Source organism: Mesorhizobium sp. RIZ17 (assembly GCF_051127865.1).
Classification (GTDB): Bacteria; Pseudomonadota; Alphaproteobacteria; order Rhizobiales; family Rhizobiaceae; genus Mesorhizobium; species Mesorhizobium humile.
The window spans coordinates 1741125-1797210 of record NZ_CP147861.1; the positions used below are offsets into that span (position 1 = coordinate 1741125).

The window sequence follows — 56086 nt, forward strand, 5'->3', positions numbered from 1 at the left end:
AAGCCGCACACCGCACCCGTCGCCATGCAGGCGAGCAGCGCCAGGGTGATCGCCACGGTCGGTGACAGGTCTTCGTCGATCATGACTGTGGCGCCGACCACGGTGCAGAGCGCCAGCACCGAGCCGACCGAAAGGTCGATGCCGCCGGTCAGGATGACGAAGGTCATGCCGGCCGCCAGCACGGTGTTGATGGCGATCTGCACGAAGATTTTCAGCGCGTTGTCGGGAGTGGCGAAGTAGGGAGCGGTCGCCGAGAAGAACAATGTGATCAGCACCAGCGCCAGAAGCACGCCGGCGTCGCGGATCAGAAAGCGCAGGAATTTCGCCCTGCCGGGGGAAACAGGCGCCGACACCAGCGGTTCGGACGTCTCGGTCATGGTCGCACATACTCCTGATAGGCCAGTGACAGGATGCGCTCCTGGTCGAATTCGGCGCGCGGCACCTCACCGACGATCCTGTTCTTGGAAAAGACGATGATGCGGTGGCACATGCCCATCAATTCAGGCAGGTCGGACGACACCATGATGATGCCCTTTTGCTGCGCCGCCAGCATCCACAGCAATTGATAGATCTCACGCCGCGCGCCGATATCGACGCCGCGCGTCGGCTCGTCGAGGATCAGCGTCGAGGTGCCGCGGAACAGCCACTTGGCCAGCACCACCTTCTGCTGGTTGCCGCCGGAGAGATTGCGGACCGCCTGCTCGATCGAGCTTGCCTTGACGCGCAGCTGGCCGATGAGATCGTTTGCCGCCGCCGCCTCGGCCCGGCGGTTGAGCAGCCCGTTGTGGGAAACCTTGCCGAGATCGGTGATGGTGATGTTTTTGTCTACGGCCAGGTCGAGCAGCAGGCCCTGGCCCTTGCGGTCCTCGGTGAGCAGGCTCAGGCCATGCCGCACCGCATCCTTCGGTGCTGTGATCGCCACCGGCCTGCCGTCGATCTCGATGACACCGTCGAGCTTGGGATCGGCGCCGAACAGCGCCCGCATCGCTTCGGTGCGGCCGCTGCCGACCAGGCCGGCGACGCCCAGAATCTCCCCGTGACGCACGTCGAAGGAAATGGCCGGCGTCGCAGCATCGCGCTTCAGATTGGCGACGCTGAGCGCGACCTTGCCGGGCACGATCGTTGCGTCGAAGCTATATTCGTCGGCGATGTCGCGGCCGATCATCATGCGCACCAGGTCGGGCACGGTAAGGCCCTCGAGATTGCGGGTCGCGACCAGTCTGCCGTTGCGCAGCACGGTCACCCGGTCGCCGATCTCGAACACCTCGTGCAGCCGGTGCGAGATGTAGATGATGGTGACGCCCTTGGCCTTCAGCCGTTTGATGATGGAAAACAGCCGTTCGATCTCGGGCGGCGTCAACGTCGCCGTCGGCTCATCTAGCACGAGCAGCTTGGAGTCGTAGCTCAGCGCCTTGGCGATCTCGACCAGCTGCATCTGCGCCACGCCCAGCGCCTCGACCCGCGTCCTCGGATCGACGTCGAGCCCGACTTCCTTGAGCAGCGTCACGGCACGGCTGTTGAGCGCCTTGCGGTCGACGACGCCGAAGGCACGACGCGGCAGGTTTTCCAGCATCAGATTCTCGGCAATGCTGAGATAGGGCAGAAGGTTCAATTCCTGGTGCACGATGCGGATGCCGCTCTGCTGCGCGTCATGCGGCGTCTTCGGCTGGTAGGGCTGGCCGTTGAAGGCGATCGTGCCCGCATCCGGCTGGTAGATGCCGGCGAGCAGCTTGATCAGCGTCGACTTGCCGGCGCCGTTCTCGCCGAGCACGATATGGGTTTCGCCGCGTGCGATCGACAGCGAGACGTCGCTCAGCGCAACGACGCCGGGAAAGGTCTTTCCGACCCCTTCAAGGGAAAGAATCACATTATCCATGCAGCAACCCTGAATGGCGCTCTTCTGCCGCAAGGCAACCATGAGCGCGCCGCCGTCGCCGCCGGCGGTTTACCGGCGACGACGGTGAGACAAGCGAATTGAAGGCGCCGGAGGGAGTCCCGGAACCCTTGCTCGCCTCAGGCGGTGATCAGCTTGACGTCGGTCTTGACCCAGCCCGAGAACTTCTCGCCGGCGAGTTCGCGCAGGCCGTAGTCGATGCCCATGGCCGCCATTTGCGCGCCATACTGCTCGACGGTGGCGAGCATCTTGCCCTCTTTCAGCAGCGGGCCGACGGCCGGGATGTTGTCGAAGCCGACGACCTTGATCTTGCCCGACTTGCCGGCCGCGTCGATCGCCTTGACGACGCCGAGCGCCATCGAATCGTTGGCCGCCATGACGCCCTGGATATCCGGATGCTGAGTGAGGAAGTTGGTCATCAGCGTGTTGGCTTCCTCGGTCTCCCAATGCGCCGTCTTCGAGTCGAGCAGCTTCAACCCGAATTCCTTCACCGAATCGTCAAAGCCGAGCTTGCGCTGCTTGGCGTTGTCGGCCTCCGGATTGCCTTCGAGAATGACCACCTTGCCGCCCTTGCCCAGTGCCTTGCCGAGCGCGTCTCCGGCGAGCTTGGCGCCGGCGCGGTTGTCCGGACCGAAGAAGGCGAGGTCGACGCCGGCTTTCTTCTTGGCTTTCTCGTCGAGCGCGACGTCGATGTTGATGACCTTGATGCCGGCCTTCAGCGCCTTGGCGATCGGCGTCACCATGGCCTTCGAATCGGCGGGAGCCACGACGATGATGTTGTATTTCTGGGTGATGAAGTTCTCGATCGCGTCGACCTGGGCGGCGAAATCGCGCTCGTCCTTCATGCCGACGGCGGCGAAATCGAACTTGTCCTTGTTCTTGGCCGCGTACGCCTCGGCGCCGGCCTGCATCTGCTTGAAGAACTCGTTGGCGAGCGACTTCATGACCAGTCCGACCTTCGGCTTGTCGGCCGCGAGAACCGGGCCGAGCGGCAGGGTGAGCGCGCCGGCCGCGAGCGCGCTGGTCTTCAGGAACTGGCGGCGCGAGAACGGGCCAAACCCGTGCGTGTTCGAAATCTTGCTCATTAGTCTCCTCCACTTGATTGAGCCGTAATCGGTTACGTAACCGATTACGCGACAAAGTAGAGCGGGGATTTGGCAGGAGTCAATAACGGAGACGAGCTATTGCGGGCGGTGACGCTGAAGCCGCCGATCTCCCCTTGCGGGGAGATGTCCGGTTTACCCTCCGAAGCTGCGGCGTAGCCGCCGCGAAGGATGGGCAGGACAGAGGGGGAGTGCGCAGAAATTTTGACCGGTTGGCCATGCGTGCGTTAGCGGGCGGCATGCCTTGGAGATTGGCCGAAACGCCTATCGCGATCGTCATCCACGGGCGGAGCAAGGAGCGAAGCGACGCGCGCAGACCCGAGGATCCATGCCGTGACTTGGATGCGCCGCGGCGGTCCAGAATTCTGCACCGTTGCACACTTCGGTCGATGCAACGGCATGGATTCTAGGGTCTGCGCGCGTCGCTTCGCTCCTTGCTCCGCCCTAGAATGACGAGGTTCGGGAGCCTTCATCTCATCGCCAGCGTTTGCGCTGACTATCCCAACGGACGTCGATAACCTTGCCGCCGACAACCTCACCGCCAGCCGAGCGCCGGCGCCACATGCTTCAGGATCGACTCGATGACGTGGGCGTTGTAGTCGACGCCCAGCTGGTTGGGCACGGTGAGCAGCAGCGTGTCGGCCTCGGCGATCGCCTCGTCTTCCTTGAGCTGCTCGACCAGTCTGTCCGGCTCGGCGGCATAGGAGCGGCCGAACACGGCGCGCTTTTCCGGCTCGATATAGCCGAAATGGTCCTGGCCCTCGCTGCCGCCGAAATAGGTGCGGTCCATGTCGTTGACCAAGGCAAAGATGCTGCGGCTGACAGAGACGCGCGGCTCCCGCGTATGGCCGGCTTCCTTCCAGGCGGCGCGATAGGCCCTTATCTGCTTGGCTTGCTGGACATGCAGCGGCTCGCCGGTTTCGTCGAATTTCAGCGTCGAGCTCTGCAGGTTCATGCCGAGCTTGGCCGCCCATACGGCGGTGGCATCGGTGGCCGCGCCCCACCAGATGCGCTCGCGCAGGCCAGCCGAGAAGGGTTCCAGCCTGAGCAGGCCGGGCGGGTTGGGGAACATCGGCCGCGGGTTGGGCTGGGCAAAGCCTTCGCCGCGCAACAGGTCGAGGAAGATCTCCGAGTGGCGGCGCGCCATGTCTGCGTCGCTCTTGCCCTCTTCCGGCACGTAGCCGAAATAGCGCCAGCCATCGATCACCTGCTCGGGCGAGCCGCGGCTGATGCCCAACTGCAAACGCCCGCCGGCGATGAGGTCGGCAGCGCCGGCATCCTCGGCCATGTAGAGCGGGTTCTCGTAGCGCATGTCGATGACGGCGGTGCCGAGCTCGATGCGCTTGGTCTTGGCGCCGGCCGCGGCAAGCAGCGGAAACGGCGAGGCGAGCTGCCGGGCAAAATGGTGGACGCGGTAATAGGCGCCGTCGGCGCCGAGCTCCTCAGCCGCGACCGCGAGGTCGATCGACTGCAGAAGCGCGTCGGCGCCCGAGCGCGTGCCCGATTGCGGCGAGGGCGACCAATGCCCGAACGACAGAAACCCGATCTTCTTCATGTGCTCCATTCCTGCTGCAGCGGCTATTGGCCGCTCAAATTCCTTGTTGCTCCAGCAGATAGCCAGGGCAGCGCCGCGATACAACGGACACCGAACGGATACAGACCGTCAATGAGTCCTTCGAAACGTCCGGTTCCGCCCTCGCCCGACGCGGAACCACATAGGATCGCCCCCCGGGCATTCTCGCTGCCGCCCAAGCGCTGTATCGTGTTCGCCAGCCGATGATTCCCAAGCATTTGGACGAGCCTTTCATGCATGGCCTGACACCCATACTATCCACCGTGACGGCCTCTTTCCTGGCGTCCTTCGTCGAAGTGGTCGAAGCCTTCACCATCGTGCTCGCCGTCGGCGTGACGCGCGGCTGGCGCCCGGCGCTGACGGGTGCCGTGCTGGCGCTCGCCGTGCTGGCGGCGCTGGTGCTGGCGTTCGGGCCGCTGCTGGCGCTCGTTCCCATCACCGTCCTGCAATTCGTGGTCGGCGTGTTGCTGATCCTGTTCGGCATGCGCTGGCTGCGGAAGGCGATCCTGCGCAGCGTCGGCGTCATCGCGCTGCATGACGAGGACCAGGCCTTTTCCAAGGAGACGGCGGTCTTGCAGCGGCAGGCCAACGACCGCCGCGCCGACTATCTGGCGGCCGTCGCCTCGTTCAAGGCGGTGCTGCTCGAGGGCGTCGAAGTGGTCTTCATCGTCATTGCCGTCGGCGCCGCGCACGGGCAGACGCTCTATGCCGGCCTCGGCGCGCTGGCGGCCTTCGTGCTGGTGCTGCTGATCGGCCTCGCCGTGCATCGGCCGCTGGCGCGCGTGCCGGAAAACGCGCTGAAATTCGTCGTCGGGCTGATGCTCACCAGCTTCGGCGTGTTCTGGACGGGTGAGGGCCTCGGCGCCGAATGGCCGGGCGCCGACCTCGCGCTGCTCGCCATCTTCGCCGTCATTGCCGCCGCATCCTTCGCCATCGTGCGCTGGCTGCGCGGCGCCTACCCGGCGCCCGCCGAAGGAGTTGCCCGATGACCATGATCCGTCTTGTCTTCAAGGAGCTCGTCGGCATGTTCGTCGACGACGGCAGCCTGGCGCTGCTGGCGCTGATCCTGATTGCGCTGATTACCGCCGCGGTGAAGCTTTTGGCGCTGCCGCCGCTCATCGGCGGCTTCGTCCTTCTCGCTGGCTGCCTGGTAATTCTCCTGGAGAGCACCCGCCGCGCCGCGCGCGACAAGGCGCGCTGAATCGGCGTTCATTTCCGGTGAAGCCACGCAAACGCTGGAGATTAGCCGAAGCCCCCAGCCTCGTCATTCCAGGGCGGAGCAGCCGCGAAGCGGCGTCGCGGAGAACCCTGGAATCCATGCCGTGACCTAAGCCGTGGAATGCAGCGGAGCAGAATTCTGCGCCGTCGCAACGCCTCGACGTCACGGATGATCCTCGGGTCTGCGCGCGTCGCTTCGCTCCTTGCTCCGCCATAGAATGACGACCTGACAAGCGCTTCAGCCAATCTCCAAGCATGCCGCCTGCCGACGCAGACAAAGCGGCTGTGCCGAGAAACTAATAGACCGTGAAAAGCGTCGGCAGGTCCCCGCTGAGGCGGAAATACTCGACCGCCTCGATGACCGGGAACAGCGCCAGGAAATAGAGTCCGTCGCGGAAATTCCTCCTCAGCGCACCAGGCGAAAACAGCCACTGGGCCTCGTCGCGGTAAAGCATCGGGTTTGGCCAGAAGGACGGCGTGCGTTCGGCATAGGCTGAATAAGCCGCGCCGAACTTGCCGGCCAGGAACTCGGCCTCCTTGCGCGCGGTGAACCGGAAGACGAGGAAGCTCGCCAGGCCGAGCATTACGCCGGCCAGCATCGAACCGAACATCAGCCCGATGCCGACCGCGCCGACAGTCGAGAAGAAATAGAGCGGGTTGCGGGTCATCGAGAACGGGCCGGACACGATCAGCTCGTCATTCTTCCTGCCGCCGACGAAGAGGATGCTCCAAAGCCGGCCAAGGAAGCAGATCAGCGCCATCGCGAAGCCGATCGTCTCGAGAGCTTCGTGCCCGTTCGACCCTTCGGCCAGCGCCGGCTTGCTGAACAGCAGCAGCATGATGGCAAGCACGGCGGCCACCTGCACCACGATCAGGCGCTTGTGCTGGTCGAACGCCTTCGGCGCCGATTTGAGGGATGTGTAGGCCATTCTTTCTCACCCGCTCCGGCGCCGACAAGGGCGCCAAGGCTTCTCTAGCCCTTCCGCCGCGCGATGACGAGGCCCGGCGGAATCTTTTGACCGACCTTACGAATTTGTAATGGCGCGGACAGGCTGCGGTGAATTCGCCTGCCTACACCTGATGGTCGCCGCCCCGGATTTGAGGCGGCTCGAACAGGCGCCGGGGACAACGGCCCTCAACATCAGGGTACAATCATGAACAAATTTGCCCTTGCTTTCGCCCTTGCCACTGCCGCGATTGCCGCTCCGTTGGCCTCGGCCATTGCCGCTCCGACGCCTTGCGAGACCGCGCTGAAGGACCTGCGCGCCGCCGAAGCCAAGGCCAGGCCGAACGATGCCGACAAGAACAAGGTTTCCGAACTGGAGACGAAAGGCATCGAGCGCTGCAACGCCGACGACGACAAGCGCGCCGACGACTTCTTCGCCCAGGCCATGAAGATCCTCGGCAAGTAAGCCCAGCACGGACCGCAAATGGACATCGCCATGCACTCCCACGCTGAAGCCGATCACCTTGCTCTCAACCGGGTCCCGGAGGTCACCCTCGACTTCTGGCTGATCAAGGTCATGGCGGTGACGATGGGCGAGACGGCGGCCGACTATCTTGCCGTCAATCTCGGCCTCGGCCTTACCGTCACATCCTTGATCATGAGCGGCATCCTCGTCGTCGCGCTCGTCCTGCAATTCGCGCAGAAGCGTTATGTGCCCTGGGCCTACTGGCTGGCCGTCGTCTTGATCAGCATTGTCGGCACCCTGGTCACCGACAACCTCGTCGACAATTTCGGCGTGCGGCTGGAGACGACGACGATCGTCTTCTCGATTGCGCTGGCACTGACCTTCGCGGCCTGGTACGCCAGCGAAAAGACGCTCTCGATCCACACCATCTTCACCACCCGGCGCGAAATCTTCTACTGGCTGGCGATCCTCTTCACCTTCTCGCTCGGCACGGCCGCGGGCGATCTGGTCGCCGAACGTTTCGACATGGGTTATCTCACCACCGGCCTCATCTTCGGCGGCGTGATCGCGGCGATCACGCTTGCCTGGTTCTTCCTCGGCCTCAACGGCATCCTCGCCTTCTGGCTCGCCTATATCCTGACCCGGCCATTTGGCGCCTCGTTCGGCGACCTGCTGTCGCAGCCGGTCGAATATGGCGGCATGGGCCTCGGCACCACCGTCACCAGCCTGACCTTCCTCGGCTGCATCGTGGTCATCGTTCTCTATATGACGCTGAAAAACCTGATCGAAGAAGACGAGCAGGCCCTGCTCGACTAGAAGCACTGCACGGAGATTTTGACCGGTCGGCTCTGTTTTCGTTGGAAGGTGGCATGTCTTGGAGATTGGCCGAAACGCCCTCGCGTTCGCCATAGAATGACGAGGTTGGGGCGGCTCCAATCAATCCCGGCGTTTGCGCTGATTTCACGGAAATGAACGGAAAACTCTTGCACGAAGACAAACGGCAACCTTTCAAAATCCCTGTGTCGGGGAACTGGGACGCCGAAAACCGTGGAGCGGGTTTCGGGCGTCATCATGCTCTGTCTCTTTTGATCGAGCGCCTCTCGCAAAAACGTGTAACGGCTTTCCGCCCGGAAATGCGTAAAAACAAAGAGATACGGAACTAGCCAAGAAAAAGCCGCAGCCGGCGCTACCATGCCGGTGAGGTCGAGGCGGCAAGGACAGAACGGGGCGATGCGACTTCTGCTTGTTGAAGACGATCCGAGGACCGCCGACTATATCGTCAGGGGACTGACCGAGGCCGGCCATGTCTGCGACTTGCTGCGCGACGGCCATGACGGCCTCTTCGCCGCGACCCGCAACGCCTATGACGTGATCGTCGCCGACCGCATGGTTCCCGGCCTCGACGGCCTGTCGATGATCAAGGCGGTGCGCGCCGCCGGCATCCGCACGCCGACCATTTTCCTGACCTCGATCGGCGGCGTCGACGACCGCGTCGAGGGCCTCGAGGCGGGCGGCGACGACTATCTGGTCAAGCCCTTCGCCTTTTCCGAGCTGCTTGCCCGCATCCATGCGCTCGGCCGCCGGCCGGCGGCGCAGGAGCAGAAGACGGAGCTGCGCGTCGCCGACCTCGAAATGGACCTGATCCAGCGCCGCGTGACCCGGCAGGGCCAGCCGATCGACCTGCAGCCGCGCGAATTCAGCCTGCTCGAAGTGCTGATGCGCGGCGAGGGCCGCGTCATCACCCGCACCATGCTTCTGGAGCGCGTCTGGGATTTTCATTTCGACCCCAAGACCAGCGTCGTCGAGACGCATATCAGCCGGCTGCGGGCCAAGGTCGACAGGCCCTTCGACGTGCCGCTGATCCACACCGTGCGCAACACCGGCTACAGCCTGCATGTTCCGGCCTGATCTTGCGTTCGCCGGTCGGCCAGCCGCGCTCGCCATCGCATGAGCGAGATACGCTCCAGCCTGCTGCGCAGCACGCCGTTCCGGTTGGCGCTGACCTTCGCCTTCCTGTTCCTGCTGGCCTTCATCCTGTCGGGCGCGATCGTCTATCAACTGATGAGCGCCTCGCTCGCCAGGCAGCTCGATCAATCGATCAAGGAGACATATTCGCTCATCGCCGCGACCTATGCCGAGAGCGACGAGGAGGATCTCATCTCCACGGTCAGGGACCATGCCCAGTTCAGCCAGGACAAGGACGAGATCTTTTCCCTCACCGATCGGGGCGGCAACCGCCTCGCCGGGGATTTCACCGCCTCCAGCCTGCCGGACGGCTTTTCCATGTTCGCCGCCAGCCTGCCGGGCGTGCCGCCCGACACCGAATATCGCGCCTATTCGGGCACGGTCGGCGACAACAATTTGACGGTCGCCTTCTCGCTCTCGGAAACCGAGGATCTCGAACGGATCGCGCTGATGAGCTTCGGCTGGGCCACGCTCTTCATCACCGTCCTGGCGATCGGCGGCGGCGCCGTGCTTGCCTCGCGCGTGCAGCGGCGCCTCGACGGCATCGCCAGCACCATGGTCGACGTCTCGCATGGGCGGCTCGACGCGCGCATTCCGCTGATCGGCAGCGGCGACGACATCGACGCCGTCTCCGCCCAGGTGAACGCCGCGCTCGAGCGCCTGTCGGCGCTGGTCGACGGCATGCGCGAGGTGAGCGCCAACATCGCCCACGATCTCAAGACGCCGCTCAACCGGCTGCAGATGATCCTGGAGCAGGCCGCCGACAAGACGGCGTCGGGCGAGGACGTCTCGACCGAGCTGACCGATGCCCGCGCCGAGAGCCAGCAGATCAACAGCACGTTCGACGCGCTTCTTCGCATCGCCCAGATCGAAGCCGGCGCCCGCAAGGCGCGCTTCGTCGATCTCGATGTGGGCCCGGTCGTCGAGACCATCGGCGAGGTCTATGCCGACGTCGCCGAGGATGATGGCAAGTCCTTGTCCATAGGGATCATTCCGGATACGAAATGGTATGTTCACGGCGACCGCGACCTGCTGATGCAGATGCTCGCCAATCTGGTCGAGAACGCGCTCAGCCATTGCCCGCCAGGCACCGCGATCGAGCTCTCGGTGACTAGGCGAGGCAGCCACGTCCTCGTCCATGTCCGCGACGATGGCCCGGGCATCCCCGCCGAGGAACGCGAAAAAGTGTTCCGCCGGCTCTACCGGCTGGATAGGAGCCGCACGACGCCGGGCAGCGGCTTGGGGCTCAGCCTGGTCAAGGCGGTTGCCGACCTGCATGGCGCGGCCATCGTGCTGGAGGACCGCAGTCCGGGTCTTGGCGTGACCGTCAGCTTTCCGGCTGTGTGAGTCCCAGAAGCCTGAGGCAGTTCCCCGACACCCAACGTCGTCATTCTAGGGTCTACGCGGTACGCTTCGCTTCCCGCTCCGCCCTAGAATGACGACGGGTGGGCGACTGTTGACCATTCTACCGCGCGGCGCCCGACCGCCTGAAATCGGAAGGCGACATGCCGGCCAGCTTGCGGAACGATTTGTTGAAGGCACTGAGCGAGCCGAAGCCCGATTCCATGGCGACCCTCAGCACATTGGCGTCCTCATGCATCAACAGCGCCTGCGCGTAGCTCAGGCGCAGCAGGTTGACATATTCGTTGAGCGTCATGCCGGTCGATTTCTTGAACAGGCTCATGGCGTATTTGGGATGGATGTCGGCCGCCGCCGCGATGGTCACGCAATCGATGTCGTAGAGGAAATTCTCGGCGATGAAATCGCACATGCGCCCGACATTGCGCGAGGATTGCTGGTCGAAGGCGTTGCCCGCCCCTTGCCCGGCCGCATTTCCCGGCACCAGCCGATAGGGCTCGAAGCGCACCCGCTCCAGCCTCAGGAGCAGCTCGTTGACGGCGTGCTCGGCCTTGGCCGGATCGCCCGAGCGCGCATATTCGTTCCAGCGCTTGAAATTGTCGTTGTCCGACTGGTCGGTGGCGTTGGTCACCAGCGTCGCTCCGGTCATCAGCCGATGGCGTATGTCGGCCGGCAGATGCAGGCGGAAGAAATGCACCAGCGGCAGATGCGCGCCGGCATAGACGGCGTCGTCGGAGAGGTCGTCCATCTGGTGCGGCAGGCCGCCCCAGAACAGGCACATCTCGCCGGCCGACAGCGCGATCTCGTGCTCGGCCATGCGGTAATGCACGCGGCCCTGCACGATGAAATTCACCTCGACCTGGGCGTGCCAGTGCGGCTTCAGCATCACCAACGGGTGGTTGTGGAACATCTGCAGGACAAGCGGCAGTCCTTCGACGCTGCTCGCGCCAGGCTGGTAGAACGGACGCTCCGCCATCTTACTTTCCGCCAACTTCTCATTCCCTTCGACGGGGACAAGCCTTCCGCGCCGCATAGTCTAGCCACGCTCACAGTGAGAGAGCAAATGAAATGGGAGGATTTCAATGCGCACTACACTGACCTGCGCCGCGCTTATGCTTGCCCTGGGTTCCGGCTCGGCCCTGGCGCAGTCCGGCGAGATCACCATCTGGAGCTGGAACATCGCCGCTTCGTCGCTGAAGTCGACGGTCGAGGGCTTCAACAAGAAATATCCCGACATCAAGGTCACGGTGCAGGACCTCGGCAACCAGCCGACCTATGACAAGTCGATCGCCGGCTGCGCCGCCGGCGGCGTCGGCCTGCCCGATATCGTCTCGATAGAGAACGGCGAGGCCGAAAACTACTGGAGCCAGTTCCCGGACTGCTTCGTCGACCTGCACACGCTGGGCTACACTGCCGAGGACCAGAAGAAATTCCCCGACTTCAAGCGCACCGAGCTCGAAGTCGGCGACAAGGCCTACGCGATGCCCTGGGATTCCGGCCCTGTGGCCGTCTTCTACCGCCGCGACTTCTACGAGAAGGGGGGCGTCGACCCGGCCACGATCAAGACCTGGGACGATTTCATCGCCGCCGGCAAGAAGATCCAGGCCGCCAATCCGGGCGTGTCGATGACCAATGCCGATTTCAACGGCGACACCGAATTCTTCCGCATGATCTCCAACGAGCAGGGCTGCGGATATTTCGCCGAGGACGGCCAGTCGATCACCGTGGCCGAGCCGAAATGCGTCGATGCCCTGACCAAGGTCAAGGAGATGAAGGACGCCGGCATCGTCACGTCGGCCGACTGGTCTACCAAGATCACCAACAACACCGCCGGCACGGTCGCCAGCCAGGTCTATGGCGGCTGGTATGAAGGCACGATCCGCACCGAATCGCCGAAGGAAAGCGGCAAATGGGGCGTCTATCTGATGCCGAGCCTGACCGCCGACGGCCCGCGCGCCGCCAATCTCGGCGGCTCGTCGCTGGCCATCACCTCGGCCTCGAAGAACAAGGAAGCGGCTTACGCCTATCTCAAATACACGCTGGGGACGAATGAGGGCCAGATCACCATGCTGAAGGATTTCGGCCTGGTGCCGTCGCTGATCTCGGCGCTCGACGATCCTTATGTCGCGCAAGGCCAGCCCTATTGGGGCGGCCAGGCGGTCTGGAAGGATATCCTGGCCACGCTGCCCAAGGTGGTGCCGAGCCGCGGCACGCAGTTCCAGAGCGATGCCGAGATCATCCTGCGCGCCGTGCAGACCAAATACCTGGCCAACGGCTACCCCGACGCCAAGGCCGCGCTCGACGACGCCGCCAAGCAGATCGCCGCCGCGACCGGCCTGCCGGTGAAGTGAGGGCCTCTTCCTTCTCCCCTTGTGGGAGAAGGTGGCCGCGAAGCGGCCGGATGAGGGGTGCTCCAGCTTGGCAATGACGGCGATCCGTCCAACACCCCTCATCCGTCTTGGCGCTACGCGCCAATCCACCTTCTCCCACAAGGGGAGAAGGTAAGACAGAGAAAGGAGGAAGACGATGCGCACCCAGAACGCCACGGCGTACCGCTTCCTCACGCCCTATCTCCTGATCTTCGCCATCTTCTGGATCTGGCCGATCGTCTCGTCCTTCCTGATCTCCTTCCAGGCGACGCGCACCGTGCCGTGGCGCTTCGCGCCGGCCTTCAACTGGGGCCGCCTGATCGGCGACCCCGCCTTCTACAACGCGCTGAAGAACACGCTGCTGATCCTGGTCATCCAGGTGCCGGTGATGATTGCGCTGGCGATCGTCATGGCGGTGCTTCTGAATTCGCCGCTGCTGAAGGCGCGCGGCCTCTACCGCTTTGCCTTCTTCGCTCCCGTCGTGGTCGGCGAGGTCGCCTATTCGGCCGTGTTCCGGCTGATGTTCAGCCTCGATTTCGGCATTATCAACAAGCTCCTGGAGAGCGTCGGCCTGGCTAAGATCGACTGGTTCTCCAACGTCACCCCGGCCATGGCGCTGATCATGATCGCGGTGACCTGGCGCTGGGCCGGTTACAACGCCATCATCATCCTGGCCGGCCTGCAGTCGATCCCGGAGGACGTCTACGAGGCGGCGACGCTCGACCGCGTCAGCCGGCTGAAGCAGTTCTTCTATATCACCCTGCCGCTGTTGAAGCCGGTCATCGTCTTTTGCGCCGTGCTGTCGATCATCGGCACCATGCAGCTCTTCACCGAGCCGTTCCTGATCACCGAGCGCGGCGGCCCGGGCGGCGGCACCGAGACGCTAGGGCTTCTGCTTTACCGCCAGGGCTTCCGCTCGCTCAATTTCGGCTATGCCTCGGCCGTCGCCTACACCATGGCGGGGCTCGCCATCGCCATTACCCTGGTCCAGCTCTGGCTGATGAGAGAGCCGAAATGAGTTCGCGTTCCCAGGCCCGGCTCGGGCGAAGCATTCTGCTGCATCTTTTCCTGACGCCGCTGGCGCTGGTCTGGCTGTTTCCGCTCTGGATGATGGTGGTGTTTTCTACCATGCCCGACAACGGCATTTTCAGCCCGGGCATCGAGCTCCTGCCGCACGACAATTTCCTCGACAATGTCGCCAACCTGCAGCGCGACACCAACTTCATCGGCGCCATCGGCATCTCGGTCTCGGTGGCGGTGACCTACACGGTGCTTTCGGTGCTGCTCACCTCGATGGCCGGCTGGGCGCTGGCGCGCTACGAATTCCATGGCAAGGGCGCGGTGGTGGCGATCATCTTCGGCACCATCACGCTTCCCTACGCGGTGGTGCTGATCCCGCAATTCATCATGGTGGCGCGCGACTTCGCTCTGGCCAACACCTGGATTGCGCTGATCGTGCCGCCGCTGTTCAACTCGCTGGGCGTGCTCTTCATGCGCCAGGCCTTCTCGATGATGCCGGCCGAGCTGTTCGACGCGGCGCGCGTCGAGGGCGTCAAGGAATGGCGCATCTTCCTGTTTGTGGCGCTGCCTTTGGCGCGCCCGATGCTGGCGGCGCTCGCGATCATCCTGTTCCTCGCCTCGTGGAACAATTATCTTTGGCCGCTGCTCATCAACAGCCAGCCCGGCGCGATGACGGCGCCGGTGGCGCTCGGCACGCTGATCGGCCTGACCAAGGTTTCCTGGGGCGGCATCATGGCCGGCGCGGTCATGCTGACCGTGCCGATGCTCATCGTCTTCGTGCTGTTGCAGCGCCATTTCATCGCCGGCATCGCCGCCGGCGCAGTCAAGTAGGAAGGAGCGCAATGGCAGCCGTCACCCTCACCAATGTTGTGAAGCGCTTCGGCATCTTCGAGGTCGTCCACGGCGCCAACATCGACATCGCCGACGGCGAGTTCGTCGTCTTCGTCGGCCCTTCCGGCTGTGGCAAGTCCACGTTGCTGCGGATGATCGCCGGGCTGGAGGACATCAGCGGCGGCGACATCGCCATCGGTGGCAAGGTGATGAACGACGTCGAGCCGGCCGATCGCGGCATCGCCATGGTGTTCCAGTCCTACGCGCTCTATCCGCATATGACGGTCGAGCAGAACCTTTCCTTCGGGCTGAGGATGAACGGCAATCCGAAGGCCGACACCGAGCGCCGGGTTAGCAAAGCCGCCGAGATCCTGCGCATCGACGAATTGATGCAGCGCCGGCCGAAGCAATTGTCCGGCGGCCAGGGCCAGCGCGTCGCCATCGGCCGCGCCATCGTGCGCGAGCCGCAGGTTTTTCTGTTCGACGAGCCGCTCTCCAACCTCGACGCCGAGCTCAGGGTCCAGATGCGCGTCGAGATCTCGCGCCTGCATAAGGAGCTCGGCGTCACCATGATCTATGTGACGCACGACCAGACCGAGGCGATGACGCTGGCCGACCGCATCGTCGTGCTGAAGGCCGGCAATGTCGAGCAGATCGGCGCGCCGCTCGATCTTTATGACGACCCGGTCAACCGTTTCGTAGCCGGCTTCATCGGCTCGCCGAAGATGAATTTCCTCAGAGCCAAGGTCGTCGAGACATCGAACAGCGCCGCGATCATCGAGCTCGTCAATCACGGCGGCGCGCGCTTGCGCAAGCCGCTCGCCGAGGCTTTTCCGGTCGTCGGCGCCGAGGTCGTGCTCGGCGTCAGGCCGGAGCATTTCTTCGAAGCGGGCGAGGGCGATTGCGACATACCGGTCAAGGCCGACGTCGCCGAGCATCTCGGCTCCGTCAGCTATGTCTACGCCAATGCCGGACCCGAGGAGCTGATCGTCGAGCGCGAGGCCTCGCGCCAGCGCGCCAGCGGCGATCATTTCACGGTCTCGATCAAGGCGGAACGTTCGCTGCTCTTCGACAAGGCGGGCGCACGGATCCGCTGACCCGCAAATTTCTTTGCCGGCATGCCAGGCGTGGCGGCGACCCATGGAGAATTCGACATGACATCCAAGAAAATCCGCTGGGGCATCCTCGGGCCCGGCAGCATCGCCAAATCCTTTGCCGGCGGCGTGGCGCAGTCGCGCACCGGCGAGTTGGTGGCGCTCGGCGCCCGCAATCCCGCCAAGCCGGGCCTTGCCGAGGCCTTTCCGGGCGCACGCATCCTCGACGGCTATGACGCGCTGCTTGCCGACAAGGAGGTGGACGCAGTCTACATTTCGATTCCGCATCCCGGCCATGCCGAATGGGCGATCAAGGCGGCGGAAGCCGGCAAGCATGTCCTATGCGAAAAGCCTCTGGCGCTGACCGCCTTCGAGGCCGACGCCATGATGCATGCGGCGCGCAAGGCCGGCACCTTTCTCGGCGAGGCCTTCATGTACCGGCTGCACCCGCAGACCAGGCAGCTGGTCGAGCTGATTAGGTCCGGCGCCATCGGCGAGGTGCGCATGATCAAGTCGAGCTTCGGCTTCGCCATGCCGGGCTTCATGCCGGAGCACCGGCTCTATGCCAATGAACTCGCCGGCGGCGGCATCCTCGATGTCGGCGGCTATCCGGTGTCGATGGCGCGGCTGATCGCGGGTGCTGCCGCGGGGCAGCCCTTCCTCGAGCCGGACAAGGTGGTGGGCGCCGCCCATCTTGGCCAGTCCGGCGTCGACGAATGGGCTTCCGCCTTGCTGCACTTCCCCGGTGGCATCGTCGCCGAAGTCTCCTGCAGCATCTCGCTCAATCAGGACAATGTGCTGCGCATTTTCGGCACCAAGGGTCAGATCGAGGTGCCCGATTTCTGGTTCGCCGGTGGCAACCGCGATGTCGGACCGGGCCGGATCGAGGTGATCCGGTCCGGGGCGGCTCGGGAGGTGATCAGCCTCGACGAGACCCGCCACCTCTATTCCTTCGAGGTCGATGCCGCCGGTGAGGCGATCCTCGCCGGACGGCAGGAATTCGCCTGGCCGGGCATGTCATGGGCCGACAGCCTCGGCACGCTGCGCGTGCTCGACAAATGGCGCGCCGCGGTCGGGCTGGAATATGAGATCGAGAAGCCGGCTAAGCGGGTCAACACGCTCTCCGGCCGACCGCTGCGCACCGATGGCAAGGCCATTCCCAAGCGCGCCATTCCGGGCCTGCCGCGACAGGCCTCGGTTCTGGCGCTCGGCTTCGAGGATTTCCGCAGCTTCTCCTCCGGCTCGATCCTGCTCGACGCCTATTTCGAGGCCGGCGGCAACCTGTTCGACACCGGCTTTGTCTACGGCGCCGGCTACACCGAGACGCTGCTCGGCCAATGGCTCAGGAACCGCGGCGTGCGCGAACAATCGGTGATCATCGCCAAGGGCGCGCATTCGCCGCTCTGCTATCCCGACGTCATCGGCAGGCAGCTGGCCCAGTCGCTCGACCGGCTGCAGACCGACCATGTCGACATGTATTTCATGCATCGCGACAATCCGGACGTGCCGGTCGGCGAGTTCGTCGACGCCATGGACGCAGAGGCGAAAGCCGGCCGCATCCGTGGCCTGTTCGGCGGCTCCAACTGGACGATGGAGCGCATGGACGCCGCCATTGCCTATGCCGAGAAGAACGGCAAGCAGAAGCCCGGCGCGCTCTCCAACAATTTCTCGCTGGCCGAGATGCTGGAGCCGATCTGGGCCGGTTGCGTCACCTCGTCCACCGATGCGTGGAAGGCCTGGCTGGCGGCCAGGCAGATGCCCAACTTCGCCTGGTCGAGCCAGGGCCGCGGCTTCTTCACCGAGCGCGCCGGCCGCGACAAGCATGACAGCGAGGAGCTGGTGCGGGTCTGGTACTCCGAAAAGAATTTCGGCCGCCGCGACCGCGCGATCGAGCTGGCGCGCAAGCTCGGCAAGAGTCCGATCCATGTCGCGCTGGCCTATGTGCTGGCCCAGCCCTTCCCCTCGGTGCCGCTGATCGGCCCGCGCACCCTGGACGAGCTGGAGGACAGCCTGAAGGCGCTGGATATCAAGCTGACATCGGAGGATGTGGCGTGGCTGGATGAGGGGCCGGAAAGGAGAAGGGCTTAGGCTGCTTGGGGCGCGAAAAGGAAACGCCGTGTTCCTTCGCCCCCTCTCTGCCCGGCAGGGCAGAGAGGGGGGTCTCGCGCCAGCATCTCAACAGTTTCACCGATCCACCCGCGTCGACAAAATAATCGACGACGAGGTCCGCTCCACCCCGTCCATCGCGCCGATCCGGTCGAGCAGCGCGTCGAGATCGCGGATCGACGGCGCGTCGACGATGACGATCATGTCGAAATTGCCGCTCACCGAATGCACCGTCCGCACCGGCGGCATCGCCTCCAGGCTGCGCACCACCTTGTCGGCGAGTTTCGGCGTGACGGTGAGCAGCACATGCGCCTTGACCAGGCCCTGCTCATAGTCGGCCGACAGCCTCACCCCATAGCCGGCAATGATGCCGCGCTGCTCCAGCCGCTCGATGCGGCTCTGCACGGTCGTGCGCGAGACGCCGAGCTGGCGCGCGAGCTCGGCGGTCGAGGCGCGTGCGTCGGCGCGCAGCAGGGTCAGCAGGGCTTGTTCGGCTTCAGTGATCATTTCGACGAAACCTTTCGGCAGATCGCTTAAAGTTCAGCTTCATATTGCCAGATTCCACGCTTCCTTTCGACAGGCAAGCTGCGAAGATTCCTGCCAAATCGAATTGACCCAAATCAGGATTGGCAGGGGAATTGATCATGAAGAACATCGTTGTCGTCGGAGCCGGCAAGATCGGCTCGACCATCGCCGAAATGCTGAGCGCCACGGGCGACTATCGCGTCACGTTGGTCGACCGCTCGGCCGCCCAGCTTACGGCCGCCGAACTGCCGGCCGGCGTCGCGACCCAGGAACTCGACATCGCCGCCACGGGTGAGCTCGAAAAAGTGCTCGGCGGCAAGTTCGCCGTGCTCAGCGCGGCGCCCTTCCACCTCACCACCCGCATCGCCGAGGCGGCCGCCGCCACCGGCGTGCATTATCTCGACCTCACCGAGGACGTCGTCTCGACCCGCCGCGTCAAGGAGCTGGCGCGTGACGCCGACAACGCCTTCATCCCGCAATGCGGCCTGGCGCCGGGCTTCATCTCGATCGTCGCCAACGACCTTGCCAGCCGTTTCGACACGCTGGAGAGTGTGCGCATGCGCGTCGGCGCGCTGCCGCAATATCCGTCCAACGCGCTGAACTACAACCTCACCTGGAGCACCGACGGCGTCATCAACGAATATTGCGAGCCCTGCGAGGCGATCGTCGAGGGCGAGCTGATCGAAGTGCCGCCGCTGGAAGAGCGCGAGGAATTCTCGCTCGACGGCGTCACCTATGAGGCCTTCAACACGTCAGGCGGCCTGGGCACCTTGGCCGAGACGCTCAAGGGCAAGGTGCGCACGCTGAACTACCGCACCATCCGCTATCCCGGCCACGCCGCGATCATGAAGGCGCTGCTCAACGACCTCGGGCTTCGCCACCGCCGCGACGTGCTGAAGGATATCTTTGAAAGCGCCCTGCCTTCGACGCTGCAGGACGTGGTCATCGTCTTCGTCACCGTCTCGGGTCGCCGCAACGGCCGCCTGCTGCAGGAGACCTACGCCAACAAGATTTATTCGCAGCGCGTCGGCAATTTGGTGCGAAGCGCCATCCAGATCACCACCGCGTCCGGCATTTGTGCCGTGCTCGACATGCTGGCCGACGGCTCGCTTCCGGCGAACGGCTTCGTGCGCCAGGAAGACATCGCGCTCGACGCCTTCCTCGCCAACCGCTTCGGCCGCGCCTACGCGCAGCACGAGATGGCAAGCCGGCTGGCGGGTTAAAGCGCTTTCTTCCTTCCCCCCTTGTGGGGGAAGGTGTCGCCGAAGGCGACGGATGAGGGGTGCTCCAGGGAAAGCCAGCGTCTCACTCCGCTGCAACACCCCTCATCCGTCTCGGCGCTGCGCGCCGATCCACCTTCTCCCACAGGGGGAGAAGGGAGAGTCCCTCATATATGCAGCGCGTGCCCCAGCGCCTTCAGCGCCGCTTCCTGGAACCCTTCGCCCTGCGTCGGATGCGCATGGATCGTGCCGGCGATATCCTCCAGCCGCGCCCCCATTTCCAGCGCCAGGCCGAACGCGGTCGCCAGTTCCGACACGCCCTGACCGACCGCCTGGATGCCCAGCACCAGGTGATTGTCCGCGCGGGCGACGATCCGCACGAACCCATCCTCGCCCTGCTTGGTCATGGCGCGGCCATTGGCGGCGAACGGGAACTGGCCGATCTTGATCTCGCCGGCGAGCGCCTTCGCTTCGTCCGGTGACAGGCCGGCGGTGACCAGCTCCGGATCGGTGAAGCAGATCGCCGGAATGGCGCGCTTGTCCCAGCTTCTCTTATGGCCCGCGACGATCTCGGCCACCATCTCGCCTTGCGCCATGGCGCGATGCGCCAGCATCGGCTCGCCGGTGACGTCGCCGATGGCAAAGATGCCACGCATCGAGCTGCGGCACTGGTCGTCGATGCGGATGAATTTTCCGGCCCTGTCGAGGTCGATCTGCTCCAGGCCCCAGCCTTCGGTCAGCGGCTTGCGGCCGACCGTCACCAGGATCTTGTCGGTGGCGATCTTGGCGTTCTTGCCGTCCGCCGTCTCTGCCAGCAGCGCGTCGCCCTTGGTCGATAGCCCCTTGGCTTTCGCGCCCGTCATGACCTCGACGCCGAGCTCGCTGAGCCGCTTCAGCACCGGCCTCGTCAGCTCGGCATCATATTGCGCGAGCACGCGCGGCAGCGCTTCGACCACGGTGACATGAGAGCCCATCCTGGCGAAGGCCATGCCGAGCTCGAGCCCGATATAGCCGCCGCCGACGACCGCGAGCTTCTTCGGCACGTCGCTGAGCGCCAGCGCTTCCGTCGACGAGATGACCGGCCCGCCGAAGGGCAGGAACGGCAGCTCGACCGGCGCCGACCCGGTGGCGATCACGACGGTCTCGGCGCGGATGACCTGCGTGCCGGTCTCGGTTTCGACCTCGACGGTCTTGCCGTCCCGGAATGTCGCCCAGCCGTGCACGGTCTTGACTTTAGCCTTCTTCAGCAATCCGGCGACACCGCTGTTGAGCCGGCTAACGATACCGTCCTTCCAGGCGACGGTTTTCGCCAGGTCGAGCGTCGGAGCGGCGATGTTGATGCCGAGCGGGCTCTTGCCTCCGGCCATATGCGCGACCTTTTCAAACTCCTCCGCCGCATGGATCAGCGCCTTGGAGGGGATACAGCCGACATTGAGGCAGGTGCCGCCCGGCTTGCCCGCCTCGACGATCACCGTGTCGACGCCGAGCTGGCCGGCGCGGATGGCACAGACATAACCGCCCGGACCGGCGCCGATGACGAGCAGCTTGCAGGAGATTTCTTTCATGGGCTTACGCTCTTCTTGATAGCGAAGGTCGCGGCGCGCCTTCTCCTTCTCCCCTTGTGGGAGAAGGTGGATCGGCGCGATAGCGCCGAGACGGATGAGGGGTGTTCCAGCGGAGTGAGGCGCTGACGTTCCAGCGGAGTGAGGCGCCGGCGTTCCCTGGAGCACCCCTCATCCGTCGCCTTCGGCGACACCTCCTCCCACAAGGGGAGAAGGGGGAGCGCGCATCCCGGCGCCGCGACGTTCGAGATCAACTCCATCCCCCTCTAATCCACGAAAATCAGCGCCGGCGTTTCCAGCAGCGCCTTGATCCGCTGGACGAAAACCGCGGCATCCCAGCCGTCGATGACGCGGTGGTCGAAGCTGGACGACAGGTTCATCATCTTGCGCGGGATAAACTGCGTGCCGTCCCACACCGGCCGCACCATGATCTTGTTGACGCCGACGATCGCCACTTCCGGGTAGTTGATGACCGGCGTGGTCGCCACGCCGCCCATGGCGCCGAGCGAGGTAATGGTGATGGTCGAGCCGGACAGCTCCTCGCGGCTCGCCGTGCCGGCCTTCGCCGCATCGGCCAGCCGGTTGACTTCGACCGCGCAGTCCCACAGGTCGCGCGCCTCGGCATGCTTCACCACCGGCACGACCAGCCCGTTCGGCGTCTGCGCGGCGATGCCGATATGGATGCCTTCATGCTGGTGGATGATGCCGGCATCGTCGTCGAACAGCGCGTTGAGATTGGGCTGCTCGCCGATCGCCTTGACCATCGCCCGCATCAGGAAAGGCAGCAGCGTCAGCTTCGGGCGATCGGTCCGCTTCTCCTTGTTCAGCGTCGCGCGCAATTCCTCCAATGCCGTGACGTCGATCTCCTCGACATAGGTGATGTGAGGGATGCGCGATTTGGCGAGCGACATCTTTTCGGCGATCTTGCGCCTGAGGCCGACGACCTTGATGTCCTCGACGCCGTCCTTCTGCGCAAGCCCGGTGGCGCGGGCCAGTTGCGGACCGCGCGCGACGAACGCGTCGATGTCCTCATGACTGATGCGCCCGGCCGGCCCGCTGCCCACGACCTGACGGAGATCGATGCCGGCCTCCCTGGCGCGCAGCCGCACGGCGGGCGAGGCCAACGGCTTTTCGCCTTCCGCGCGCGGCGCGCCCGAGACGGTGGCAGGACGCACGGCCTTCGGCGCGGCGGCAATTGTCTTCGGCGCCTCGGTCGGCTTTGGCGTGGCTTTCGGGGCAGCGGCCGGCGCCGGTTTTGCCTCGGCGGGCTCAGCCGGCGCTTTCACCTCGGGTGCTGCAGCGGCAGCGGCCTTCACATTGCCTTCGCCGGCCACTTTCAGCCGCACGATCGGCGAGCCGATCGCCACCGTGTCGCCGATCTCGGCGCCGAGCCATAGAATCTCGCCGTCGACCGGCGAGGGGATCTCGACGGTCGCCTTGTCGGTCATGACGGCGGCGAGAACCGTATCCTCACGTACAAGATCGCCGACCTTGACGTGCCATTCCACCAGCTCGGCCTCGGCGACGCCTTCGCCGACATCGGGCAGCTTGATGACGTGCTCACCCATCTCAGGCCTCCCCCATTATGCTTCCAATGTCCCGATAAGCGCGCGCCCGACGCGCGCCGGGCCGGGGAAATAATCCCATTCCTGCGCGTGCGGGTAGGGCGTGTCCCAGCCGGCAACCCGCGCCACCGGTGCTTCCAGATGGTAGAAGCAATTCTCCTGCACCAGCGAGACGAGCTCGGCGCCGAAGCCGGAAGTGAGCGTCGCCTCATGCACGACGACGCAGCGCCCGGTCTTCTTCACCGAGGCGACGATCGTGTCGAGGTCGAGCGGCAACAGCGTCCTGAGATCAATTACTTCGGCGTCGATGCCGGTCTCCTCGGCCGCGGCCTGCGCGACATAGACCATCGTGCCATAGGCAAGCACCGTGACCGCCGCGCCCGGCCGGCGGATCGCCGCCTTGCCGAGCGGGATCGTGTAATGGCCGTCGGCGACTTCGCCGAGCGCATGCTTCGACCAGGGCGTCACCGGACGGTCATGATGGCCGTCGAACGGGCCGTTATAGAGCCGCTTCGGTTCCAGGAAGATCACCGGGTCCGGATCCTCGATCGCCGCGATCAGCAGGCCCTTGGCGTCATGCGGGTTGGACGGCACCACCGTCTTCAGACCGGAGACATGGGTGAACAGCGCTTCCGGGCTCTGGCTGTGCGTCTGGCCGCCGAAGATGCCGCCGCCGGTCGGCATGCGCACCACGATCGGGCAGGTGAAATCGCCGTTCGAACGGTAGCGCAGCCGCGATGCTTCCTGCGTCAGCTGGTCGTAGGCCGGATACATGTAGTCGGCAAACTGTATCTCGACGCAGGGTTTCAGCCCATAAGCGGCCATGCCGATGGCCGAGCCGACGATGCCGGATTCGTTGATCGGCGCGTCGAAGCAGCGGCTCCTGCCGTATTTGGCCTGCAGGCCTTGCGTGGCGCGGAAGACGCCGCCGAAGAAACCGACATCCTCGCCATAGACGATAACGCGCTCGTCGCGCCCCATCGAGACGTCGAGCGCATCGCGGATCGCCTCGATCATGGTCTTCCTGGGCATGGTCAGACTCCCGCCTGCTGGCGCTGGCGCCTCAGATGCGGCGGCATTTCCTCATAGAGCCCCTCAAACATATCGCGGGTCGATGGCTTGCCGCCGGCATGCAGCGTGCCGTGACCCTCGGCCTCCTTCTGCGCCGCGATCACCGTCTCCAGGATCTCGGCTTCCGCCTGGGTGTGGCGGTCCTCGGACCAGATGCCTTTCTGGATGAGATGGTTCTTCAGCCGGATGACAGGATCGCCAAGCGGCCAGGCGTCCGACTCGGCCTTGGGCCGGTAGGCGGACGGGTCGTCCGAACTCGAATGCGCGCCGGCGCGGTAGGTGACATATTCGACCAGCGTCGGTCCGAGGTTAGCCCGCGCCCGCTCGGCCGCCCATTTGGCCACCGCATGCACGGCGAGGTAATCATTGCCGTCGACGCGCAGCGCCGGGATGCCGAAGCCCAGCCCCCGCGCGGCAAAAGTGCCGGAGCCGCCGCGCGCAATGCCCTGGAAGGTCGAAATCGCCCACTGGTTGTTGACGACGTTGAGGATGACCGGCGCCTTGTAGGTCGAGGCGAAGACCAGGGCGGAATGGAAATCGGACTCCGCCGTCGAGCCGTCGCCGATCCAGGCGGCGGCGATGCGGGAATCGTTTGAGATCGCCGACGCCATCGCCCAGCCGACCGCCTGGATGTATTGCGTCGCCAGATTGCCCGAGATCGAGAAGAAGCCGTGCTCCTTCGAGGAGTACATCACCGGCAGCTGCCGGCCCTTCAGCGGGTCGGCCTCGTTGGAATAGATCTGGTTCATCATCGTGACCATCGGATAGCCGTCGGCGATCAGAAGGCCGGCTTGCCGGTAGGTCGGGAAGTTCATGTCGCCCGGCTTGAGCGCCTTGCGGAAAGCGCAGCTCACCGCCTCTTCGCCCAGATGTTGCATGTAGAACGAGGTCTTGCCCTGGCGCTGCGCCATCTGCATGCGCGCGTCGAAGGTCCTGAGCGTCATCATGTTGCGCAGGCCTTCGAGCAGCTCTTCGTCGCTGAGCAGGCCTGCCCATGGCCCGACGGCTTCGCCGGCGCGGTTCAGCACCCGGATGATGGAAAAGGCCATGTCGCGGATGGTGCGCGGATCGACGTCGATCTCGGGTCGCGGCACCGAGCCGGCCTTGGGTATGGTCACATTCGAGAAGTCCGGCGTGCCGCCGGGCCGCACCTCCGGCTCGGGCACATGAAAGCGCAACATTCCAGCATCGGCCATGAGCTCACATCCTCCAATGTTGCCGGTGCGATCTTTGCACATCCGCGCCGCCAGACCAGTGCCATTTCGCCGGGTCTCGGCGCGGCCGTCCTCCCCGGTCGTCGGCCTTTGGGAGCCGATGCGGCACGCAGGCGCCAAGATGCAGATATGGCGGCGAAATTTCTTGTCGATGTTTTTGGCTCACGCGCAATTTGGCGGAAGTTTGCGCGGCGATTGCCGCCAGAAAATGCAATTAACGGGTAGCGAGGGCGCAGCGCAGTCTTCCCTTCTCCCCTTGTGGGAGAAGGTGGCCGCGAAGCGGTCGGATGAGGGGTGCTCCAGGAAAAGCCAGGCGTCTCACTCCGCTGGAACACCCCTCATCCGTCTCGGCGCTGCGCGCCGATCCACCTTCTCCCACAAGGGGAGAAGGAAAGGACGCTGGCGCCGCTTCTCCGTTCACTCCGTCTCCGCCTCATGCTAACTCACCCCGCATGGCACAGAAGAAAGGATACGAGGTCGATTCGTGGCTGGCGAGGCCGGACCCGGCCATGGCAATCGTCCTGCTTTACGGCCCCGACCGCGGCCTTGTCGCCGAGCGTGCAAAAGCCTTCGCGGCGAAAACCGGCCTGCCGCTCGACGACCCCTTCTCCGTGGTGAAGCTCGACGGCGCGGACGTCGACCGTGACGAGGGCCGGCTGCTTGACGAAGCCCGCACCGTGCCGATGTTTTCCGACCGGCGGCTGCTTTGGGTGCGCAATGCCAGCGGCCAGAAAGCGCTGGCCGACGACATCAAGGCGCTGACCGCCGAGCCCGCGCGCGACGCGATCATCCTCATCGAGGCGGGCGATCTGAAGAAAGGTACGGGCCTCAGGGCCATCGTCGAGGCCGCCGGCAACGCCATCGCTCTGCCCTGCTATGCCGACGAGGCCCGCGACCTGGATACGGTGATCGACGAAGAGCTGCGCAAGGCCGGCATGTCGATGACCTTGGACGCCAGGCAGGCATTGCGCCGCAATCTCGGCGGCGACCGCCTCGCCTCGCGCGGCGAGATCGAGAAGCTGGTGCTTTATGCGCATGGCCGCAACGAGATCGACGTCGACGACGTCAACGCCCTGTCGGGCGATGTCTCCGGCGCGTCGTTCGACGCCGCGGTCGACGCCATGCTGGACGGCAAGGTCGGCGACTTCGACATCGCCTTCAACCGCCACTGCCAGTCCGGCGGCCATCCCTTCCTGGTGCTGTCCTCGGCGATGCGTCAGTTGCAGGCGATCCAGGTGATGCGCGGCCAGATGGAGAGCGGCGGCCGAAACGCCGCCTCGGTCGTCGCCGGCGCCCGCCCGCCCGTCTTTTTCTCACGCCGCAAGCTGGTGGAAAAGACGCTGGAGCGCTGGAACGTCGAGGCGCTTGGACGTGCCCTCGGCCGGCTGCAGACGGCGGTGCTGCAGACGCGCAAGCGGCCTGACCTGTCGGAGGCCCTAGCCAGGCAGGCGCTGCTCGGCATCGCGATCGAGAGCGCGCGGCTGGGGCAGCGGTAGGCCGATTTCGCCTCGAGGGGAGATGTCGCGGCAGAGGGGCATTGCGCGCGAGTGGCGCCCTATTCTTCGTCATTCTAGGGCGGAGCAAGGAGCGAAGCGACGCGCGCAGACCCTAGAATCCATGCCGTGACATTGGCCGTAGAATGCAACGGTCGAGAATAGTCGTCGGCGACGGTGCCAACTAAGATCGCCACATGACAGGCTACGTCTACATGACCGCAAGCCAGAAAGGCGGCACGATCTATATCGGTGTCACCAACGACCTTGCTCGTCGGATGCCCGAGCACAAGACCGGCCAAGCGTCTCGTCTGGTACGAGGAGTATGTCGACATCACCGACGCCATCCAGCGTGAGACGTCATTGAAGCGTTGGCCGCGGCAATGGAAGATTGATTTGATCGAGAAGACCAATCCGGAATGGTTCGAGCTGTTTCGCGGAATTGGCTGGTGAACGTTCTTCACCGTGGCGGCTCTCAACCATCGCGGCATGGATTCTAGGGTCTGTGCGCGTCGCTTCGCTCCTTGCTCCGCGCTAGAATGACGAAGAATAGGAGCGCGTCCGGATGCCTTCGCTCAATTCATCATCATTCCACCCGTCGCCTGGAAGGTCGGCAGCGCCTGTGGAAAGACCAGCACCGCCGCGCCGTAAAGCAGCAGAGCCACTCCCGACACCTTGGCTATCCGATCTCCCGCCGGGAGGGTCTTTTCCGCAAAGATCAGCAGGGTGACCACGGCCATCGCGGCGACATTCATCAACCCGAGAGGAAAAAGGGCGAGAAACAGCAGCCAGCAGCAGCCAAGACAAAAGGCTCCATGCTGGATGCCCATGCGTGCCGCGCCCCAGCGACCGTCGCGCCATGAGGTCATGATGAAACCAATCGGCGTGCGGCATTTGGCCAGGCAAAGATCCTTCAACGGAGAGAGCTGGTAGGCGCCCGCAACGGTCAGCAGCGCGCCGCCGATACGCGCGGCGGTCGCGTTGGACATGCCCATCCGCTCGCCGAGCATCTCCGCGCCTGCCGCGCCGGCAAAGGCGAGAACGCCGATCGCGCTCCAGACCAGCATGTAGCCGGCCACGAACACCCAGGTGGAGACGAAGGTCCCGCCACGCCCTCGCTTCGCCGCTTGGACCTGGTGAAACGTCAGGATCATCGGCGCGGCCGTCGGAAACATCATGGCAATCATCATGATTATCCAGACGGCAAGAAAGAGCGGCGCCGTCATGCCCATGGTGGGTGAGTGCATTTCCATGCCCGGGTCCATGCCGACCTGCTGCCGGATGAGCACGGTCCACGACACCGCGGCGCTCGCAAACAGCAGCGCGAGAATGATGTTTCGCTGCAGTGTCAGTGTCATGGACGAGCCCGTCCGGCCTTACGGGCAGGGACTATTGCTGCCCGGACCAATTGATCGGAGCGTAGTGCGCGTTTCGACGGGAATTATCCCAACTCATGCCATGGTCGCTGAAAGTGTTGCCTTCCACGCCCACCGCCAGGCCGAGCCAGTCGGGATTGACGGGATGGCCGGTGGCCGCCCACATCTCACCGTCCTCGCGCATGGTCGGCAACGGTTCGACCGCCAGCTTCATCACGCCGGCAACCTCCACCGACCGCTTCTTGTCGTTGACCTGGTATCTGATCGGTACCTTCTTGGCCCCGAGATTGGTGCTGATCATCGGCGCGAAGGCAGCCATCGGCCCACCCGCAGCGCCGGTGAAGATGGCGCCTAGCGCTTCCGTTTGCGGGTCATCCGCACGGTCGTCGATATAGGCGGCCGCCGTCCAATTGCCTTCCGCCATCGGACCTGGCGTCTGAGCGACCATCGCGACGCTTAGGCCATCCAGGCGAACGTCGCCGAAATTGCCCTTATCGATATGAAAAACCAAAGCGACGTCGCAAATGCCTTTCGTCGGCTTCGATGTCAGCTGCGGATTGGTGGACAGCAGACAGGGACATACGACATCGCAGCTGCAATTCTCGAAGTAACTGCCGGATAACTGCCAACGGACTGCCATTTGCGCCTCCCATTGTGTCGGACGCGTCGGCATGTCGCTTTGGCGGCCGTTCACGACGATTGCAGGAACGGCAGGTGGCCCGCGCAGCGACTGTTCGGCACGCCAGGCATTTAGTTTAGCTGTATCTAATGCAGGTTACGCCGATGCCCGGCACTGTCAAGTTGCAGGCATCGCGTGAAGGAATGCCGACCTATCCTTCGTCATTCTAGGGCGGAGCAAGGAGCGAAGCGAAGCGCGCAGACCCTAGAATCCATGCCGTGACATTGGCCGTAGAATGCAACGGTCGAGAATAGTCGTCGGCGACGGTGCCAACTAAGATCGCCACATGACAGGCTACGTCTACATGACTGCATGCCAGAAAGGCGGCACGATCTATATCGGCGTCATCAACGACCTTGCTCGTCGGATGCCCGTGCACAAGGCCGGCCAAACTCCAGCTTCACCAGCCGTTACGGCGTGCAGCGTCTGGTCTGGTATGATTTCGACATCACCGACGCCATCCAGCGTGCGACGTCATTGAGGCGCTGGCCGCGGAAATGGAAGATCGAAGAAAGACCAATCGAGCTCTTTCGCGGCATCGACTGGTGTGCGTTTTGCACCGTGGTGGCTCTCAACCGTCACGGCATGGATTCTAGGGTCTGCGCGCGTCGCTTCGCTCCTTGCTCCGCCCTAGAATGACGACGCCGAGAGGTTGCCGCCTCTTCGCCGTCACCGGCAGATTCCGCGCCGCCTCATCGATCTCCGCCCACGGATCCCGACGCCTTCCCATACAGGGGAAAACAGCCGGGCCTCGGTTTTGCTAATGATCCGCGTACAAACAAAAAAGGCCGGCGCAACGCCAGCCCTTTCTGTCTATCACCAATATATCAGGCATATCCAACCTTAAGCCGAAACCTGATATTTCAACCGAATACCGTTACACCCCAACCGCCTACCGCTCGTCCTTCAATCGCCGGCAGAGCTCGTCGAGCTGGTCGAGCGAGCGATAGCTGACCTTCAGCGAGCCGCCCTTGGCCTTATGCTCGATGCTGACGATCATGCCGAGCGTGTCTGTCATCAGCTTCTCGAGCGCCAGCGTGTCGGGGTCCTTGTCCGGCGCGCCTGCCGCGGTCTTGGTCTTGGCCGGCGTCGGGCCGGCGGGCATCTGCGCCAGCGCTTCCGCCTGGCGCACCGAAAGCCCTTCCTTGACGATACGCTTGGCTAGCCCGGCCGGGTCTTGCGCCGTCACCAGCGTGCGGGCATGACCGGCCGACAGATCGCCGTCGACCAGCATGTCGTGAATGACATTGGGCAGCTTCAACAGCCGCAATGTGTTGGCGACGTGGCTGCGGCTTTTGCCGATCACCTGGCCGAGATCGGCCTGCGTGTAGCCATGCTCGTCGATCAGCTGCTGATAGCCTTGCGCTTCCTCGACCGGATTGAGATCGGCGCGCTGCACGTTTTCGATGATCGCCAGTTCCAGCGCGGTGCGGTCATTGACGTCGCGCACGATCAGCGGGATCTCGGTCAGGCCGGCGCGCTGCGCCGCCCGCCAGCGCCGCTCGCCGGCGATGATCTCGTAGCGGCCGGGTTGCGACGGCGAGGGGCGCGCCACCACCGGCTGCACCACGCCATGCTCGCGGATCGACTGCGCGAGATCGGTGAGCTCGGCATCGCCGAAATGCCGTCGCGGGTTCTTCGGGTTCGGGCTGACGAACTCGATCGGCACCTTGCCGTCCGCCGCTACCACGGCGCTCGGCTTTTCCGGCGCCGCCGGACGATCGATTTCCCCGATCAGCGCCGCGAGGCCGCGGCCCAGTCTTTTTCTTGATTGGTCTTCGCTCATTAGTTTGTCCAGATCGTTTCGGAATCGAATCGGCTAGTTAACCAGGCTGCCGCAAAGGGCGTGGCTCAGGCGGCGCGCAGCTTGCGCTCGCGGCGGATCACCTCGGAGGCGAGCTGCAGATAGGCCTGGCTGCCCGAGCACTTCAGGTCATAGAGGATCGCCGGCTTGCCGTAGGATGGCGCCTCGGAAACCCGCACATTACGCGGAATGATCGTCTCGTACACCTTGTCGCCCATATGGGTGCGCACATCCTGCACCACCTGGTTGGCGAGGTTGTTGCGTCCGTCATACATGGTGAGCACGATGCCCTGGATGGTGAGATCCGGATTGATCGTATTGCGCACTTGCTCGACGGTCTCGAGCAGCTGGCTGAGGCCTTCGAGCGCGAAGAACTCGCATTGCAGCGGCACGAGAACGGAATCGGCCGCCGCCATTGAATTCAAAGTCAAAAGGTTGAGCGAGGGCGGGCAGTCGATCAGCACATAGCCGAACGGCGCAGAGCGCCCGGCGGCGGCGCGCAGCGCGTTGCGCAACTTGAGCACCCGGTCGGGCGCCGAGGCGATTTCCATCTCGATGCCGAGCAGGTCCAGCGTCGAGGGTATGATGGACAAGCCGGGCACCGCCGTCGGCACCGCGGCCTGCTCCAACTCGAGCTCGCCGGTCAGCACATCATAGGACGAGACGGTGCGGTCCTTGCGATCGATGCCCAGCCCGGTGCTGGCATTGCCTTGCGGGTCGAGGTCGACGATCAGCACGCGCTCGCCAATGGCCGCCAATGCCGTAGCCAGGTTGATGGCCGTCGTCGTCTTGCCGACACCGCCTTTCTGGTTGGCAACAGTGATGATACGCGGTGCTGTGCTCATGGGCCTATGCCAGTAGTTCATTTGCGGGTCGCCGGGCGCAATTCGGTGATTTCGAGGATGACGCCTTCGGCGTCGGTCACGCTCGAATGTTCTACCAGATCGAAGCCCCAGCGGTGAGTGCTTTCTTCCACTTCGGCACGGTAATCCCGGCCTTTGTGGAACAGCGCGCGCGCCCCCTCGGTCAGCCAGGGCGCCGATAGATCGAGCAGGTCCGGCAGCGCCGCCAGCGCCCTCGCCGTGACGATTTCCGGTGTGGAAACAAGCCCATAGCTGTCATCGATGCGCTTGGCCACGACACGCGCCGGTAAATCGAACTGGCCTATGACGGATTGCAGGAACGAAGCCTTCTTGCGGTTGCTTTCAACCAGGGCAATCGACGCGCCGGGACGCTCCGCCAGCAGGAAAGCCAGCACCAATCCGGGAAAACCGCCGCCCGAGCCGAGGTCGACCCAGCGTGTTGCCGCAGGCGCGATTCGCGCAAGCTGGGCGCTGTCCAGGATGTGGCGGCGCCAGACGTCGTCCAGCGTCGACGGCGCCGCCAGATTGATGCTGCGATTCCATTTCAGGAACAGCTGTTCGAAGGCCTGCAGCCGCTCGAATGTTTCACGTGAAACCGGACCCGCCGCCTTTTGCAGATCTTCCCAGGCGCTCACGCCACGTCCCTGCGCGCGGCGAGCTCGGCATTGCGGACATGCGCCACGATGATGGCAAGCGCCGCCGGCGTCATGCCTTCCATGCGCTGCGCATCGGCGATCGAACGCGGCTGGCGCGTCTTCATCTTCTGCTTCAACTCGTTCGAAAGTCCCGGGACATCCGAAAAGTCGATGGTCTCGGGGATGAGCCGCGACTCCTCCTGCCTGATCTGCGCGACGTCGGCTTGCTGGCGATCGAGGTAAACCGAATATTTCGCTTCCGTTTCGAGCCGCTCCGCCGTCTTGGCGTCAAGCTCAGCAAAACGCGACTCGACACGTGCCAGCCAAGCCATGTCGACGCCCGGGTGCGCGAGCAGCTCGTAAGCCGAGCGGCGCACGCCGTCCTTGTTGATCTCCAGCCCATGCCGCCCCGCTTCGTTCGGCGTCAGCGTCACCGATTTTGCCAGCGCGCGGGCCTGATCGAGTTTCAGTGCGATCTCGCCGAACCGCTGCATCCGCGGTGAGGCCACGATGCCGAGCTTGTCGGCCAGCGGCGTCAGCCGCTCATCGGCATTGTCGGCACGTAGCGACAGCCGGAACTCGGCACGCGAGGTGAACATCCGGTACGGCTCGGCGATGCCCCGACTGGTCAGGTCGTCGACCATCACACCGATATAGGCTTCCGTGCGGCTGAGCACGACTTCTTCACCGGCTGAGGCCTTCCGCGCCGCGTTGATGCCGGCGAGCAGGCCTTGCGCGCCGGCCTCTTCATAACCGGTGGTGCCGTTGATCTGCCCGGCCAGGAACAGGCCGGCGACGCGCTTCGTCTCCAGTGTCGTCTTCAATTCGCGCGGGTCGACATGGTCATATTCGATGGCGTAACCGGGCTGCAGCATGGTCGCTTCTTTCAGCCCGGGAATGGTCTTCAGAATGTCGAGCTGCACGTCTTCCGGCAGCGAGGTCGAGATGCCGTTCGGATAGACGGTGTCGTCGTCGAGGCCTTCCGGCTCGAGGAAGATCTGATGGCCCTCGCGATCGCCAAACTTGACGATCTTGTCCTCGATCGACGGGCAATAGCGTGGCCCGACACCTTCGATCGAGCCGGAATACATCGCCGAGCGGCCGAGATTGGCGCGGATCAACTCATGCGTCGCCGGCATGGTGCGGGTGATGCCGCAATGGATCTGCGGATTGACGATGGCGTCCGTCATCAGCGAGAACGGCACCGGATTCTCGTCGGCCGCCTGGCTTTCCAGGGAGGCCCAGTCGATGGTCCGGCCGTCGAGGCGAGGGGGGGTTCCGGTCTTCAGGCGTCCGAGCTTGAAACCCGCGCGGCTCATAGTCGCCGACAACCCCATGCTTGCCTGCTCGTTCATGCGGCCGGCGATGATCTTCCTCTCGCCGATATGGATGAGACCGCGCAGAAAGGTGCCGGTGGTCAGCACCACCGCGCCGCAGGCCAGCCGCCGATCGCCGGAAACCAGCACCGCGGCCACGCGGCCGTCTTCAATCTCGAGATCGAGAACCTCACCCTCGACCACGTCGAGATTGTTCTGCTGCCGGATCGCTTCCTGCATGGCCAAGCGATAAAGCTTGCGATCGGCCTGAGTGCGGGGACCGCGCACGGCCGGGCCCTTGCGGCGGTTGAGCAGCCGGAACTGGATGCCGGCGGCATCGGCGATGCGGCCCATCAGCCCGTCCATGGCGTCGATCTCGCGCACGAGGTGTCCCTTGCCGAGACCGCCGATCGCCGGATTGCAGGACATGACGCCGATCGTATCGAAGCGCAGCGTGACCAGCGCGGTCCTGGCGCCGGCCCGCGCGGCCGCACTTGCCGCCTCGCAGCCGGCATGGCCGCCGCCCACCACCACCACGTCATAGTGATTGGTCATTTTCCAAGAATCCGCTTTCAGAGATGCCGACACATGTCCCCGCGACATCTCTCTGTCAAGGACGAAGACCCGGCTCGTTTCACGTGAAACATAAATCGCGCATCCGTGGGTGTTTCACGTGAGTCACTCCCCGGGCAGGGGACAGCTGTGTTTCACGTGAATCATTTACCGATGCAGAACTGCGAAAAGATGACGTCGAGCAGATCCTCGACGTCGACCGCGCCAATGATCCGGCCGAGCCGGTCCGCGGCCAGCCGCAACTCCTCGGCCCGCAATTCCTGGCTATGACCGGCCAGCGCCGCTCGCAGGAAGCCCGTCGCCTCCTTGAGAAGCTCGACGTGACGCAACCTCGATGGGAGAACTTCACCCGCGTCGCCGGCTGCCTCATTGGCGCGTTCTCCGATCTCGGCGAGAAGTGCGCCGAGCCCGGTGCCGTCCCTGGAAGAAATCACCAGGTCATATGCGCCGATGCCGACCGCTCCGATATCCGACTTCGTCCCGACCCTGAGCAGCGGAGCCCCGCTCGAAACCTCGCCGACGGGGACCGGGTCGGCCATGTCCTCCAAAAGCAGGATCAGGTCCGTTTCACCGGCCTTGGCCCTGGCCCGTTCGATACCGATCGACTCGACCTTGCCCGCGGCCTCCCGCAACCCAGCCGTATCGATGATCCGAACCTTCAGCCCGTTGAGGTCCATGACGACCTCGAGCAGATCGCGCGTCGTGCCCGGTTCGTCGGTAACGATTGCCGCCTCGCGCCTGGCCAGCGCGTTGAACAGGCTGGACTTGCCGGCATTCGGCGCACCGAGGATGACGACCTCAAAGCCGTCGCGGATGATCTCCGCCGCCTTGAACCCTTCGACATGCCGCTCGATCTCGCCGATCATCACCGCCACGTCCGACCAGACCGCATCCGAAACGGAGCCTGGCACATCCTCTTCGTCGGCGAAGTCGATCTCCGCCTCGATCATGGCGCGCGCGTGGATCAGCCGGCGGCGCCAGCTTGAATAAAGCTTGCTCTGCGCGCCTTCCGCGTTGCGCAAGGCAAAGCGGCGCTGCGCTTCCGTCTCGGCATTGACCAGATCGGCCAATGCCTCCGTCTCCACGAGGTCGAGCTTGCCGTTGAGAAAGGCACGACGCGTGAACTCGCCGGGCTCGGCATGCCTGACGCCCTCAAAACGGGTGATTGTCTCCAGCATCCTTGCCGCGACGGCCCGGCTGCCGTGAACATGGAATTCGGCAACATCCTCGCCGGTGAAGCTGCCGGGCCCTGGAAAGAACAGGACAAGGCCATGGTCGATCGTCGAACCGTCGGCCGCCCTGAGCCTCCGCAACGTGGTAAACCGATCCTTAACGGCACCCGCAATCGTTTCGACCACGAATCGAGTCTTCGAACCGGAAATACGGATGACGGCAAGGCCGGCGGGCAGCCGGCCGCTTGACAGCGCAACAATTGAATCCTTGGAAATCATTTGCCGGACCTACCGAACCGCCCTAGCCTTTAACTTGCCAAACCCGAGAGCCGAGCCCGCCCATCTTGACCCTGCCCGCGCGAAACCTGCTTGCCGAAGAGGCCAGCCCCTATCTGCAGCAGCACAGCGACAATCCCGTGCATTGGCGCGGCTGGTCGCCCGCGGCCCTTGCCGAAGCGAAGGAGCTCGGGCGGCCGATCCTGCTCTCCATCGGTTACGCCGCCTGCCACTGGTGCCATGTCATGGCGCATGAAAGCTTCGAGAACGACGCCGTGGCGGCCGTCATGAACCGGCTCTACGTGAATATCAAGGTCGATCGCGAGGAGCGGCCGGACATCGACCAGATCTATATGGCCGCGCTGCACGCCATGGGCGAGCAGGGCGGCTGGCCATTGACCATGTTCCTGACGCCCGACGGCAAGCCTTTCTGGGGCGGGACCTATTTCCCGCGCGAGGCGCGCTACGGGAGGCCCGGCTTCATCCAGGTGCTTGAGGCGGTCGACAAGGCCTGGCGCGAAAAGCAGCAAAGCCTCGCCGAAAGCGCCGACGGGCTGACCGCCCATGTCGAGCAACGGCTGGCCGGCACGCTAGGCAAAGCTATCCTCGACCGCGATACGCTCGCCGATCTCGCCGGCCGGATCGACGGCATGATCGACCGCGATCTCGGCGGCTTGAAGGGCGCGCCAAAGTTTCCCAACGCGCCGTTCATGCAAGCGCTTTGGCTGTCCTGGCTGCGCGACGGCCAGGCCGCGCATCGCGACGCGGTGCTCCTCAGCCTTGAGAAAATGCTCGCCGGCGGCATCTACGATCATGTCGGCGGTGGCCTCAGCCGCTACTCGACCGACGCCGAATGGCTGGTGCCGCATTTCGAGAAAATGCTTTACGACAACGCCCAGCTCATCCGCCTGTGCAACTGGGCCTATGCCGCCTCGGGCAACGACTTGTTCCGGGTGCGAATCGAAGAGACCGTCGGCTGGCTGCTGCGCGAGATGCTGGTCGAAGGCGGCGCCTTCGCCGCCAGCCTCGACGCCGACAGCGACGGCGAGGAGGGGCTTTTTTACACCTGGAGCCGCCAGGAGATCGAAACCGCGCTCGGCGACGATGCCCCCATCTTCTTCCGCTATTTCGAGCTCGCCGCGCCGCATGGCTGGGAAGGCAAGCCGATCATTCGCCAGAGCGCGGCGCGGCAAAGTCAAGGCATCGCCGACTATGGTCAGCTCGCGCCGCTGAAGGCAAGGCTGCTGGCCGTTCGGGAACATCGCGTCAGGCCGGGCCGCGACGGCAAGGCGCTCACCGACTGGAACGGGCTGATGATCGCCGCACTTGCCGAGGCGGGCCGCTCGTTTGGCAGGCGCGACTGGATCGACGACGCCGCAAGAGCCTTCGCCTATATTTTTGGGGCGAGCCAGGGCGGCCGCTTGCCGCATTCCATGCTTGGCGCCAAGAAACTCTTTCCGGCGCTGTCGAGCGATTACGCCGCCATGACCAACGCGGCGATCGCGCTGTTCGAGGCGACCGGCGATCCGGCCTATTCCGATCGCGCCCTGGAGTTCATCGGCGAACTCGACCGCTGGCACCAGGACGGCGACAAGACCGGCTACTGGCTGACGGCGTCGGACAGCGGCGACGTTCCGATCCGCATCCGCGGCGATGTCGATGAGGCAATTCCCTCGGCGACCAGCCAGATCGTCGAGGCGCTGGTGCGGCTGTCGTCCCTCACCGGCGACCTCGATCTCTGGGAAAAGGCCTGGACCACCGCCGAACACGCCATGGGCCGCGCGTCTCAACAGGCCTATGGCCAGGCCGGCATCGTCAATGCCTGCGCGCTGGCGCTCGGGCCATTGAAGCTCGTCATTATAGACAAGCCTGAGTCTTCAAGCCTCGTTCCGGTTACGAATCGGAATCCGGACCCGCGCCGGGTCGATATCGTGGTGGCGATCGGTACGGAAGCGAATCGACCACTGCTGCCGGGCGGGGTGCTGCCGCCGACGGACAAGCCAGGCGCCTGGTTCTGCAGCGGGCAGGTATGCCTGCCGGTGGTGACGGATGCGGGTGCGTTGGAGAAGCTGTTGCGGCGATAGCGCCTTTTTTCCTTCTCCCCTTGTGGGAGAAGGGGGAGCGCTTCGCGAGCCGACCTCCCACGACGGGGAGGATAGCCCAATCACGTATTCATCGAATCGAAGAAATCCGCGTTGGTCTTGGTCTGCTTGAGCTTGTCGATGAGGAACTCGATCGCGTCGGTCGTGCCCATCGGCGCGAGGATGCGGCGCAGCACGAAGATCTTCTGCAGGTCCGCGCGCGGCACCAGCAGGTCTTCCTTGCGGGTGCCCGACTTGAGGATGTCCATCGCCGGGTAGATGCGCTTGTCGGCCACCTTGCGGTCGAGCTGGATTTCGCAGTTGCCGGTGCCCTTGAACTCTTCGAAGATGACTTCGTCCATGCGGCTGCCCGTATCGATCAGCGCGGTTGCGATGATGGTCAGCGAGCCGCCTTCCTCGATATTGCGGGCGGCGCCGAAGAAGCGCTTCGGGCGCTGCAGCGCGTTGGCGTCGACACCGCCGGTCAGCACCTTGCCGGATGACGGCACCACGGTGTTGTAGGCGCGGCCGAGGCGCGTGATCGAATCGAGCAGGATGACGACGTCGCGGCCGTGCTCGACCAGGCGCTTGGCTTTCTCGATCACCATTTCGGCGACCTGCACGTGGCGCGCCGCCGGCTCGTCAAAGGTCGAGGAGATCACCTCGCCCTTCACCGAGCGCTGCATGTCGGTCACTTCCTCCGGACGCTCATCGATCAGGAGCACGATCAGGTAGCATTCCGGATGGTTGGCGGTGATCGAATGGGCGATGTTCTGCATCAGCACCGTCTTGCCGGTGCGCGGCTGCGCGTTGATCAGCGCGCGCTGTCCCTTGCCGATCGGCGCGACCAGATCGATCACGCGCGGCGAGATGTCCTTGGAGGTCGAATTGTCGATCTCCATCTTCAGCCGCTTGGTCGGGTAGAGCGGCGTCAGATTGTCGAAGTGGATCTTGTGACGGATCTTTTCGGGATCGTCGAAATTGATGGTGTTGACCTTGAGCAGCGCAAAATAGCGCTCGCCCTCTTTCGGGCTGCGGATCGGTCCTTCGACCGTATCGCCGGTCTTGAGCGAAAAGCGCCTGATCTGCGACGGCGAGATATAGATGTCGTCGGGACCCGGCAGGTAGTTGGCGTTGGCCGAGCGCAGGAAGCCGAAGCCGTCCTGCAGCACCTCGACCACACCGTCGCCGATGATTTCGATGTCCTGGGCGGCGAGCTTCTTCAGGATTGCGAACATCAGCTCCTGCTTGCGCATGACGCTGGCGTTCTCCACCTCGAGCGTCTCGGCATAAGCGATCAGCTCTGGCGGCTTCTTGTTCTTGAACTCTGCGAGTTTCATTTCTTGCATTAGATAGACTCTGGGTAGGCTTTGGGGAGGAAAATCGGCTGAATACGACAAATGCCGGGCGCGGCCGAAAGCGAGTAAAGGGGGCGGCGCATGACGGGAAGGAAGACCCGTCTTTTATCGTCGGTCGCCTGAAAGAGCAAGCCGCCTTTTGCGGGGTCCCAGCCTGACGGGGAAGCCTAAAGCATGATCCCGAAAAGTGGGAACCGGTTTTCGGAAAAGATCATGCTCACGATCTAGAACGGCTTCACGACGACCAGGATGACGATGGCGATCATCAGCAATGTGGGGATCTCGTTGACGATCCGCCAGTGCCGCGCCGGTTTTTCATTCTTGTCCTCGGCAAATTTCCTGACCGCGGCGGCGAGATAGCCGTGCAGGCCCGACAAGACGAGCACCAGCGCGATCTTGGCGTGCAGCCAGCCTCCTTCGAAATGGAAGATCTTCCAGGCCATCCACAGGCCGAGCACCCATGTCACGATCATCGCCGGATTGATGATGCCCCTGAGCAGCCGGCGCTCCATCACCTTGAAGGTCTCGGATTGCACCGAGCCTTTCACGGCATCGACGTGATAGACGAAGAGCCGCGGCAGATAGAGCATGCCGGCCATCCAGGCGATGACGGCAATCACATGGATCGCCTTGGCCCAGGGATAGAAGCCGTCGCCCGCCACGAAATAGAGCAGCGCCGTCAGCACGACGAGCACGACAATGCCGACCACCATGCGCATCATCGCCTGGCCGGTGCTATTCTCGTTGCCCACATTGCTCATCGCCGGCTCCTCACCATTTTCACCATCGCCTCGACATGCGCCACCGGCGTTTCCGGCGTGATGCCGTGGCCGAGGTTGAAGATCAGCGGCCCACCACCCAAAGTCCTCAAGATCGCATCGACGCCGTCGGCCAGTGCCTTGCCGCCGGCAACCAGGCGCAGCGGATCGAGATTGCCTTGCACCGCTCCGTCGCGCTGCAGTTCCTTCGCCATCGACAGCGGCACGGTCCAGTCGAGACCGAGGCCGGTAATGCCGGTCTTTGCCCTATAGTCGCGATAACGCTCACCGGCGCCCTTCGGAAAACCGATCACCGGCACGCCGGGGTGAACCGCCTTCACCTGCCGCACGATCTCGGCCACCGGCTCGACGCAGAAGGCCTCGAAGGACGGCTCGTCCAGCACGCCCGACCAGGAATCGAAAATCTGCACCGCATCGGCGCCGGCTTCGATCTGGCGGATGAGATAGGCAGCCGAATGGTCGGCCAGAATCTTCAGAAGCTGTCCGAAGGCCTCGGGCTCGCGATAGGCGAAAAGCCGGGCAGGGCCCTGGTCGGGCGTGCCGTGCCCGGCAATCATATAGGTCGCCACTGTCCAGGGCGCACCGCAGAAGCCGAGCAGCGTGGTCTCGTCGGGCAGTTTGGCGCGCAGCCGGCGCACGGTCTCGTAGACCGGTTGGAGATTCACGTGAAACATGTCGCCGTTCAGCGCCGGAATCTCCGATGCCGAGATCGGCTTCAGGATCGGTCCGCGGCCCTCTTCGAAGCGAACATCCCGCCCCAAGGCATTGGGCACGACAAGGATATCGGAAAACAGGATCGAGGCGTCGAAGCCGAAGCGCTCGATCGGCTGCAGCGTCACCTCGACCGCGAGGTCCGGATCGTAGCAGAGATCGAGGAAGGATCCCGCTCGCTTCCTTGTCTCACGATATTCCGGAAGATAGCGGCCCGCCTGGCGCATCATCCAGAGCGGCGGCGGTGAAACCGCTTCGCCCTTGAGGACGTCCAGCATGATCCGTTTCCCAGCCATCCAGCGCTGCCCTCTCCAGTCCCTCTAAATCAAATATCTATTTTAAAAGAGTCTTCTGATTCTAAGAGTCTGTTGGTTGTGATGATTGCGACCTGTCCAGCCTGCGGGCCGAAAAGGCCAGTCAGCATATTGTCGCGTACTCGCTTTCGCAATTTGGAGGGATCTGGGGACGAAGCGGATTCTAGCTTTGGAGTCAAAAGCTTGAGCTTTTCGTTCCAAACTCCGTGCTGTGGATGAAACCGGCCAGGAAAAGTTGATCCCCAGTTTTGTCCCCAGCGCCGCGACAAAGCCTACAGCGGGTCGAATTGTGGACAAGCGGCCATCTGATACAGTCGCCTCCCGACCCAAGGCCTGCTCACCCAGCCTTGTCCACAATTGCCCACAGCCTGGACCCATCCCCTGTGAACAAACCTCAGAGCTTCTTCCATCTGCATCTGATCTCCGACGCCACCGGCGAGACGCTGCTGGCGGCCGGCCGCGCTGCATCCGCCCAGTACAAGGATGCCCGTGCCATCGAGCACATCTATCCGCTGATCCGCACGGAAAAGCAGATCGCCAAGGTCTTCGAGGATATCGAGGAGGAGCCCGGCATTATTCTCTATACGGTGGTCGACCAGAAGCTGGCGCGCTCGATCGACGAGCGTTGCGCGGCGATGGGCCTGCCTTGCGTCTCGGTGCTGGAACCGGTGCTTACCGTCTTCCAGTCCTATCTCGGCACGCCGGCCGGCCGCCGCGTCGGCGCCCAGCACGTGCTCGACGCCGAATATTTCCGCCGCATCGATGCGTTGAACTTCACCATGGAGCATGATGACGGCCAACTGCCGGCCAATATGGACGATGCCGACATCGTGCTGATCGGCATTTCGCGCACCTCGAAGACGCCGACCTCAATCTATCTCGCCAATCGCGGCATCAAGACCGCCAACATCCCGATCGTGCTCGGCGTGCCGCTGCCCGAAAGCCTGATCGCCGCCAAGACGCCCTTGGTCGTCGGCCTGATCGCCACGGCCGAGCGCATCTCTCATGTGAGGCAAAACCGCATCCTCGGCAACACCGCCCCCTATGTGTCGACCGACTATGTCGATCGTGCCGCGATCAACGAGGAGCTCGCCTATGCGCGCCAACTCTGCACGAGACATGGCTGGCCGATGATCGACGTCAGCCGCCGCTCCATCGAGGAAACGGCGGCCGCCATCGTTGCCCTGCGGGGAAAGACGCGCTAGGGCGTCGATATTCAGGTGAGGCCGGCCTGCAAGTAGCGGCTTCCTGCGCTTCCGGTGCTCACGTACTTTAAGTACGCTCCGCTCCGGTTCTCGGAAGCCACCACTTTCGGCTCGGCCTGACCTGAATCTCAACGCCCTAGTCGGTGCCACGGATCAAGCGCGAAAAAATCATGGCCGAGAAAATCATCCTCGCTTCGGGCAGTCCGTACCGCAAGGCGATGCTCGTCAATGCCGGCCTCGACATCGAGGCGGTGCCGGCAAATGTCGATGAGCGCGCGCTCGAGGCTCCGCTGAAGGACAGCGGCGTCTCGCCGGAGGATGTCGCGTCGATCCTGGCGGAGGCCAAGGCGACCGAGGTCAGCGAGCGCAGGCCGGGCGCGCTGGTGCTCGGCTGCGACCAGACGCTGTCGTTGGGCGACGAGATCTTCCATAAGCCCGCCGACATGGAAGGCGCGCGTCGCCATCTGCTCGCGCTTTCGGGCAAGACGCATCAGCTGAACAGCGCCGCCGTGCTTTGCCGCGACGGCGCAGTGCTGTGGCGCCATGTCGGCGTCGTGAGCCTCACCATGCGCAAGCTCGATCCCGCTTTCATCGGCCGGTATCTGGCGCTGGTCGGCGCCAAGGCGCTGACCAGCGTCGGCGCCTACCAGATCGAGGGCGAAGGTATCCAGCTGTTCGAGAAGATCGAGGGCGACTACTTCACCATCGTCGGCCTGCCGCTCCTGGCGGTGCTTAAGGAGCTGCGCGAACTGGGGGCCATCGATGGCTGAGAAAAAGGCCTTCGTGACCGGACATCCGATCGCCCATTCGCGCTCGCCGAAGATCCACGGCTACTGGTTGGCGCAATACGGCATCGATGGCAGCTATGAGGCGATCGACGTCGCGCCGGATGAGTTCGCGTCCTTCCTGAAGGCGCTTGGCGACAATGGGTTTCGCGGCGGCAATGTCACCATCCCGCATAAGGAGGCGGCCTTCGCCGGCGTCGCCCGCCGCGATCACGCGGCCGCCGCGATCGGCGCGGTCAACACATTGTGGTTCGAGGACGGCGTTCTGTGGGGCGGCAATACCGACGGCTACGGCTTTGCCGCCAACCTCGACCAATATGCACCTGGATGGGCGGCCAACGGTCCGGCCGTGGTGCTCGGCGCCGGCGGCGCTTCCCGCGCGGTCATCCATGCGCTGAAAGAGCGCGGCGTAAAAGATATCCGCATCGTCAACCGGACACTCGCCCGGGCGGAGGAACTCGGGCGCCATTTTGGCGCCTCGGCGCATGGCGGAGATGCGCTCGGTGAGCTGCTCGGCGATGCCGGCCTGCTCATCAATACCACCTCGCTCGGCATGCATGGCAATGAGACCCTGTCCGCCGATCCGGGCGCGTTGCCGGACCACGCCATCGTCACCGACATTGTCTATGTGCCGCTGGAGACGCCTTTGCTCGCCGCCGCCAGGGCGCGCGGCCTGAAAACGGTCGACGGGCTCGGCATGCTGCTGCATCAGGCGGTGCCCGGCTTCGAGCGCTGGTTCGGCAGGAAGCCGGACGTCACGCCCGAGCTGCGGCGCATGATCGTCGCCGACATCGAGGGCCATTGATGATCGTGCTCGGCCTGACCGGATCGATCGGCATGGGCAAGTCGGCGACGGCCAAGCTGTTCGTCGAGGCCGGCGTGCCGGTGCATGATTCCGACGAGACAGTGCATCGGCTTTATTCCGGCAAGGCAGCACCGCTGGTCGAGGCGGCCTTTCCCGGCACGACGCAGGCGGGCGTGGTCGATCGCGTCAAGCTCGCCGGAATGGTGCTCGCCGATCCCGCCGCGCTGAAGAAACTGGAAGCGATCATTCACCCGCTGGTGCGCGCCGACGCGGAGGCGTTTCTGGCGAAGCACCGCGCCGCCGGCGCGCCGCTCGCCGTGCTCGACATCCCGCTGCTGTTCGAAACGGGAGGGCGCAGCCGCGTCGACAAGGTCGTGGTCGTCACCGCGTCGCCCGACATCCAGCGGGAGCGCGTGCTCGCCAGGCCGGGCATGAGTGAGGAGAAGTTTTCGTCGATCCTCGCCAAGCAGGTACCCGACGCTGAAAAGCGCCGCCAGGCCGATTTCATCATCGACACCGGAAATGGCTTCGAGGCGGCGCGGAAGTCGGTCGAGGCCGTCATTGGCGAATTGACGGGGGATAAGTCCGGCCGGCATGGTTCCTGACGTCCGCTGTCAGCAGTCCCCATTGCCATTTTGTTCTGGTTTGTGATTCTGCTCGCTTGGAGCGGATTGATTCGAATGCGTGAGATCATCTTCGATACGGAAACCACCGGCCTTGATTTGCGCGACGACCGCATCATCGAGCTCGGCGGCGTCGAACTGGTCAACCGCTTCCCGACCGGCCGCACCTTCCACAAATTCATCAATCCGCAGGGGCGCGCCATCCACGCTGAGGCGCAGGCCGTGCACGGCATCAGCGCCGCCGACCTTGTCGGCAAGCCGACCTTCGCCGAAATCGCCCAGGAATGGCTGGACTTCACCGACGGCGCCAAGCTGATCGCCCACAACGCCACTTTCGATATAGGCTTCCTCAACCTCGAATTCAGCCGGCTCGAGCAGGCCGCCATCGATCCCGGCCGCGTGGTCGACACGCTGGCGCTGGCGCGCCGCAAGCATCCGATGGGGCCGAATTCGCTGGACGCGCTCTGCCGGCGCTACGGCATCGACAACACCCGCCGCACCAAGCACGGCGCGCTGCTCGACTCCGAACTGCTGGCCGAGGTCTATATCGAGCTCATCGGCGGCAAGCAGGCGGCGCTGGTGCTGGAGACCGTGGCGGTGCAGATGAACGGCAACGGCGAGGTGGCCGATATCGACATCTCGATCGGCGCAAGGCCGATCGCCCTGCCGCCACGGTTGAGCGAAGCGGACCGCGCGGCGCATGCCGGTCTGGTTTCGACGCTGGGCGAAAAGGCGCTGTGGCTGAAGGTGGCGACCGCGGGCTGAGCGGGGTGCTGAAGCGCCGACGTTGGAGAATGGCAGAACCCCTCGTGACGTCGTCATACTCGGGCTTGACCCGAGTATCCATGCCGCGACCTCTGCCATAGAGCGCAGCGGTACAGAATTCTGTAACCGTTGCAACGCCTTGGCATCACGGCATGGATTCCAGGGTCTGCGCGCGTCGCTCCGCTCCTTGCTCCGCCCTAGAATGACGACGGCACGGAGGCCTTCGCTAATCTCAGACGTCGCCAAAAAAGCGGACCGCGCGGCGCATGCCGGTCTGGTTTCGACGCTGGGCGAAAAGGCGCTGTGGCTGAAGGTGGCGACCGCGGGCTGAGCGGGGTGCTGAAGCGCCGACGTTGGAGAATGGCAGAACCCCTGGTGATGTCGTCATACTCGGGCTTGACCCGAGTATCCATGCCGCGACCTCTGCCATAGAGCGCAGCGGTACAGAATTCTGTAACCGTTGCAACGCCTTGGCATCACGGCATGGATTCTAGGGTCTGCGCGCGTCGCTTCGCTCCTTGCTCCGCCCTAGAATGACGACGGCACGGAGGCCTTCGCTAATCTCAGACGTCTCCAACAAAAAGCCCGGCACGAAGCCGGGCTCTCGATGCGTAGCGGTGCGCCCTCTCAGCTCACCTGGACCTTGCCAGCCGCCGCCTGGTCCTCGGCGATGCGCTGCTGGAACATCTGCGCGAAATCGATCGGGTCGAGCATCAGCGGCGGGAAGCCGCCATTGCGGGTGGCGTCGGCGATGATCTGGCGGGCGAAGGGGAACAGGAGCCGCGGGCATTCGATGAAGAGCAGCGGCAGCATGTGCTCCTGCGGGAAGCCCGAGATGGCGAAGACGCCGCCATAGACCAGCTCGACATTGAACAGCACTTCCTGGTCGAAGGAGGCTTTGGCGTTCAGCGTCAGATTGACATCGAACTGCTTGTCCGAGAGCGGATTGGCGTTGACGTTGACGTTGATGGCGATGCCCGGCGCCTTGTCGCGGCCGCGCAGCGAATTCGGCGCGCCGGGGCTCTCGAAGGACAGGTCCTTCACATACTGGGCAAGCACATTGAGCGAGGGCTGGTTCTGGGTGCCGTTGCCGTTGGCGGCGCCGGTCGCCGCGTCGTCGTTGCTGGCCATGAGCCTTAAAGTCCTTTTGCCTGGGCAGCATTGCTGACCGGATTGAAATCGCGGGTTCGCTACCATGGTCGGCCGGACAAAACAAGTTTTGCCGCCTGTGCGGGACAGTGGGCTGCGATTAGTCGTTCTTCAGCCGCCGCCAGGGTGAATTGTGGTCCGGCCGGTTCGGATAGTCGTCGCGCGAATAGTCTGTGTCGTCGAGGTCGATGACGTTGTCGCGCCGGCGGGCCGAAAAGCCGCTCGAGAAGCTTGTCGCCATGACGATGCGGTTCTTGAGCAGGCGCCAGGCGAGGTCGCGCACCGGCGGCAGCAACAGAAGAATGGCGAATATGTCGGTGATGAAGCCCGGGATGATCAAAAGGATCGCCGCGAGCACGATCATCGCGCCATGCGCGAGCTGTCGGCTGGGGTCGCGCCCGGCATCCATCTCCGTCCGCACCCGCGTCATGACGCCAAAACCCTGATGCCGGAGCAGCAGGCTGCCCGCGACGCTGGACAGGATCACCAGCCCGACCGTCCCCAAAGCGCCGATTTCGCGGCCGACGACGACGAAGCCGGCGATCTCCAGCAGCGGCAGCAGGAGCAGGAACAACGGGATGAACGAGATGCGCAAGTCTTTGACCGATCGCTTTCTTCTTTTGCGGCGCTCGCGGCAATCGCCGCTGGCCTTGGCGCCCTTAGATAGGTATGGCTGCCTTTGATTTGAATGATTGCGCCTGCCGTTCTATATGCTTTGAGTGTTGAACGCTATGCGACCGCGGTCCCCCGAGGGGGCTATGCCGGTCCGGCAAGGACAGGATCGGGTTGGCGGAAAATATGGGTTTCTTCGACTTCGGCACGATTTTCTTCCTGATTGCGGCGGTTGTGATCTTTTTCCAGCTGCGCAACGTGCTTGGACGTCGCACCGGAAACGAGCGTCCGCCCTTCGATCCCTATTCGGCGAGCCGTACCCGCGAGGCCGATGCGGCGCAGAAGCCTGAAAATGTCGTGTCGCTGCCGCGCAAGCGGGCGCCGGGCGAAACCGCGCCCGAGACCTATGCCGACATCGACGCCTTCGCCAAGCCCGACACCGATCTCAACAAGGGCCTGCGCACCATCAAGGACAATGACGCATCCTTCGAGCCGAAGGGCTTCGTCGACGGCGCCAAGATGGCCTATGAGATGATCGTCATGGCCTATGCCGACGGCGACCGTAAGACGCTGAAGAACCTGTTGTCGCGCGAAGTCTATGACGGCTTTGTCGCCGCGATCGGCGAACGCGAGGCCAAATCGGAGAAGATCCAGTCGTCCTTCGTCGGCATCGACAAGGCCGACATCGTCGCCGCCGAAATGAAGGGCTCGGAAGCGCACATCACGCTGCGCGTCGTCTCCGAGCTGATCTCGGCGACCCGCGACAAGGCCGGCGCCGTCATCGACGGCGACCCGGAGACGGTGGCCGAGGTCAAGGATGTCTGGACCTTCGCCCGCGACACCCGCTCGCGCGACCCGAACTGGAAGCTCGTCGCCACCGAAGAAGAAGATTGATCTAGAGCATGATGCCGAAAAGTGTGGGGCGGTTTTCGGATCACATCATGCTCCATCTCTTTGAATTAGAGGCGGATTCAGATTTCAGGTCGGTTCGACCTGAAATCATCCGGCTCTAAGCGGCGGGGCTCGGTCGTGCCGCTCTCTCCCACATTCAGCCAAAAGTCGTTCAGGGACCTGCCCGGATGGGCCGGGGATGACCACCTCGCGGCCTTTGCGGCGTTCCGCCGCTCGGCCTTTCACGCCCCGATAAAGCCTTACCGCACAGGATCGCTCGGCGTCGATTTCAACGCTTTTGCCCAGGCCTATGCCGAGGCGCGTGCCATTTCGGAGCCGAATCGGTTGGAAGCGCGCTCCTTCTTCGAACGGCATTTCGTTCCGATGCTGGTGAAAGGTGAAGGTGGCAGCGCCGGTCTCGTTACCGGTTTTTACGAGCCGGAGGTCGAGGCCTCGCCGGTCAGGACGGAGCGGTTCACCGTGCCGCTGCTGTCCCGCCCCGCCGACCTGATCGACATCGACGACGGCAACCGGCCGGCCGGCATGGACCCCTATCTGGCCTTCGCCCGCCGTACGAATGCTGCTCCCGTCGAATATTTCGACCGCGGCGAAATCGAGCGCGGCGCGCTTGCCGGCCGGAACCTGGAAATCGCCTGGCTCGCCGAAAAGGTCGATGCCTTCTTCATCCATGTGCAAGGTGCGGCGCGGCTGAAGATGACCGATGGCAGGCTCGCCCGCGTCACTTACGCCGCCAAGTCCGGCCAACGCTTCACCGGCCCGGGCAAGACCTTGAGCGAGCTCGGCGAGATACCGCTCGAAAAGGTGACGATGCAGTCGATCCGTGCCTGGTTCAAGGCGCATCCCGACCGCGTCGACGAGATCCTGTGGCAAAACCGCTCCTACATATTCTTCCGCGAAGCCGAAGTCGACGATGTCAGGCTCGGTCCGATCGCCGCCGCCAAGGTGCCGTTGACGCCGGGACGCTCCGTTGCGGTCGACCGCCTGCTGCACACCTTCGGCACGCCCTTCTACATCGACGCGCCGACGCTCACCGCCTTCGACGGAAAACCGTTCCGGCGGCTGATGATCGCGCAGGACACCGGCTCGGCCATCACCGGACCCGCGCGCGGCGATCTCTTCGCCGGCTCCGGCGACGCCGCCGGCGAAATCGCCGGCGTGGTCCGCAACGCGGCGGATTTTTATGCCCTGGTTCCCCGCGGCCTGTTCGAGGGAGCGCGCCGGTGAGCCGCCGCGACGATCATCTCAGCGACGACGACCGCATCCTGTGGAACCTGGTGGCGCGTTCGGCGCGGCCGCTGAAAGGCAAGACCGCCGTCGAGATTCCCGACATCGTCGAGCCCAAGCCAGAGCCGCCGCGCCCTGCCGCCAATGGCGTTGCGGTTGTGGCCGCCAAGCCGAAGACGCCGCATGTGGCGCATTCGCTCGACGACCAGACGCTGCACAAGCTGAAGAAAGGCCGGCTGCCGATCGAAGGCCGCGTCGACCTGCACGGCATGACGCAGGACGAGGCCTATTCGCTGCTGCTCACCTTCCTCAACCGGGCGCATGCTGGCGGCATCCGTTACGTGCTGATCATCACCGGCAAGGGTTCGTCCTCCGGCGGCGACGGCATCCTGCGCCGCGCCGTGCCGGCCTGGCTGTCGACACCGGCTTTCCGCCATCTTGTGTCCAGTCACGATCACGCGGCCCGCAACCATGGCGGCTCGGGCGCGCTCTATGTGCGGCTGCGTCGGATACGCTCATGAGCCGGCCGGCATGACCCCGTTCGGCGAAAAGCTCAGGGCGCTGCGTGCCGAGCGCGGCGTCAGCCAGAAGGCGATGGCCGAGGCCATCGGCGTTAGCGCCGCCTATCTGTCGGCGCTCGAGCACGGCCGCCGCGGCGCCCCGACCTGGACGCTGATCCAGAAGATCATCGGCTATTTCAACATCATCTGGGACGATGCCGAGGATCTTGTCCGTCTCGCCGAAAGCTCGCACCCCAGAGTCAGGATCGACACGTCGGGCCTGTCGCCGGCGGCCACCGAGCTGGCCAATCTTTTGGCTGAAAGCATCGAGAGGCTCGATGAGACGGAATTGCGGAAAATCACCGCGTCGGTCCGGGCTGCGCTGAGGGGATAGTTGCCCTTATGACAACGGGTGGGTTAGCCGAAGCGCCCGAGCTTCGTCATCCACGGGCGGAGCGGGCGCGAAGCGGACGCGCAGACCCGAGGATCCATTCCGTGATCTCGCGCGAAGGGCAAAGGCGGTGCAGAACAGAGTTCGTTCTGCACCGCGGCGACGCCTAAAGGTAACGGAATGGATTCTAGGGTCTGCGCTGCGTCGCTGCGCTCCTCGCTTCGCCCTAGAATGATGGGTGGACGGCCCCTTGCGGCATCGAATGTGCCAAACTGGGCTGTGATTAACTCCAGCGGAAGGAGACCGTCCGTCATGCAAGCTATCAGATTTGGTATCGATTTGGCCAAGAATGTGTTTCAGGTGCACGGCGTGGATGCGACCGGGCGCGTGGTGGTGCAGCGCCAGCTGCGCCGCGCGCAGGTGGAGAAGTTCTTCGCCGCGCAGCCGCCGGCGCTGATCGGCATGGAGGCCTGCGGCTCGGCTCATCATTGGGCCCGCACGCTCAGCGCGCTCGGCCATGACGTCAAGCTGATGCCGCCGGCCTATGTGAAGCCCTATGTTCCGCGCAACAAGAACGATGCCCGCGACGCGCACGGCTGTTGCGAGGCGGTGAGCCGGCCCGACATGCGCTTCGTGCCGATCAAGACGGTCGAACAGCAATGGGCCAGGGGCCTGCACCGCACGCGCAACCTTCTGGTGCGCCAGCGCACGCAGTTGGCCAACGCCATGCGTGGCCTGCTCTATGAGATGGGCCAGACAAGCGCCCAGGGGGCTGCGGGCCTGGAAGCGCTGCTGCAGCGCATCGAGACCTCGGATGAGGCCATCCCCGCGGCGCTGCTGATCTGCCTGGCGCCGCTGGCCGGACAATGGCGGGCGCTGGATGGCGAGATCGGCAAGCTGGACAAGCAGATCCTGGCTCAGGTCAGGCAGCAGCAAGCGGCCTTGCGGCTGACGACGATCCCGAGCGTCGGCCCGATCATCGCACATGCAACCATCGCGGCCATTGGCGACGGCCGCCAGTTCGCCTCGGGCAGGGACTTCGCGGCGTGGCTCGGCCTGACCCGCAAGAGTCATGACACCGGCGGCAAGCACAAGTTGACGGGCCATATCAGTCGCGCCGGCGACAGAGACCTGCGAAGGCTGCTCATTCTCGGCGCCAGTTCCTGGCTGCGCCAGGTCAGGGCCAAGCCCGACAGAGGCTCGCCCTGGATACGCGGCCTGCTGGCCAGGCGCCCGGTCAAGGTCGCGGTCGTGGCGCAGGCAGCCAAGACCGCGCGCATCATCTGGGCAATGCTGAGCTCGGGACAACAATACAGGGCGCCGGCTGCGGCATAACCCGCAAAGCGAGGCCCTTAACAGCGTAAGGAGCAAATAGCAGCACGGCAAAATGGTCAGGACCTGGGTCGAGACACTCCGCCTTCGTCATCGCGATTAAAAAGCGCGCTAGAATGATTGGAACTCGATCCGCGTAACCCCTGAGGGCCAGCGGTCATCAAATCGACCGCATCAAAGGCCGAATACATGACCGCTCCAGACTTAAGCCGTCGCCGCTATTTTGCCTCTTGCCCAAGAGGGGCCGTCCATACATGACGAAGCCGCGAGGGTCGAGGCTCTTGCCTACCACGCCGCAGGCAGCCTTCTCGATCTCTCACTTTGAGATCAGTACTTGCCGTTGGTGCTGCCGCGGCCGCCATTGTTGCCGTGATGGTCGCGGCCGCCGTTTCCGCCGCCCAGGCAATTGACGCTGCTGACGCCGCAGCAGCGGCCGCTCCAGAGGTCGTTGAGATTGGTCTTGGCGCAGCTTTTGACGGTGTCGTCGGCCAGGGCCGAACCGGTCAGGGCCGACACGGCAATGGCGGCAAGCAAGGTGTTTCGCAAAAAGGCAGTCATTGAAATTCTCCGTGGTTGGGTTTGTCGTCTACGGCTGTGTGTCGCCGGCCGAACGGAAACGGTTCACGGAGTCGCCTGAAAATTTTCGGAGGCGGTTACGGGTTTTTTGTTGTCATCGGCCTTTGCAATGTGCGGCTACGACAGCTCGGTCGTCATTCTAGGGCGGAGCAAGGAGCGAAGCGACGCGCGCAGACCCTAGAATCCTGTGTGTTGGTTCTGGTGTATGGTTGAAGTGGGAAGGAGACCGAGTGGATCCTGGTCGTCCTTTCGGACAGGCCGTGGCATGGCCCGGTCCCTTCCCACAGGTGAACCATCAACCTGAACAGTTGCACGGGGCTGTTCGAAGCAGACCCCGCACCACAGGAAGAGGCGTGGACATGATAGCCCAGAACTATGTCGGCTGCGACATCTCCAAGCAGTGGCTCGACTTTTTTGATGAGACAAGCGGCCGTCTTCGGCGCATCGACAACCAGGCCGATGCGATCGCGGCCTATGTGGCGGGTCTTGATCCCAGTCGGGACTTCGTCGTCATGGAGGCGACAGGGGTGCATGACCGGCTCCTGCGCCATGCGCTGGCCAAGGCCGGCGTGCCGTTCTCGCGGCACAACCCGGCCCATACCCACCACTATTCGAAGTCGACGCGCCGGCGCGCCAAGACCGATCCTCTCGATGCCAGGATGCTGAGCGACTACGGCCGTCGCTATAGCCCTGAAGCCGAGCCGGCGCCGAGCGAAGAAGTCGAGCGGCTTCAATCGCTTGCCGGCCACCGCGATCACTTGGTCAATATGCGGGCAGCGCTGAAGAAGCACCTCGCCGAGGCTTTCGAGGAGGTCGTCATTGCCGATCTGGAAGAGACGATCGCCTTCCTCGACACGCGCATCAAGGCGTTCGAGAGCCAGATTGCCGAAGTCATTCGTCAAAACCAGGACACCGCTCGCGACCATGCGCTGATGGTCTCCGTGCCCGGTGTCTCCAAGGTCGGCGCGCTCTCGCTGCTGGCGCTCCTGCCCGAGCTCGGCCAGCGCTCACCCAAGGCGATCGCAGCACTCGTCGGCCTTGCCCCGTTCGACAACAAGAGCGGCAAGCTCAACCGCAGGAGCCAGATCCAAGGCGGGCGATCACGCGTGCGCCGCGCCCTCTATATGGCAGCCCTCACGGCCATCAGAACCTGCGACCGGTTCAAGTCCTTCTACACAGCCCTTGCTGCCCGGTCGGGCTCCAAGAAGCTCGCCATCATCGCCGTCGCAAGGAAGCTCTTGGTCGTCCTCAACGCTATCATTCGCGACAAAACTGCGTTTGCGTGAACACAGTTGCCATGCCGTTACGCCAACGCTTTGCAACGGTTACAGAATTCTGCACCGTTGCACTCCACGGTAAGCGTCACGGCATGGATACTCGGGTCAAGCCCGAGTATGACGACGTCACGTAGGGATTCGGCCAATCTCCAAGGTTGGCGCCAGAAGCTCAACACACCTCCACCTTCAGCCACGGGGAGCTTTTCGCCCAGCGTCGAAACCGGCCCGGCATGCGCCGCGCGTTTCACCCACCGCGCAGGGAGGTAGAGCGCCTCGCGAAGAAAAGCAGGCGCCCGGTTTCTACTGCACCGAGCCGACAAGCACCGGCTGGCCGTCGCGGATCGAGACCCAGCGGCCGGTGTTGTCGATCGCCTGCCGCTTGAGGAAACGATAGCCGGTCGCGTCCCAGGCCTTGACCTTGTCGGTCAGGTTGTCGAGCACGTAATCGCCCCTGTCGGTGCGCACCGTCAGCACCGAATGGCCTTCGCCGTCCGGCTTGCGCACGACGGTGATCAAGAGGTCGGCGAGCGACATGCCCATGCGATAGAGCTGGCGGCGCTTTTCCAGCACATAGTCCTCGCAGTCGCCATAGCCATCATCCGGATAGGCCCAGACCTCGTCCTTGCCGTAGTGATCGAGATCGCTCAACGGCTTGACGGCGGCATTCACCTTGGCGCTCACGCTGACCAGCCTGCGCCACAGGCTGTCCGTCATCTTTGCAGGTTCGAGATCTGCAGGGTGGATGTTGCATTCGTTCGGGCGCGCTTTGCAGAAATCGTAATGGCCGATCGGCTGCGAGGTCAGGCCGCTCGTGGCCATCGCGCCCGCCGCCCAGGCGGGCGCCGCCCAGTGAGCCGAAATCGCCAGCCCTGCGACCGAACACAAACGCAGAATCCGCGCCATCGCTGAGGAAGTCATTGTCCCCGCCGCCCTGTTCTTTATTAACGAAACGTTAAAGGCGATTTACAGTCCGTGTCAATTAGAGACGACGGCCAGTTTGACGGCATGGTTACCTGGACGATCCCATAGCGGCACTTTCGCAACAGAGGCATGGGCGCAACACCGCCGGCCGCCGGATGGCGGCAGTCCGCTCCGAAGCGGTTTTACGACGTTCAGCTCTTGGCGGAACGGACCAGCTTCGGCTTCGTCGCCACGCGGTGCTGGCGGCCATAGCTGGAAATGAAGTCGGCGATGCGCGGCACGATTTCGGAGCGGAAGCGCGAGCCGTTGAAGACGCCGTAATGGCCGACGGCCGGTTGCATGTAATGCGCCTGTCTGTCGGCCGGGATGTTGACGCACAAATCGTGCGCGGCCTGGGTCTGGCCGAGGCCGGAAATATCGTCGTTCTCGCCTTCGATGGTCAGCAACGCGACATTGCGGATCGCCTTCGGATCGACCGGCTCGCCGCGATGCTTCATCTCGCCCTTCGGCAGGGCGTGGCGCACGAACACGGTGTCCACCGTCTGCAGGTAGAACTCCGCCGTCAGGTCCATCACCGCCAGATACTCGTCATAGAAGTCGCGGTGCTTCTCGGCATTGTCGCCGTCGTTCTTCACAAGGTGCATGAAGAAGTCCTTGTGGGCGATGATGTGGCGGTCGAGATTCATGCTCATGAAACCCGAAAGCTGCAGGAAGCCGGGATAGACCGCGCGGCCGAAGCCCGGCACCGGCCAGGGCGCCTGCATGATGACATTGTCGCGGAACCAGTCGATGCCCTTTTCCTCGGCCAGAAGATTGACCGCGGTCGGATTGCGGCGCGTGTCGATCGGGCCGCCCATCAGCGTCATGGTGGAGGGCACGAAGGGATCGCCGCGCTTTTCCATCAGCGCCACCGCCGCCAGCACCGGCACCGAAGGCTGGCACACGGCCATCACATGGGTGTCGGGACCGAGCGCATGGAACATGTCGATGACATAGTCGATATAGTCGTCCAGATCGAAGCTGCCTTGCGCCACCGGCACCATGCGGGCATCGACCCAGTCGGTGATGTGCACGTCGGCATGGGGCAGCATCGCCTCGACCGTGCCGCGCAGCAGCGTCGCGTAATGGCCCGACATCGGCGCCACGATGAGCAGCTTGGGGTCGGGCTTGCGGCCGGCGGGCAGCGCGCGCTCGAAACGGACGAGGTTGCAGAACGGCTTCGACCAGACCGTCTTTTCCGTGACGTCGACGCTTTTCCAGTCGACGACGGCCTTGTCCAGTCCGAATTGCGGCTTGCCGTAGCGGCGCGTGGTCCGCTCGAAGAGCTCCGCGGTCGCCGCGACCGAGCGGCCGAAGGGGGTGTGGGAAATCGGATTGAGCGGGTTGGAGTAGAACAGCCGCACCGCGTCGGCATAGAGGCGGGCCGGCTGCAGCGCCGCATGGTTCATTTCGTAGAGCTGGTAGAACATCGAGAACCCCGCTGCCGTCCGACGACCAAAGGGACGACGGACAGCGCCGAGCCTTGAATGTCTCCCGGCGAGGTTAACAAGATATTGTTGCGATGCAATACGTCATTTTGTCTGACGAATGCATCTTTCGTTCAACCTGTTGAAAATCAGCCTTGCGCGGACGAGCCGGCTCAATGTGCACTGCGGAAATGTGAAAGATATGTGTCCGGCCCCGTCATCCGGCCACGGACCACGATCCGGAACCCTTGAGGGCTCGCATTGGATCGTGGTGCGACGGCCGCCCAACCTCGTCATTCTATGGCGGAGCAAGGAGCGAAGCGACGCGGCGCAGACCATAGAATCCATGCGGTGACTTGGAAGCGCCGCCACGGTGCGGAATTTTGCTCCGTTGTACTCCTGGCGAAGGTAGCGGCATGGATTCTAGGGTCTTCGCGACGGAGCTTCGCTCCTGCTCCGCCCCAGAACGACGATCGCGATGGGCGTTTCGGCCAATCTCCAAGGCATGCCGCCTGCCAATGCAAACAGAGCCGACCGGTCAAATCCCTGTGCAGTGTATCAGACGCGCGCCATGCAGACGGCGGTATGGCCAGAACCGATGAAGCCGAGCTCGCCGGCTGCGCCGCGCGACAGATCTAGCATGCGTCCCTTCACGAACGGGCCGCGATCGTTGATGCGCACGACGACGCTGCGGCCGTTGTTCTTGTTGGTGACCCGGAGCTTGGTGCCGAAGGGCAAGGTGCGATGGGCGGCAGTCAGTGCCGAGGGGTTCATGCGTTCCCCTGAGGCGGTTCTGGAATGCAGCGCATACCAGGAAGCGCGGCCGCACTGAGCGGCGGCGGAGGAAGCGGACGAGGCGCCGGCCATTAGGCCAGCCGCGATCGTTGCCGCGACAAGCGCGGTCTGGTTGGATTTCTTCATGCTTTGGGGGTGGCTCCGTTAAAGGTAGGCCCCGCCGATATGTGCCGAATGAGGCACGAAATGCGGCATTGATCTGGCGGTTCCATGGCGA

Annotated in this window: 52 protein-coding genes and 2 pseudogenes (1 of these 54 running past the window's edge); 27 read left to right on the forward strand and 27 right to left on the reverse strand. The window is 64.1% G+C overall.

Annotated elements, in window-relative coordinates:
* The 4 genes from WDX12_RS08650 to WDX12_RS08665 form a co-directional block, all read right to left on the reverse strand.
* Nucleotides 1–377, reverse strand: the 5' portion of a protein-coding gene (locus WDX12_RS08650; protein ID WP_320298192.1) for an ABC transporter permease. Its footprint begins 640 nt before the window's first position; 377 of the gene's 1017 nt are visible here — the first part of the coding sequence; it begins with the start codon at nucleotides 375–377; the stop codon falls past the left edge of the window.
* A complete protein-coding gene (locus WDX12_RS08655; RefSeq protein WP_320298193.1) occupies nucleotides 374–1876 on the reverse strand; it encodes a sugar ABC transporter ATP-binding protein in 1503 nt (500 codons plus the stop codon). The genes WDX12_RS08650 and WDX12_RS08655 overlap by 4 nt, the downstream gene beginning before the upstream one ends.
* Before the next feature lie 137 nt (nucleotides 1877–2013).
* Nucleotides 2014–2979 carry a sugar ABC transporter substrate-binding protein gene (locus WDX12_RS08660; RefSeq protein WP_320298194.1) on the reverse strand — a complete coding sequence of 322 codons (966 nt, stop codon included), beginning with the start codon at nucleotides 2977–2979 and terminating at the stop codon, nucleotides 2014–2016.
* Nucleotides 2980–3532: 553 nt separating this feature from the next.
* Nucleotides 3533–4552: an LLM class flavin-dependent oxidoreductase gene (locus WDX12_RS08665; RefSeq protein WP_320298195.1), complete on the reverse strand. Its 1020-nt coding sequence runs from the start codon at nucleotides 4550–4552 to the stop codon at nucleotides 3533–3535.
* Between the two features lie 251 nt (nucleotides 4553–4803).
* Here WDX12_RS08665 and WDX12_RS08670 point away from each other — a divergent pair, with 251 nt between their 5' ends.
* Nucleotides 4804–5559, forward strand: a complete 756-nt coding sequence (locus tag WDX12_RS08670; protein ID WP_434724581.1) for a COG4280 domain-containing protein — start codon at nucleotides 4804–4806, stop codon at nucleotides 5557–5559.
* Entirely contained in the window at nucleotides 5556–5771 is a 216-nt protein-coding gene (locus tag WDX12_RS08675) for a hypothetical protein (protein WP_434724582.1), read from the forward strand. Before WDX12_RS08670 ends, WDX12_RS08675 begins: the two co-directional genes overlap by 4 nt.
* A gap of 313 nt (nucleotides 5772–6084) precedes the next feature.
* On the opposite strand, the gene WDX12_RS08680 is transcribed toward WDX12_RS08675, so the two are convergent.
* Complete coding sequence (locus WDX12_RS08680) at nucleotides 6085–6717, reverse strand: methyltransferase family protein (protein WP_434724583.1); 633 nt, start codon at nucleotides 6715–6717, stop codon at nucleotides 6085–6087.
* Nucleotides 6718–6942: 225 nt separating this feature from the next.
* On the opposite strand from WDX12_RS08680, the gene WDX12_RS08685 reads away from it, so the two are divergent.
* The 4 genes from WDX12_RS08685 to WDX12_RS08700 all read left to right on the forward strand — a co-directional run bounded on the left by WDX12_RS08685 (nucleotide 6943) and on the right by WDX12_RS08700 (nucleotide 10512).
* Nucleotides 6943–7200: a hypothetical protein gene (locus WDX12_RS08685; protein WP_434724584.1), complete on the forward strand. Its 258-nt coding sequence runs from the start codon at nucleotides 6943–6945 to the stop codon at nucleotides 7198–7200.
* Between the two features lie 30 nt (nucleotides 7201–7230).
* Nucleotides 7231–8016 carry a COG4705 family protein gene (locus tag WDX12_RS08690; protein WP_434724585.1) on the forward strand — a complete coding sequence of 262 codons (786 nt, stop codon included), beginning with the start codon at nucleotides 7231–7233 and terminating at the stop codon, nucleotides 8014–8016.
* A 414-nt stretch (nucleotides 8017–8430) separates the two neighbouring features.
* Nucleotides 8431–9108: a winged helix-turn-helix domain-containing protein gene (locus WDX12_RS08695; RefSeq protein WP_320298201.1), complete on the forward strand. Its 678-nt coding sequence runs from the start codon at nucleotides 8431–8433 to the stop codon at nucleotides 9106–9108.
* Nucleotides 9109–9147: 39 nt separating this feature from the next.
* Nucleotides 9148–10512 carry a sensor histidine kinase gene (locus WDX12_RS08700; protein WP_434724586.1) on the forward strand — a complete coding sequence of 455 codons (1365 nt, stop codon included), beginning with the start codon at nucleotides 9148–9150 and terminating at the stop codon, nucleotides 10510–10512.
* 118 nt (nucleotides 10513–10630) lie between these two features.
* Here the strand turns inward: WDX12_RS08700 and WDX12_RS08705 are convergent, their stop codons facing one another.
* Nucleotides 10631–11500 carry a helix-turn-helix domain-containing protein gene (locus WDX12_RS08705; protein ID WP_434724587.1) on the reverse strand — a complete coding sequence of 290 codons (870 nt, stop codon included), beginning with the start codon at nucleotides 11498–11500 and terminating at the stop codon, nucleotides 10631–10633.
* A 106-nt stretch (nucleotides 11501–11606) separates the two neighbouring features.
* Here WDX12_RS08705 and WDX12_RS08710 point away from each other — a divergent pair, with 106 nt between their 5' ends.
* The 5 genes from WDX12_RS08710 (at nucleotide 11607) to WDX12_RS08730 (ending at nucleotide 17926) form a co-directional block, all read left to right on the forward strand.
* Entirely contained in the window at nucleotides 11607–12875 is a 1269-nt protein-coding gene (locus WDX12_RS08710; protein WP_434724588.1) for an ABC transporter substrate-binding protein, read from the forward strand.
* 175 nt (nucleotides 12876–13050) lie between these two features.
* Entirely contained in the window at nucleotides 13051–13911 is an 861-nt protein-coding gene (locus tag WDX12_RS08715) for a carbohydrate ABC transporter permease (RefSeq protein ID WP_434724589.1), read from the forward strand.
* Entirely contained in the window at nucleotides 13908–14744 is an 837-nt protein-coding gene (locus WDX12_RS08720) for a carbohydrate ABC transporter permease (protein WP_434724590.1), read from the forward strand. Before WDX12_RS08715 ends, WDX12_RS08720 begins: the two co-directional genes overlap by 4 nt.
* A gap of 11 nt (nucleotides 14745–14755) precedes the next feature.
* Complete coding sequence (locus WDX12_RS08725; protein ID WP_434724591.1) at nucleotides 14756–15841, forward strand: ABC transporter ATP-binding protein; 1086 nt, start codon at nucleotides 14756–14758, stop codon at nucleotides 15839–15841.
* A 57-nt stretch (nucleotides 15842–15898) separates the two neighbouring features.
* A complete protein-coding gene (locus WDX12_RS08730) occupies nucleotides 15899–17926 on the forward strand; it encodes an aldo/keto reductase (protein WP_434724592.1) in 2028 nt (675 codons plus the stop codon).
* A gap of 96 nt (nucleotides 17927–18022) precedes the next feature.
* Here the strand turns inward: WDX12_RS08730 and WDX12_RS08735 are convergent, their stop codons facing one another.
* Entirely contained in the window at nucleotides 18023–18451 is a 429-nt protein-coding gene (locus WDX12_RS08735; protein ID WP_434724593.1) for an Lrp/AsnC family transcriptional regulator, read from the reverse strand.
* A gap of 137 nt (nucleotides 18452–18588) precedes the next feature.
* Here WDX12_RS08735 and WDX12_RS08740 point away from each other — a divergent pair, with 137 nt between their 5' ends.
* A complete protein-coding gene (locus WDX12_RS08740) occupies nucleotides 18589–19692 on the forward strand; it encodes a saccharopine dehydrogenase C-terminal domain-containing protein (RefSeq protein ID WP_434724594.1) in 1104 nt (367 codons plus the stop codon).
* 164 nt (nucleotides 19693–19856) lie between these two features.
* On the opposite strand, the gene lpdA is transcribed toward WDX12_RS08740, so the two are convergent.
* From lpdA to WDX12_RS08760, 4 genes are all read right to left on the reverse strand, one after another.
* A complete protein-coding gene (lpdA, locus tag WDX12_RS08745) occupies nucleotides 19857–21254 on the reverse strand; it encodes a dihydrolipoyl dehydrogenase (protein WP_434724595.1) in 1398 nt (465 codons plus the stop codon).
* Nucleotides 21255–21517: 263 nt separating this feature from the next.
* Nucleotides 21518–22819 (reverse strand): dihydrolipoamide acetyltransferase family protein, encoded by a 1302-nt coding sequence (locus WDX12_RS08750; protein ID WP_434724596.1) that lies wholly within the window; start codon nucleotides 22817–22819, stop codon nucleotides 21518–21520.
* Between the two features lie 15 nt (nucleotides 22820–22834).
* A complete protein-coding gene (locus WDX12_RS08755) occupies nucleotides 22835–23848 on the reverse strand; it encodes an alpha-ketoacid dehydrogenase subunit beta (protein WP_434724597.1) in 1014 nt (337 codons plus the stop codon).
* 2 nt (nucleotides 23849–23850) lie between these two features.
* The gene (locus WDX12_RS08760; RefSeq protein WP_434724598.1) at nucleotides 23851–25083 is read right to left on the reverse strand and encodes a 3-methyl-2-oxobutanoate dehydrogenase (2-methylpropanoyl-transferring) subunit alpha; all 1233 of its coding nucleotides are present in this window, start codon (nucleotides 25081–25083) and stop codon (nucleotides 23851–23853) included.
* 470 nt (nucleotides 25084–25553) lie between these two features.
* Here WDX12_RS08760 and holA point away from each other — a divergent pair, with 470 nt between their 5' ends.
* Nucleotides 25554–26597 carry a DNA polymerase III subunit delta gene (gene holA / locus WDX12_RS08765; protein ID WP_434724599.1) on the forward strand — a complete coding sequence of 348 codons (1044 nt, stop codon included), beginning with the start codon at nucleotides 25554–25556 and terminating at the stop codon, nucleotides 26595–26597.
* Nucleotides 26598–26791: 194 nt separating this feature from the next.
* A pseudogene (locus WDX12_RS08770) lies at nucleotides 26792–27047 on the forward strand (GIY-YIG nuclease family protein).
* Between the two features lie 122 nt (nucleotides 27048–27169).
* On the opposite strand, the gene WDX12_RS08775 reads toward WDX12_RS08770, so the two are convergent.
* Nucleotides 27170–27952, reverse strand: coding sequence for a DUF2182 domain-containing protein (locus WDX12_RS08775; RefSeq protein ID WP_434724600.1), 783 nt, complete (start codon nucleotides 27950–27952; stop codon nucleotides 27170–27172).
* A 31-nt stretch (nucleotides 27953–27983) separates the two neighbouring features.
* Entirely contained in the window at nucleotides 27984–28610 is a 627-nt protein-coding gene (locus WDX12_RS08780; RefSeq protein ID WP_434725595.1) for a DUF1326 domain-containing protein, read from the reverse strand.
* Nucleotides 28611–28935: 325 nt separating this feature from the next.
* On the opposite strand from WDX12_RS08780, the pseudogene WDX12_RS08785 reads away from it, so the two are divergent.
* Nucleotides 28936–29195: pseudogene (locus tag WDX12_RS08785) on the forward strand (GIY-YIG nuclease family protein); the annotation flags it as partial.
* Between the two features lie 346 nt (nucleotides 29196–29541).
* Here WDX12_RS08785 and WDX12_RS08790 read toward each other — a convergent pair.
* From WDX12_RS08790 to mnmE, 5 genes are all read right to left on the reverse strand, one after another.
* Complete coding sequence (locus tag WDX12_RS08790) at nucleotides 29542–30435, reverse strand: ParB/RepB/Spo0J family partition protein (RefSeq protein ID WP_320298218.1); 894 nt, start codon at nucleotides 30433–30435, stop codon at nucleotides 29542–29544.
* 65 nt (nucleotides 30436–30500) lie between these two features.
* A complete protein-coding gene (locus tag WDX12_RS08795) occupies nucleotides 30501–31298 on the reverse strand; it encodes a ParA family protein (protein WP_434724601.1) in 798 nt (265 codons plus the stop codon).
* Nucleotides 31299–31315: 17 nt separating this feature from the next.
* Nucleotides 31316–31951 carry a 16S rRNA (guanine(527)-N(7))-methyltransferase RsmG gene (gene rsmG / locus WDX12_RS08800; protein WP_434724602.1) on the reverse strand — a complete coding sequence of 212 codons (636 nt, stop codon included), beginning with the start codon at nucleotides 31949–31951 and terminating at the stop codon, nucleotides 31316–31318.
* Complete coding sequence (gene mnmG, locus WDX12_RS08805; RefSeq protein ID WP_434724603.1) at nucleotides 31948–33822, reverse strand: tRNA uridine-5-carboxymethylaminomethyl(34) synthesis enzyme MnmG; 1875 nt, start codon at nucleotides 33820–33822, stop codon at nucleotides 31948–31950. The genes rsmG and mnmG overlap by 4 nt, the downstream gene beginning before the upstream one ends.
* Nucleotides 33823–33983: 161 nt before the next feature.
* Nucleotides 33984–35291, reverse strand: a complete 1308-nt coding sequence (gene mnmE / locus WDX12_RS08810; protein ID WP_434724604.1) for a tRNA uridine-5-carboxymethylaminomethyl(34) synthesis GTPase MnmE — start codon at nucleotides 35289–35291, stop codon at nucleotides 33984–33986.
* 65 nt (nucleotides 35292–35356) lie between these two features.
* Between mnmE and WDX12_RS08815 the strand changes: the two genes are divergently transcribed.
* Entirely contained in the window at nucleotides 35357–37372 is a 2016-nt protein-coding gene (locus WDX12_RS08815) for a thioredoxin domain-containing protein (RefSeq protein WP_434724605.1), read from the forward strand.
* Nucleotides 37373–37452: 80 nt separating this feature from the next.
* Here the strand turns inward: WDX12_RS08815 and rho are convergent, their stop codons facing one another.
* The 3 genes from rho to hemE form a co-directional block, all read right to left on the reverse strand.
* On the reverse strand, nucleotides 37453–38718 hold the full coding sequence (gene rho / locus WDX12_RS08820) for a transcription termination factor Rho (RefSeq protein ID WP_140783138.1): 1266 nt from the start codon (nucleotides 38716–38718) through the stop codon (nucleotides 37453–37455).
* A gap of 233 nt (nucleotides 38719–38951) precedes the next feature.
* On the reverse strand, nucleotides 38952–39488 hold the full coding sequence (gene hemJ / locus WDX12_RS08825; RefSeq protein WP_434724606.1) for a protoporphyrinogen oxidase HemJ: 537 nt from the start codon (nucleotides 39486–39488) through the stop codon (nucleotides 38952–38954).
* A complete protein-coding gene (hemE, locus tag WDX12_RS08830) occupies nucleotides 39485–40513 on the reverse strand; it encodes a uroporphyrinogen decarboxylase (protein WP_434724607.1) in 1029 nt (342 codons plus the stop codon). Before hemE ends, hemJ begins: the two co-directional genes overlap by 4 nt.
* A gap of 401 nt (nucleotides 40514–40914) precedes the next feature.
* On the opposite strand from hemE, the gene WDX12_RS08835 reads away from it, so the two are divergent.
* From WDX12_RS08835 to dnaQ, 5 genes are all read left to right on the forward strand, one after another.
* On the forward strand, nucleotides 40915–41736 hold the full coding sequence (locus tag WDX12_RS08835) for a pyruvate, water dikinase regulatory protein (protein ID WP_320298227.1): 822 nt from the start codon (nucleotides 40915–40917) through the stop codon (nucleotides 41734–41736).
* A gap of 170 nt (nucleotides 41737–41906) precedes the next feature.
* Nucleotides 41907–42506: a Maf-like protein gene (locus tag WDX12_RS08840; protein WP_434724608.1), complete on the forward strand. Its 600-nt coding sequence runs from the start codon at nucleotides 41907–41909 to the stop codon at nucleotides 42504–42506.
* Nucleotides 42499–43326, forward strand: a complete 828-nt coding sequence (locus tag WDX12_RS08845) for a shikimate dehydrogenase (protein WP_434724609.1) — start codon at nucleotides 42499–42501, stop codon at nucleotides 43324–43326. Before WDX12_RS08840 ends, WDX12_RS08845 begins: the two co-directional genes overlap by 8 nt.
* Nucleotides 43326–43931, forward strand: a complete 606-nt coding sequence (coaE, locus tag WDX12_RS08850; RefSeq protein WP_434724610.1) for a dephospho-CoA kinase — start codon at nucleotides 43326–43328, stop codon at nucleotides 43929–43931. Before WDX12_RS08845 ends, coaE begins: the two co-directional genes overlap by 1 nt.
* Nucleotides 43932–44006: 75 nt before the next feature.
* Entirely contained in the window at nucleotides 44007–44714 is a 708-nt protein-coding gene (dnaQ, locus tag WDX12_RS08855; RefSeq protein ID WP_434724611.1) for a DNA polymerase III subunit epsilon, read from the forward strand.
* A gap of 627 nt (nucleotides 44715–45341) precedes the next feature.
* Here dnaQ and secB read toward each other — a convergent pair.
* Both secB and WDX12_RS08865 read right to left on the reverse strand, forming a co-directional pair.
* Nucleotides 45342–45845, reverse strand: a complete 504-nt coding sequence (gene secB / locus WDX12_RS08860) for a protein-export chaperone SecB (protein WP_320298232.1) — start codon at nucleotides 45843–45845, stop codon at nucleotides 45342–45344.
* 118 nt (nucleotides 45846–45963) lie between these two features.
* Nucleotides 45964–46458, reverse strand: coding sequence for an FxsA family protein (locus WDX12_RS08865; RefSeq protein WP_434724612.1), 495 nt, complete (start codon nucleotides 46456–46458; stop codon nucleotides 45964–45966).
* A gap of 203 nt (nucleotides 46459–46661) precedes the next feature.
* On the opposite strand from WDX12_RS08865, the gene WDX12_RS08870 reads away from it, so the two are divergent.
* The 5 genes from WDX12_RS08870 to WDX12_RS08890 all read left to right on the forward strand — a co-directional run bounded on the left by WDX12_RS08870 (nucleotide 46662) and on the right by WDX12_RS08890 (nucleotide 50837).
* On the forward strand, nucleotides 46662–47369 hold the full coding sequence (locus WDX12_RS08870; RefSeq protein WP_320298234.1) for a Tim44/TimA family putative adaptor protein: 708 nt from the start codon (nucleotides 46662–46664) through the stop codon (nucleotides 47367–47369).
* 135 nt (nucleotides 47370–47504) lie between these two features.
* A complete protein-coding gene (gene mltA, locus WDX12_RS08875; RefSeq protein WP_434724613.1) occupies nucleotides 47505–48611 on the forward strand; it encodes a murein transglycosylase A in 1107 nt (368 codons plus the stop codon).
* Nucleotides 48608–49132 (forward strand): Smr/MutS family protein, encoded by a 525-nt coding sequence (locus WDX12_RS08880; RefSeq protein ID WP_434724614.1) that lies wholly within the window; start codon nucleotides 48608–48610, stop codon nucleotides 49130–49132. Before mltA ends, WDX12_RS08880 begins: the two co-directional genes overlap by 4 nt.
* A 10-nt stretch (nucleotides 49133–49142) precedes the next feature.
* Nucleotides 49143–49505 (forward strand): helix-turn-helix domain-containing protein, encoded by a 363-nt coding sequence (locus tag WDX12_RS08885; protein WP_320298237.1) that lies wholly within the window; start codon nucleotides 49143–49145, stop codon nucleotides 49503–49505.
* 309 nt (nucleotides 49506–49814) lie between these two features.
* Nucleotides 49815–50837: an IS110 family transposase gene (locus WDX12_RS08890; RefSeq protein WP_434724615.1), complete on the forward strand. Its 1023-nt coding sequence runs from the start codon at nucleotides 49815–49817 to the stop codon at nucleotides 50835–50837.
* Nucleotides 50838–51161: 324 nt separating this feature from the next.
* Here WDX12_RS08890 and WDX12_RS08895 read toward each other — a convergent pair whose 3' ends face one another.
* On the reverse strand, nucleotides 51162–51392 hold the full coding sequence (locus WDX12_RS08895) for a hypothetical protein (protein ID WP_320298238.1): 231 nt from the start codon (nucleotides 51390–51392) through the stop codon (nucleotides 51162–51164).
* A 377-nt stretch (nucleotides 51393–51769) separates the two neighbouring features.
* Between WDX12_RS08895 and WDX12_RS08900 the strand changes: the two genes are divergently transcribed.
* Nucleotides 51770–52696, forward strand: coding sequence for an IS110 family transposase (locus WDX12_RS08900; RefSeq protein ID WP_434725596.1), 927 nt, complete (start codon nucleotides 51770–51772; stop codon nucleotides 52694–52696).
* Between the two features lie 291 nt (nucleotides 52697–52987).
* Here the strand turns inward: WDX12_RS08900 and WDX12_RS08905 are convergent, their stop codons facing one another.
* The 3 genes from WDX12_RS08905 to WDX12_RS08915 form a co-directional block, all read right to left on the reverse strand.
* Nucleotides 52988–53605, reverse strand: coding sequence for a transglutaminase-like cysteine peptidase (locus WDX12_RS08905; RefSeq protein ID WP_320298239.1), 618 nt, complete (start codon nucleotides 53603–53605; stop codon nucleotides 52988–52990).
* A 194-nt stretch (nucleotides 53606–53799) separates the two neighbouring features.
* Complete coding sequence (locus WDX12_RS08910; RefSeq protein ID WP_434724616.1) at nucleotides 53800–55077, reverse strand: polyhydroxyalkanoate depolymerase; 1278 nt, start codon at nucleotides 55075–55077, stop codon at nucleotides 53800–53802.
* A 555-nt stretch (nucleotides 55078–55632) separates the two neighbouring features.
* The gene (locus WDX12_RS08915) at nucleotides 55633–55995 is read right to left on the reverse strand and encodes a septal ring lytic transglycosylase RlpA family protein (protein ID WP_320298241.1); all 363 of its coding nucleotides are present in this window, start codon (nucleotides 55993–55995) and stop codon (nucleotides 55633–55635) included.
* Nucleotides 55996–56086: the final 91 nt, after the last annotated feature.

Bases quoted from the DNA above. Each gene is read 5' to 3' on its own strand.
- WDX12_RS08670 (WP_434724581.1), top strand. From the start codon at position 4,804: ATGCATGGCCTGACACCCATACTATCCACCGTGACGGCCTCTTTCCTG.
- hemJ (WP_434724606.1), bottom strand. From the start codon at position 39,488: ATGAGCAATGTGGGCAACGAGAATAGCACCGGCCAGGCGATGATGCGC.
- secB (WP_320298232.1), bottom strand. From the start codon at position 45,845: ATGGCCAGCAACGACGACGCGGCGACCGGCGCCGCCAACGGCAACGGC.
- WDX12_RS08735 (WP_434724593.1), bottom strand. From the start codon at position 18,451: ATGATCACTGAAGCCGAACAAGCCCTGCTGACCCTGCTGCGCGCCGAC.
- WDX12_RS08750 (WP_434724596.1), bottom strand. From the start codon at position 22,819: ATGGGTGAGCACGTCATCAAGCTGCCCGATGTCGGCGAAGGCGTCGCC.
- WDX12_RS08895 (WP_320298238.1), bottom strand. From the start codon at position 51,392: ATGACTGCCTTTTTGCGAAACACCTTGCTTGCCGCCATTGCCGTGTCG.
- dnaQ (WP_434724611.1), top strand. From the start codon at position 44,007: ATGCGTGAGATCATCTTCGATACGGAAACCACCGGCCTTGATTTGCGC.
- holA (WP_434724599.1), top strand. From the start codon at position 25,554: ATGGCACAGAAGAAAGGATACGAGGTCGATTCGTGGCTGGCGAGGCCG.
- WDX12_RS08790 (WP_320298218.1), bottom strand. From the start codon at position 30,435: ATGAGCGAAGACCAATCAAGAAAAAGACTGGGCCGCGGCCTCGCGGCG.
- WDX12_RS08705 (WP_434724587.1), bottom strand. From the start codon at position 11,500: ATGGCGGAGCGTCCGTTCTACCAGCCTGGCGCGAGCAGCGTCGAAGGA.
- WDX12_RS08890 (WP_434724615.1), top strand. From the start codon at position 49,815: ATGCAAGCTATCAGATTTGGTATCGATTTGGCCAAGAATGTGTTTCAG.
- WDX12_RS08755 (WP_434724597.1), bottom strand. From the start codon at position 23,848: ATGCCCAGGAAGACCATGATCGAGGCGATCCGCGATGCGCTCGACGTC.
- mnmG (WP_434724603.1), bottom strand. From the start codon at position 33,822: ATGACCAATCACTATGACGTGGTGGTGGTGGGCGGCGGCCATGCCGGC.
- WDX12_RS08660 (WP_320298194.1), bottom strand. From the start codon at position 2,979: ATGAGCAAGATTTCGAACACGCACGGGTTTGGCCCGTTCTCGCGCCGC.
- WDX12_RS08845 (WP_434724609.1), top strand. From the start codon at position 42,499: ATGGCTGAGAAAAAGGCCTTCGTGACCGGACATCCGATCGCCCATTCG.
- coaE (WP_434724610.1), top strand. From the start codon at position 43,326: ATGATCGTGCTCGGCCTGACCGGATCGATCGGCATGGGCAAGTCGGCG.
- WDX12_RS08780 (WP_434725595.1), bottom strand. From the start codon at position 28,610: ATGGCAGTCCGTTGGCAGTTATCCGGCAGTTACTTCGAGAATTGCAGC.
- rho (WP_140783138.1), bottom strand. From the start codon at position 38,718: ATGCAAGAAATGAAACTCGCAGAGTTCAAGAACAAGAAGCCGCCAGAG.
- WDX12_RS08695 (WP_320298201.1), top strand. From the start codon at position 8,431: ATGCGACTTCTGCTTGTTGAAGACGATCCGAGGACCGCCGACTATATC.
- WDX12_RS08740 (WP_434724594.1), top strand. From the start codon at position 18,589: ATGAAGAACATCGTTGTCGTCGGAGCCGGCAAGATCGGCTCGACCATC.
- WDX12_RS08655 (WP_320298193.1), bottom strand. From the start codon at position 1,876: ATGGATAATGTGATTCTTTCCCTTGAAGGGGTCGGAAAGACCTTTCCC.
- mnmE (WP_434724604.1), bottom strand. From the start codon at position 35,291: ATGATTTCCAAGGATTCAATTGTTGCGCTGTCAAGCGGCCGGCTGCCC.
- WDX12_RS08840 (WP_434724608.1), top strand. From the start codon at position 41,907: ATGGCCGAGAAAATCATCCTCGCTTCGGGCAGTCCGTACCGCAAGGCG.
- WDX12_RS08915 (WP_320298241.1), bottom strand. From the start codon at position 55,995: ATGAAGAAATCCAACCAGACCGCGCTTGTCGCGGCAACGATCGCGGCT.
- WDX12_RS08720 (WP_434724590.1), top strand. From the start codon at position 13,908: ATGAGTTCGCGTTCCCAGGCCCGGCTCGGGCGAAGCATTCTGCTGCAT.
- WDX12_RS08690 (WP_434724585.1), top strand. From the start codon at position 7,231: ATGCACTCCCACGCTGAAGCCGATCACCTTGCTCTCAACCGGGTCCCG.
- WDX12_RS08725 (WP_434724591.1), top strand. From the start codon at position 14,756: ATGGCAGCCGTCACCCTCACCAATGTTGTGAAGCGCTTCGGCATCTTC.
- WDX12_RS08730 (WP_434724592.1), top strand. From the start codon at position 15,899: ATGACATCCAAGAAAATCCGCTGGGGCATCCTCGGGCCCGGCAGCATC.
- lpdA (WP_434724595.1), bottom strand. From the start codon at position 21,254: ATGAAAGAAATCTCCTGCAAGCTGCTCGTCATCGGCGCCGGTCCGGGC.
- WDX12_RS08910 (WP_434724616.1), bottom strand. From the start codon at position 55,077: ATGTTCTACCAGCTCTACGAAATGAACCATGCGGCGCTGCAGCCGGCC.
- WDX12_RS08710 (WP_434724588.1), top strand. From the start codon at position 11,607: ATGCGCACTACACTGACCTGCGCCGCGCTTATGCTTGCCCTGGGTTCC.
- WDX12_RS08675 (WP_434724582.1), top strand. From the start codon at position 5,556: ATGACCATGATCCGTCTTGTCTTCAAGGAGCTCGTCGGCATGTTCGTC.
- WDX12_RS08680 (WP_434724583.1), bottom strand. From the start codon at position 6,717: ATGGCCTACACATCCCTCAAATCGGCGCCGAAGGCGTTCGACCAGCAC.
- WDX12_RS08795 (WP_434724601.1), bottom strand. From the start codon at position 31,298: ATGAGCACAGCACCGCGTATCATCACTGTTGCCAACCAGAAAGGCGGT.
- WDX12_RS08870 (WP_320298234.1), top strand. From the start codon at position 46,662: ATGGGTTTCTTCGACTTCGGCACGATTTTCTTCCTGATTGCGGCGGTT.
- WDX12_RS08715 (WP_434724589.1), top strand. From the start codon at position 13,051: ATGCGCACCCAGAACGCCACGGCGTACCGCTTCCTCACGCCCTATCTC.
- hemE (WP_434724607.1), bottom strand. From the start codon at position 40,513: ATGGCTGGGAAACGGATCATGCTGGACGTCCTCAAGGGCGAAGCGGTT.
- WDX12_RS08665 (WP_320298195.1), bottom strand. From the start codon at position 4,552: ATGAAGAAGATCGGGTTTCTGTCGTTCGGGCATTGGTCGCCCTCGCCG.
- WDX12_RS08700 (WP_434724586.1), top strand. From the start codon at position 9,148: ATGAGCGAGATACGCTCCAGCCTGCTGCGCAGCACGCCGTTCCGGTTG.
- WDX12_RS08760 (WP_434724598.1), bottom strand. From the start codon at position 25,083: ATGGCCGATGCTGGAATGTTGCGCTTTCATGTGCCCGAGCCGGAGGTG.
- WDX12_RS08685 (WP_434724584.1), top strand. From the start codon at position 6,943: ATGAACAAATTTGCCCTTGCTTTCGCCCTTGCCACTGCCGCGATTGCC.
- WDX12_RS08885 (WP_320298237.1), top strand. From the start codon at position 49,143: ATGACCCCGTTCGGCGAAAAGCTCAGGGCGCTGCGTGCCGAGCGCGGC.
- WDX12_RS08900 (WP_434725596.1), top strand. From the start codon at position 51,770: ATGATAGCCCAGAACTATGTCGGCTGCGACATCTCCAAGCAGTGGCTC.
- WDX12_RS08905 (WP_320298239.1), bottom strand. From the start codon at position 53,605: ATGACTTCCTCAGCGATGGCGCGGATTCTGCGTTTGTGTTCGGTCGCA.
- WDX12_RS08775 (WP_434724600.1), bottom strand. From the start codon at position 27,952: ATGACACTGACACTGCAGCGAAACATCATTCTCGCGCTGCTGTTTGCG.